Source organism: Streptacidiphilus sp. MAP12-33, assembly GCF_041261265.1.
Lineage (GTDB): Bacteria > Actinomycetota > Actinomycetes > Streptomycetales > Streptomycetaceae > Streptacidiphilus.
Genome location: NZ_JBGCCA010000005.1, coordinates 113,672 through 167,720, shown reverse-complemented (window position 1 = coordinate 167,720; position 54,049 = coordinate 113,672). Strand labels below are relative to the sequence as shown.

57 protein-coding genes and 1 pseudogene (2 of these 58 cut by a window edge) are annotated in these 54,049 nt (G+C 72.7%); 29 read left to right on the top strand and 29 right to left on the bottom strand.

The genetic code is table 11. The features are described from left to right. Positions 1–311: the beginning of a serine hydrolase domain-containing protein gene (locus ABH931_RS07825; protein WP_370111244.1), read on the bottom strand. It extends 838 nt beyond the left edge of the window; only the first 311 of its 1,149 coding nucleotides appear in the window; it begins with the start codon at positions 309–311; the stop codon falls past the left edge of the window. 156 nt (positions 312–467) lie between these two features. On the opposite strand from ABH931_RS07825, the gene ABH931_RS07820 reads away from it, so the two are divergent. After that, complete coding sequence (locus tag ABH931_RS07820; RefSeq protein ID WP_370111243.1) at positions 468–1,127, top strand: TetR/AcrR family transcriptional regulator; 660 nt, start codon at positions 468–470, stop codon at positions 1,125–1,127. Here ABH931_RS07820 and ABH931_RS07815 read toward each other — a convergent pair. Continuing rightward, a complete protein-coding gene (locus ABH931_RS07815) occupies positions 1,100–1,732 on the bottom strand; it encodes a hypothetical protein (RefSeq protein WP_370111241.1) in 633 nt (210 codons plus the stop codon). The two genes, ABH931_RS07820 and ABH931_RS07815, sit on opposite strands and share 28 nt — an antisense overlap. A 212-nt stretch (positions 1,733–1,944) precedes the next feature. Between ABH931_RS07815 and ABH931_RS07810 the strand changes: the two genes are divergently transcribed. Then, the gene (locus ABH931_RS07810; protein WP_370111240.1) at positions 1,945–2,253 is read left to right on the top strand and encodes a hypothetical protein; all 309 of its coding nucleotides are present in this window, start codon (positions 1,945–1,947) and stop codon (positions 2,251–2,253) included. Positions 2,254–2,269: 16 nt separating this feature from the next. Here ABH931_RS07810 and ABH931_RS07805 read toward each other — a convergent pair whose 3' ends face one another. Then, positions 2,270–3,334: a HEAT repeat domain-containing protein gene (locus ABH931_RS07805; protein ID WP_370111238.1), complete on the bottom strand. Its 1,065-nt coding sequence runs from the start codon at positions 3,332–3,334 to the stop codon at positions 2,270–2,272. Between the two features lie 474 nt (positions 3,335–3,808). Here ABH931_RS07805 and ABH931_RS07800 point away from each other — a divergent pair, with 474 nt between their 5' ends. The 4 genes from ABH931_RS07800 (at position 3,809) to ABH931_RS07785 (ending at position 5,715) form a co-directional block, all read left to right on the top strand. Next, positions 3,809–4,108: a hypothetical protein gene (locus ABH931_RS07800; protein WP_370111236.1), complete on the top strand. Its 300-nt coding sequence runs from the start codon at positions 3,809–3,811 to the stop codon at positions 4,106–4,108. Between the two features lie 151 nt (positions 4,109–4,259). Beyond that, the gene (locus ABH931_RS07795; protein WP_370111235.1) at positions 4,260–4,550 is read left to right on the top strand and encodes a hypothetical protein; all 291 of its coding nucleotides are present in this window, start codon (positions 4,260–4,262) and stop codon (positions 4,548–4,550) included. A 151-nt stretch (positions 4,551–4,701) separates the two neighbouring features. Continuing rightward, positions 4,702–5,199, top strand: a complete 498-nt coding sequence (locus tag ABH931_RS07790) for a SigE family RNA polymerase sigma factor (protein ID WP_370111234.1) — start codon at positions 4,702–4,704, stop codon at positions 5,197–5,199. A 9-nt stretch (positions 5,200–5,208) separates the two neighbouring features. After that, entirely contained in the window at positions 5,209–5,715 is a 507-nt protein-coding gene (locus tag ABH931_RS07785; protein WP_370111232.1) for a hypothetical protein, read from the top strand. An 89-nt stretch (positions 5,716–5,804) separates the two neighbouring features. Here ABH931_RS07785 and ABH931_RS07780 read toward each other — a convergent pair whose 3' ends face one another. Further along, the gene (locus ABH931_RS07780) at positions 5,805–6,884 is read right to left on the bottom strand and encodes an NADH:flavin oxidoreductase/NADH oxidase (protein WP_370111230.1); all 1,080 of its coding nucleotides are present in this window, start codon (positions 6,882–6,884) and stop codon (positions 5,805–5,807) included. Between the two features lie 34 nt (positions 6,885–6,918). Beyond that, positions 6,919–7,971: an NAD(P)-dependent alcohol dehydrogenase gene (locus tag ABH931_RS07775; protein WP_370111228.1), complete on the bottom strand. Its 1,053-nt coding sequence runs from the start codon at positions 7,969–7,971 to the stop codon at positions 6,919–6,921. Positions 7,972–8,072: 101 nt separating this feature from the next. Here ABH931_RS07775 and ABH931_RS07770 point away from each other — a divergent pair, with 101 nt between their 5' ends. Together ABH931_RS07770 and ABH931_RS07765 are read left to right on the top strand one after the other, a co-directional pair. Continuing rightward, positions 8,073–8,990, top strand: coding sequence for a helix-turn-helix transcriptional regulator (locus ABH931_RS07770; RefSeq protein ID WP_370111227.1), 918 nt, complete (start codon positions 8,073–8,075; stop codon positions 8,988–8,990). Between the two features lie 64 nt (positions 8,991–9,054). After that, complete coding sequence (locus ABH931_RS07765) at positions 9,055–9,282, top strand: hypothetical protein (protein WP_370111225.1); 228 nt, start codon at positions 9,055–9,057, stop codon at positions 9,280–9,282. Positions 9,283–9,353: 71 nt separating this feature from the next. Here the strand turns inward: ABH931_RS07765 and ABH931_RS07760 are convergent, their stop codons facing one another. From ABH931_RS07760 to ABH931_RS07750, 3 genes are all read right to left on the bottom strand, one after another. After that, a complete protein-coding gene (locus ABH931_RS07760; RefSeq protein ID WP_370111223.1) occupies positions 9,354–10,424 on the bottom strand; it encodes an NAD-dependent epimerase in 1,071 nt (356 codons plus the stop codon). Positions 10,425–10,519: 95 nt separating this feature from the next. After that, positions 10,520–11,302: a dioxygenase gene (locus ABH931_RS07755; RefSeq protein ID WP_370111221.1), complete on the bottom strand. Its 783-nt coding sequence runs from the start codon at positions 11,300–11,302 to the stop codon at positions 10,520–10,522. An 85-nt stretch (positions 11,303–11,387) separates the two neighbouring features. After that, positions 11,388–11,789, bottom strand: coding sequence for a DUF3291 domain-containing protein (locus tag ABH931_RS07750; protein WP_370111220.1), 402 nt, complete (start codon positions 11,787–11,789; stop codon positions 11,388–11,390). A gap of 98 nt (positions 11,790–11,887) precedes the next feature. On the opposite strand from ABH931_RS07750, the gene ABH931_RS07745 reads away from it, so the two are divergent. From ABH931_RS07745 to ABH931_RS07735, 3 genes are all read left to right on the top strand, one after another. Beyond that, complete coding sequence (locus tag ABH931_RS07745) at positions 11,888–12,535, top strand: MerR family transcriptional regulator (protein ID WP_370111218.1); 648 nt, start codon at positions 11,888–11,890, stop codon at positions 12,533–12,535. A 156-nt stretch (positions 12,536–12,691) separates the two neighbouring features. After that, on the top strand, positions 12,692–13,123 hold the full coding sequence (locus ABH931_RS07740; protein ID WP_370111217.1) for a nuclear transport factor 2 family protein: 432 nt from the start codon (positions 12,692–12,694) through the stop codon (positions 13,121–13,123). Continuing rightward, positions 13,120–13,914 carry an SGNH/GDSL hydrolase family protein gene (locus ABH931_RS07735; RefSeq protein ID WP_370111215.1) on the top strand — a complete coding sequence of 265 codons (795 nt, stop codon included), beginning with the start codon at positions 13,120–13,122 and terminating at the stop codon, positions 13,912–13,914. Before ABH931_RS07740 ends, ABH931_RS07735 begins: the two co-directional genes overlap by 4 nt. Positions 13,915–14,213: 299 nt before the next feature. Here ABH931_RS07735 and ABH931_RS07730 read toward each other — a convergent pair whose 3' ends face one another. After that, positions 14,214–14,807 carry a PadR family transcriptional regulator gene (locus tag ABH931_RS07730; RefSeq protein ID WP_370111213.1) on the bottom strand — a complete coding sequence of 198 codons (594 nt, stop codon included), beginning with the start codon at positions 14,805–14,807 and terminating at the stop codon, positions 14,214–14,216. Positions 14,808–14,924: 117 nt separating this feature from the next. Here ABH931_RS07730 and ABH931_RS07725 point away from each other — a divergent pair, with 117 nt between their 5' ends. From ABH931_RS07725 to ABH931_RS07715, 3 genes are read left to right on the top strand one after another with little or no spacing between them, the layout of a single operon-like run. Next, the gene (locus ABH931_RS07725; RefSeq protein ID WP_370111211.1) at positions 14,925–15,449 is read left to right on the top strand and encodes a PadR family transcriptional regulator; all 525 of its coding nucleotides are present in this window, start codon (positions 14,925–14,927) and stop codon (positions 15,447–15,449) included. A gap of 14 nt (positions 15,450–15,463) precedes the next feature. Continuing rightward, the gene (locus ABH931_RS07720) at positions 15,464–16,153 is read left to right on the top strand and encodes an ABC transporter ATP-binding protein (protein WP_370111360.1); all 690 of its coding nucleotides are present in this window, start codon (positions 15,464–15,466) and stop codon (positions 16,151–16,153) included. Next, entirely contained in the window at positions 16,150–18,531 is a 2,382-nt protein-coding gene (locus tag ABH931_RS07715) for an FtsX-like permease family protein (protein WP_370111210.1), read from the top strand. Before ABH931_RS07720 ends, ABH931_RS07715 begins: the two co-directional genes overlap by 4 nt. 9 nt (positions 18,532–18,540) lie before the next feature. On the opposite strand, the gene rho is transcribed toward ABH931_RS07715, so the two are convergent. The 7 genes from rho to ABH931_RS07680 form a co-directional block, all read right to left on the bottom strand. Then, positions 18,541–19,905, bottom strand: a complete 1,365-nt coding sequence (rho, locus tag ABH931_RS07710) for a transcription termination factor Rho (protein ID WP_370111208.1) — start codon at positions 19,903–19,905, stop codon at positions 18,541–18,543. A gap of 710 nt (positions 19,906–20,615) precedes the next feature. Beyond that, positions 20,616–21,848, bottom strand: a complete 1,233-nt coding sequence (locus ABH931_RS07705) for a styrene monooxygenase/indole monooxygenase family protein (protein WP_370111206.1) — start codon at positions 21,846–21,848, stop codon at positions 20,616–20,618. 61 nt (positions 21,849–21,909) lie between these two features. After that, positions 21,910–22,473 (bottom strand): ATP/GTP-binding protein, encoded by a 564-nt coding sequence (locus tag ABH931_RS07700; RefSeq protein ID WP_370111358.1) that lies wholly within the window; start codon positions 22,471–22,473, stop codon positions 21,910–21,912. Between the two features lie 49 nt (positions 22,474–22,522). Next, positions 22,523–22,930, bottom strand: coding sequence for a DUF742 domain-containing protein (locus ABH931_RS07695; RefSeq protein ID WP_370111204.1), 408 nt, complete (start codon positions 22,928–22,930; stop codon positions 22,523–22,525). Then, positions 22,927–23,349: a roadblock/LC7 domain-containing protein gene (locus ABH931_RS07690; protein WP_370111202.1), complete on the bottom strand. Its 423-nt coding sequence runs from the start codon at positions 23,347–23,349 to the stop codon at positions 22,927–22,929. Before ABH931_RS07690 ends, ABH931_RS07695 begins: the two co-directional genes overlap by 4 nt. Continuing rightward, a complete protein-coding gene (locus ABH931_RS07685) occupies positions 23,346–24,626 on the bottom strand; it encodes an ATP-binding protein (protein WP_370111200.1) in 1,281 nt (426 codons plus the stop codon). The genes ABH931_RS07690 and ABH931_RS07685 overlap by 4 nt, the downstream gene beginning before the upstream one ends. Positions 24,627–24,852: 226 nt before the next feature. After that, a complete protein-coding gene (locus tag ABH931_RS07680) occupies positions 24,853–26,988 on the bottom strand; it encodes a ricin-type beta-trefoil lectin domain protein (protein ID WP_370111198.1) in 2,136 nt (711 codons plus the stop codon). Between the two features lie 349 nt (positions 26,989–27,337). Between ABH931_RS07680 and ABH931_RS07675 the strand changes: the two genes are divergently transcribed. Next, positions 27,338–28,753, top strand: coding sequence for a ricin-type beta-trefoil lectin domain protein (locus ABH931_RS07675; RefSeq protein WP_370111196.1), 1,416 nt, complete (start codon positions 27,338–27,340; stop codon positions 28,751–28,753). Positions 28,754–28,982: 229 nt separating this feature from the next. Here ABH931_RS07675 and ABH931_RS07670 read toward each other — a convergent pair whose 3' ends face one another. Continuing rightward, on the bottom strand, positions 28,983–30,419 hold the full coding sequence (locus ABH931_RS07670) for an NAD(P)/FAD-dependent oxidoreductase (RefSeq protein WP_370111195.1): 1,437 nt from the start codon (positions 30,417–30,419) through the stop codon (positions 28,983–28,985). A 226-nt stretch (positions 30,420–30,645) separates the two neighbouring features. Here ABH931_RS07670 and ABH931_RS07665 point away from each other — a divergent pair. Beyond that, a pseudogene (locus ABH931_RS07665) lies at positions 30,646–30,890 on the top strand (pirin-like C-terminal cupin domain-containing protein); the annotation flags it as partial. Positions 30,891–30,936: 46 nt separating this feature from the next. Here the strand turns inward: ABH931_RS07665 and ABH931_RS07660 are convergent. Together ABH931_RS07660 and ABH931_RS07655 are read right to left on the bottom strand one after the other, a co-directional pair. After that, the gene (locus tag ABH931_RS07660; protein WP_370111193.1) at positions 30,937–32,628 is read right to left on the bottom strand and encodes a discoidin domain-containing protein; all 1,692 of its coding nucleotides are present in this window, start codon (positions 32,626–32,628) and stop codon (positions 30,937–30,939) included. 180 nt (positions 32,629–32,808) lie between these two features. After that, positions 32,809–33,102: a DUF1330 domain-containing protein gene (locus ABH931_RS07655; RefSeq protein ID WP_370111191.1), complete on the bottom strand. Its 294-nt coding sequence runs from the start codon at positions 33,100–33,102 to the stop codon at positions 32,809–32,811. 111 nt (positions 33,103–33,213) lie between these two features. Between ABH931_RS07655 and ABH931_RS07650 the strand changes: the two genes are divergently transcribed. After that, complete coding sequence (locus tag ABH931_RS07650) at positions 33,214–34,194, top strand: LysR family transcriptional regulator (protein ID WP_370111189.1); 981 nt, start codon at positions 33,214–33,216, stop codon at positions 34,192–34,194. On the opposite strand, the gene ABH931_RS07645 is transcribed toward ABH931_RS07650, so the two are convergent. Both ABH931_RS07645 and ABH931_RS07640 read right to left on the bottom strand, forming a co-directional pair. After that, complete coding sequence (locus ABH931_RS07645; RefSeq protein ID WP_370111187.1) at positions 34,170–34,628, bottom strand: GNAT family N-acetyltransferase; 459 nt, start codon at positions 34,626–34,628, stop codon at positions 34,170–34,172. The two genes, ABH931_RS07650 and ABH931_RS07645, sit on opposite strands and share 25 nt — an antisense overlap. A gap of 52 nt (positions 34,629–34,680) precedes the next feature. Further along, positions 34,681–35,589, bottom strand: coding sequence for a hypothetical protein (locus tag ABH931_RS07640; RefSeq protein ID WP_370111186.1), 909 nt, complete (start codon positions 35,587–35,589; stop codon positions 34,681–34,683). A 357-nt stretch (positions 35,590–35,946) separates the two neighbouring features. Between ABH931_RS07640 and ABH931_RS07635 the strand changes: the two genes are divergently transcribed. Further along, on the top strand, positions 35,947–37,125 hold the full coding sequence (locus tag ABH931_RS07635; protein ID WP_370111184.1) for a hypothetical protein: 1,179 nt from the start codon (positions 35,947–35,949) through the stop codon (positions 37,123–37,125). 87 nt (positions 37,126–37,212) lie between these two features. Here the strand turns inward: ABH931_RS07635 and infA are convergent, their stop codons facing one another. The 3 genes from infA to ABH931_RS07620 form a co-directional block, all read right to left on the bottom strand. Next, complete coding sequence (gene infA / locus ABH931_RS07630) at positions 37,213–37,452, bottom strand: translation initiation factor IF-1 (RefSeq protein WP_370111182.1); 240 nt, start codon at positions 37,450–37,452, stop codon at positions 37,213–37,215. Between the two features lie 40 nt (positions 37,453–37,492). Next, positions 37,493–38,320 carry a GNAT family N-acetyltransferase gene (locus ABH931_RS07625; RefSeq protein ID WP_370111181.1) on the bottom strand — a complete coding sequence of 276 codons (828 nt, stop codon included), beginning with the start codon at positions 38,318–38,320 and terminating at the stop codon, positions 37,493–37,495. A gap of 191 nt (positions 38,321–38,511) precedes the next feature. Further along, complete coding sequence (locus ABH931_RS07620) at positions 38,512–39,165, bottom strand: TetR/AcrR family transcriptional regulator (RefSeq protein ID WP_370111180.1); 654 nt, start codon at positions 39,163–39,165, stop codon at positions 38,512–38,514. 76 nt (positions 39,166–39,241) lie between these two features. On the opposite strand from ABH931_RS07620, the gene ABH931_RS07615 reads away from it, so the two are divergent. From ABH931_RS07615 to ABH931_RS07585, 7 genes are all read left to right on the top strand, one after another. Then, positions 39,242–40,303 carry an oxygenase MpaB family protein gene (locus tag ABH931_RS07615; protein WP_370111178.1) on the top strand — a complete coding sequence of 354 codons (1,062 nt, stop codon included), beginning with the start codon at positions 39,242–39,244 and terminating at the stop codon, positions 40,301–40,303. Positions 40,304–40,534: 231 nt separating this feature from the next. After that, positions 40,535–41,887: an alpha/beta hydrolase family protein gene (locus ABH931_RS07610; RefSeq protein WP_370111177.1), complete on the top strand. Its 1,353-nt coding sequence runs from the start codon at positions 40,535–40,537 to the stop codon at positions 41,885–41,887. Between the two features lie 346 nt (positions 41,888–42,233). After that, positions 42,234–43,472: an arylsulfotransferase family protein gene (locus ABH931_RS07605; protein ID WP_370111175.1), complete on the top strand. Its 1,239-nt coding sequence runs from the start codon at positions 42,234–42,236 to the stop codon at positions 43,470–43,472. 229 nt (positions 43,473–43,701) lie between these two features. Beyond that, entirely contained in the window at positions 43,702–45,108 is a 1,407-nt protein-coding gene (locus tag ABH931_RS07600; protein WP_370111173.1) for a diaminopimelate decarboxylase, read from the top strand. Between the two features lie 77 nt (positions 45,109–45,185). Then, positions 45,186–45,557, top strand: coding sequence for a hypothetical protein (locus ABH931_RS07595; RefSeq protein ID WP_370111171.1), 372 nt, complete (start codon positions 45,186–45,188; stop codon positions 45,555–45,557). A 41-nt stretch (positions 45,558–45,598) separates the two neighbouring features. Next, positions 45,599–46,261 carry a class I SAM-dependent methyltransferase gene (locus tag ABH931_RS07590; RefSeq protein WP_370111169.1) on the top strand — a complete coding sequence of 221 codons (663 nt, stop codon included), beginning with the start codon at positions 45,599–45,601 and terminating at the stop codon, positions 46,259–46,261. 157 nt (positions 46,262–46,418) lie between these two features. Further along, positions 46,419–47,969, top strand: a complete 1,551-nt coding sequence (locus ABH931_RS07585; protein WP_370111167.1) for an alpha-L-arabinofuranosidase B — start codon at positions 46,419–46,421, stop codon at positions 47,967–47,969. A 57-nt stretch (positions 47,970–48,026) separates the two neighbouring features. Here ABH931_RS07585 and ABH931_RS07580 read toward each other — a convergent pair whose 3' ends face one another. Beyond that, positions 48,027–49,862: an alkyl/aryl-sulfatase gene (locus ABH931_RS07580; protein WP_370111165.1), complete on the bottom strand. Its 1,836-nt coding sequence runs from the start codon at positions 49,860–49,862 to the stop codon at positions 48,027–48,029. A gap of 207 nt (positions 49,863–50,069) precedes the next feature. Between ABH931_RS07580 and ABH931_RS07575 the strand changes: the two genes are divergently transcribed. Next, positions 50,070–50,231, top strand: a complete 162-nt coding sequence (locus tag ABH931_RS07575; RefSeq protein WP_370111163.1) for a hypothetical protein — start codon at positions 50,070–50,072, stop codon at positions 50,229–50,231. Between the two features lie 14 nt (positions 50,232–50,245). Here the strand turns inward: ABH931_RS07575 and ABH931_RS07570 are convergent, their stop codons facing one another. Together ABH931_RS07570 and ABH931_RS07565 are read right to left on the bottom strand one after the other, a co-directional pair. Continuing rightward, positions 50,246–51,439 carry an epoxide hydrolase family protein gene (locus tag ABH931_RS07570; RefSeq protein WP_370111162.1) on the bottom strand — a complete coding sequence of 398 codons (1,194 nt, stop codon included), beginning with the start codon at positions 51,437–51,439 and terminating at the stop codon, positions 50,246–50,248. Positions 51,440–51,530: 91 nt separating this feature from the next. Then, positions 51,531–51,992: a pyridoxamine 5'-phosphate oxidase family protein gene (locus tag ABH931_RS07565; RefSeq protein WP_370111160.1), complete on the bottom strand. Its 462-nt coding sequence runs from the start codon at positions 51,990–51,992 to the stop codon at positions 51,531–51,533. Positions 51,993–52,041: 49 nt separating this feature from the next. Here ABH931_RS07565 and ABH931_RS07560 point away from each other — a divergent pair, with 49 nt between their 5' ends. Next, on the top strand, positions 52,042–52,605 hold the full coding sequence (locus ABH931_RS07560; RefSeq protein WP_370111158.1) for a YbaK/EbsC family protein: 564 nt from the start codon (positions 52,042–52,044) through the stop codon (positions 52,603–52,605). On the opposite strand, the gene ABH931_RS07555 is transcribed toward ABH931_RS07560, so the two are convergent. After that, positions 52,583–53,053 (bottom strand): CBS domain-containing protein, encoded by a 471-nt coding sequence (locus tag ABH931_RS07555; protein ID WP_370111156.1) that lies wholly within the window; start codon positions 53,051–53,053, stop codon positions 52,583–52,585. The genes ABH931_RS07560 and ABH931_RS07555 overlap by 23 nt on opposite strands. A gap of 175 nt (positions 53,054–53,228) precedes the next feature. Here ABH931_RS07555 and ABH931_RS07550 point away from each other — a divergent pair, with 175 nt between their 5' ends. Both ABH931_RS07550 and ABH931_RS07545 read left to right on the top strand, forming a co-directional pair. Continuing rightward, positions 53,229–53,744 carry a VOC family protein gene (locus ABH931_RS07550; RefSeq protein WP_370111154.1) on the top strand — a complete coding sequence of 172 codons (516 nt, stop codon included), beginning with the start codon at positions 53,229–53,231 and terminating at the stop codon, positions 53,742–53,744. Between the two features lie 39 nt (positions 53,745–53,783). Next, positions 53,784–53,945, top strand: coding sequence for a hypothetical protein (locus tag ABH931_RS07545; protein ID WP_370111152.1), 162 nt, complete (start codon positions 53,784–53,786; stop codon positions 53,943–53,945). A 15-nt stretch (positions 53,946–53,960) separates the two neighbouring features. On the opposite strand, the gene ABH931_RS07540 is transcribed toward ABH931_RS07545, so the two are convergent. Beyond that, positions 53,961–54,049, bottom strand: the final stretch of a protein-coding gene (locus ABH931_RS07540) for a lytic transglycosylase (RefSeq protein WP_370111151.1). It continues 760 nt past the right edge of the window; only the last 89 of its 849 coding nucleotides appear in the window; the start codon falls outside the window, past its right edge — the gene reads right to left on this strand; its stop codon occupies positions 53,961–53,963.

The window sequence follows — 54,049 nt, the reverse complement described above, 5'->3', positions numbered from 1 at the left end:
ACCAGCGCCGGCAGGTAGCGGGCGACGGGCGCGTCGAGGTCGACCGCGCCGCACTCGACCTGCCGCAGCACCGCGGCGGCGGTGAAGGACTTGGTGACGCTGCCGACCCGGTGCCGAAGGTCGGCGGCGACCGGGCGGCCGGTGTCGACGTCGGCGAGGCCGGCGGCGCCCTGCCAGCACAGGTCCTCGCCCTCGCGCACCTCGGCGAACACGCCGGGCAGGCCGGCGCGGTGGACGTTCTCGAGGGCGGTGTCGAGCTGTGCGTTGAGCGGTGCGGGGTTGAGCTGTGCGGGGTTCATCGGCTTGCTCATGGCATGCGTCCCTTCGCGTTCCCCGAGGTGCGGATCCGCCTGCGGCGGGGCCTCGGCGCTCCCTTGTTCTCATTATGCACGCGGTGCGTGCAACGCCAAGTGCACAGGCGGGCGCATCGGCTAGACTGACCTTCGCTCCGGCGAGAGGACGTGAAGATGACAGGGCGCAGGCGCTGGTCCACCGAGGAGATCCTGGACGAGGCGGCGAACCTGCTGCGCACGAACGAGGACGCCGACTCGTTCAGCGTGCGCAAGCTCGCCGCCGTGCTCGGGACCGACTCCTCCAGCCTGTACCGGCACTTCCGCAGCAAGACGGAGCTGCTGCGGGCGGTCGCGGACCGGATCCTGGCCTCGGCCATGGAGGGGTACGAGCCCGAGGGCGACTGGAAGCAGCGCATCACCGCGGTGGCGTCGCGGGTCCGGGAGGCCTTCGGCCGCCAGCCCCAGCTGGCCGCGGTCTGGGGCCGCTACGCCTCCGGCGGCACCGGCTCCCGACTGGTGATGGAGGAGACTCTGCAGGCCCTCCGGGCGTCGGGGCTGCCCGACGCGGAGATCCCCCGGACCTACCACCGGCTCGCGGTCCTGCTGTCCGCGCTGATCGCGTCGGAGGCGGGCATCACCACCGTGGGCTCCGAGGAGCACGAGCAGGGCCTGGAGCTGTTCCGGGTGGCCACCCTGGGCGCCGACCCCGAACTCTTCCCAGCCCTGGCCCACTTCGCCCGCGACGTCCGCCCGCTGGGCGCCGACCGCGACGCCGCCTTCGCCGAACTCCTCGCCGCCCAGCTCCGTCAGATCGAGGCGTCGCTCCCCTCCTGAGCAACAAACGGGGGCTCGGTCGCCTTGCGGCGCGCCCCGGACTCCGGACCCTGACCGACGGTCTGGCTCGCCTGCGCGGACGCCCGCCCCGCACCAGGAATCGACCCGGCCCGCGCCCGGCGACGGGCCGAGCCCGGCCACCACCTCGTCGAGCCTGCTCGGCGGGCCCGGCCGGGTCGCGGCGTCAGCGGCCGGTCGGCCCACGCCAGGAGGGCGAGTGCCACCACAGCCGCGGTGGCGCAGCACAGCAGCCGCGTGGCGACCCCGCTGTGCGACGCACCCTCCTGCGGTTCCGCCATCCGCGCGCCCACGACGGCGGCAGCGAGCAGCTGAGCCGCGCCGAAGCCGGTGGCCGCAAGGCGCGCCGGCCCCCGCGCCGTCAGCGCGACGACCGGACACGCCACCGCCGACGCCAGCGCGTCCAGCCCCGCCAGAACGGCCGGGCCGACCAGCGCGCGGGTCGCGAAGAGCGCCACCAAACCGGCCGCCGAAGCGCTCGAAGCCGCCAGGAACAGCGCCGCCGCGATCCGGCACAGCGCAGCGAGCGCCCGCTCCGGCCCTGCCCCCGCCCGGCGGCTGCGCGCGTGGGTTCGCGGTTCGGGCATGTCGTCCCCTTCCGGTCGAAGACGGCGCGCTTCAGGTCGGCGACGTCACGGCGCCTCCCCCCATGCACCCATGACCGCCGGAGCCGAACCACGCGCAGCGTTCCCGCACCGCCACTCGGCGCCGATGAGATGCTCCCTGCCCGGCTGACCAGCAGCAAGCCTCTGCTACGGTCCTCCGGTCGCCGCACGGCGGCCCAGCCACAGGAGGCCCCATGGCCCTACGCCGACCGGCGGCCGTCGAGTTCGTCCTCACCGACGAGGTCGGCGTGAGGTATCGCGTAGGTGTCGTGAGGTCCGGCATGGTCCGCTGGAACTACGAGCGGATCGGCCTGGGCTTCGCACTCGGTCCCTGGCTTGCCAACCTGATCGTGCACTGGGCCGTGTTCCGGGGCGGCTGGACGGTGCTGGTGCTCTCGGCCGACGGGCACGCGGTCGTGCGGAAGACACGCTGCCGGGACCGCGCTTCCGCGCAGCGCGCCGCGGCGGAACTGCGCGAGCGGGGCGTCGCCGCCGTCCGCTGATCCGCCCGGGCCGGGTCTACGACGGCGGGTGAGGGGTCGTGAGGTCCGCCGCGACGAGCTGAGCCGCCCGGGCCGGGTCGCCGTCCGCGCGGGTGAGGAGCGAGGCCACGTCGTAGCCCGCGTCCGTCGACGCTCCTGCGGTCAGCCGCATGGTGCGCACCGACGCGTAGCGCGGCGAGCTGAGGGCCGCGCCGAGGTCCGGGCGCAGCCGGTGGAGTTCCCTCACGACGGCCCAGGCGTCGGCCTCCAGCCGGGCACGGCGGACCGGGTCGCAGGCGGCGACGGCGTCGTCGGCGCCGGGCGAGTCGGCCTCGTAGGTGAGCAGAGCCGGGAGGAGGGCGGGGACGCCCAGGATCTCCGCCGCCTCGAAGGTGTGGAAGTAGGCCCCGTCCTCGCACTCCAGCAGCTCCGCGATCAGCGGGACCGCCCGGAGGTCGTGCCGTCGGGCCAGCCCCCGCGCCCCCTCCTCGCGAACCTCTCCGTACGGGTCGGACGTGCAGTGCCACAGTGCGTCCCTGATCGCGGTCGTGTCCTGTTCCAGCTGGAACCCCAGCGCGAAGGCCGCCCAGTTCCGGACCTCGGGGTCCTCCTCGTCCCGGGTGAGCCTGATCAGCGCCTGGACGTCCGGCCCGTCGGGCAGGCCGGTGTCGGTGAAGGCGAGATTCACGGCGACCTGGCGCCGCACCTCGGCGTCCGGGTGCCCGGAGAACCGGACCAGTGCCGGGACCGCGTGCGGGTGCTGCGTCCGGCCCAGCGCGCGGACGAGAGACACCAGCACGCAGGCCTCGGTCTCCCCCTCGACCAACGCCACCAGGGCGGCGGCCGCAGCGTCGCGCAGCCCCGCGTGCTCGTCGGCCGCGTGGCCGACCAGATCGCAGCCCACCTCCCGCTCCAGGGCGTCGGCCGACTCCAGCAGGGCGACCCCGCACCGCAGGGCGGCCTCCCCGCCGTCTCCCCTGGCGGCCTGCCGGGAGAGCAGCGCGTAGGCGTCCCAGTCCTGTTCCGCCTCCGAGGCGGCCGCCGCCCGCGCCGCCGCCATCACGCGTCCCACCAGCCCCGCTCGCACCATCGCGTCGTCCATGACCGCATTCTCGCCCGGGCGTCCACACCGGCGTCCGGGATTTTCCAGCGGCGCCGTCCCCGGCGCTCAGGCGGACGACGCCACCGCCCGCACCCCGGCGACGCGGTCGAGCGCGGCCCGCAGGGACGGGGGTGTCACGGCGGATGCCGGGACCTTGACGCCGCGCCAGCCCGGACCGGCCAGCAGGAGCAGCGGCCGGTGGCGGGCGCCCGCGACCCCGAAGGGGGGCGAGTGGCTGCACGGGCGGGTGCACGATGGGACCGGACATGGCTACCTCCAGGTTCACGATCCGGCAGGTTCACGATCCGGCCCTCAGCTTCGCCGCCCTCGCGAGACGCCTCACCGCGCACAGCTCACGCATCGTTTCGGACGCCGACACTGAGGCGATGCGAAACCGCTGCGGCTCGTCAGGCCCGGCTCCGCGCGGGACGGTCAGGGTCCGACACGGAACCGATGCAGACGAGGTGGAAGCCGATGCCACGCAACGTGCGCGTGGACGCCGTCGTCGTCGGGGCGGGGCCGGCGGGACTGGCGTGCGCGGCGGACCTGAGCGCCGCCGGGCGGCTGGCGATGAGCGGCTACCTGCACCTGACCCGCGCCTGCTACCGGCTGGGCGAACGGTGGGTCCCGGCCGGGGACGTGCGGCTGCGCCTGGACTCCGTCTCGACCTGGTGGCTGCGCGGCGACCGCGACGCCTCCTGGCTGCGCCCGGCACCCGCGTCCTCCGCCGGGCACCCGGCAGACCACGCGGCGCGCCCGCAGGTGCCCCGGTGAACGCCGCCGTCTTCGACGACCTCGGCGTCGAGTCCGTCTGGGACTACCCGCGTCCGCCGGCGGCCCCGGAGGGTCGTCAGCTGACCTGACGTGACGTCACCATCCTTGCCACCACTGTTTGGAATCCTCGATCGGGGCAAGACGCGCCAGCATGAGAAGTCGCTACGCAACGGCAGGAGCAGCACGCTGGGTCCTGATCGTCACGGACGTCGTCGCGGGCATCCTCGGGCTGTGGATCGCCCTGTACGTGCTGGACGCCAATCCCTCCAACGACCTGGTGCGGTGGGTCCACGGCGCGGCCGACTGGCTGTCCGCATGGGCGCACGACATGTTCACCCCTCGCGAGGGCTGGCTGCGCACGCTGATCAACTACGGCATTCCGGCGGTGGCCTACCTGCTCCTCGGCCACGCCCTCGCCGTCCGCCTCCGCCGCGCGGACTGATTACGCGCTCGCCCTCCCGTCCGTCTGGACGTCACGAGGCAGCCCTGCCGGCGGACGTGGCGCAGGTCACAGAGGCTGGGTGCATCGTGGCCTGCGACTCACCGTCTTATCCCTCATGCAAGACAGAAAGAAACGGGGAAAGGCGGTGCCGATGCAGGCTCACAGGAACGGGTTCGACGCGTTCGTGGGGGCCCGCTGGTCCGCCCTACTCCATCTGGCCCGACTACTCACCGCGGGCGACGCCCACCGAGCCGAGGACCTGCTCCAGGAGGCCCTGGTGAAGCTGTGGTTCGCGTGGCCGAAGGTCGCCGACGAGTACCCGGAGGCCTACGTCCGACGCATTCTGGTCCGCGCGGCCGCCAGGTCGGCGCGCCGCAGGTGGTGGGGCGAGCGCCCCACCGAGGTCCTGCCGGACCACGCGACCGGGCACGACACGGCCGAGCTGGTCAGCGAGCGCGCCCGCCTGGAGGCCGCGCTCGCCACGCTCCCGCCGAGGCAGCGGGCGGCCGTGGTGCTGCGCTACTACCAGGATCTGCCCGAGGCGCAGGTCGCGGAGACGATGGGCTGTCCGGTCGGCACGGTCCGCTCGCTGACCTCTCGCGGGGTCGCCAGGCTGCGGACCGTTCTGACCTGTTCGCCGGTGAGTTGAGGGAGACCCATGGACGACTTCGAGAAGGAGCTGGCGCGAATCATGCGCGACACCCACGACAACTCCCCCCTCACCGACGAGCAGCGCGACCGGCTCCACACGGGGGTCCACCGGCGCCGCCGGGTGCGGGCCGCCTGGACGGCCGGCACCTGCGTGGCGGCCGCCGCCGCGCTCGCGGCGGTGCTGCCGTCCGCTTTCGCCGCCTCGCCCGCCGGACGGACGAGCCCGGCCGGTGTCGTGAGCACCCCCGCCGCCACGCCCACGCCCGTCGCCACACCCACCACCATGCCCACCCCGGCCGCCACACCCACCAGCGGCGGTGGCCCGGTCACGACCCCCACGGCCACCCCGAGCAGTGGCGGAGGCGCCATGCCGACCCCCGCTGCCTCCACCACCCCGAGCTCCGGCCCCGTCGCCACCCCGACGGCCACGTCGGCCAAGGGCGGCGGCGCGATGCCGACCCCGGTCGCCTCCGCCACTCCGGGCTCCGTACCGCAGGCCACGCCGTCCCGCTGACGCCGCGAAACACGAAGCTCAGAGGCACCGAACGAGCCCGCTCCGACCACCGGAGCGGGCTCGTTCCCCTGCGCCCGGCAGCGGCGGCGTCAGGCGCGCGCGTACTGGTCGAGCTTGGGGAGGTCGTGGCCGAGGGTGGTCGCGGCGCGGCGGGCCCAGTAGGGGTCGCGGAGGAGTTCGCGGCCCAGCAGGACCGCGTCGGCCTCGCCGGAGGCGAGGATCTGCGCGGCCTGGTGGGGGTCGGTGATCAGGCCGACGGCGGCGGTGGCGAGCCCGGCCTCGTTGCGGACGCGGGCGGCGAAGGGGACCTGGTAGTTCGGCTCGACCGGGATGCGCACGTCCGGGACGTTGCCGCCGGTGGAGACGTCGAGCAGGTCCACCCCGCGTGCCTGGAGCTCCTTGGCCAGCAGGACCGTCTCGTCGGCGGTCCAACCGCCCTCGTCCAGCCAGTCGGTGGCCGAGACGCGGAAGAACACCGGCACTTCGTCCGGCCACACCGCGCGGACGGCCTCGGTGACCTCCAGGGCGAAGCGCATCCGGTTCTGCAGCGAGCCGCCGTAGGCGTCGGTGCGGTGGTTGGAGTACGGCGACAGGAACTCGTGGACGAGGTAGCCGTGCGCACCGTGAACCTCCACGACCTGGAAGCCCGCCGCCAGCGCCCGCTCGGCCGCCTGCGCGAACTGCCGCACCACGACGCCGATCTGCTCGACCGTCAGGCCGTCGGGCGCCGTCATCGTGCCGAAGGCGCTCTCACTCGGCGCGAGCGTGCGCCAGGCGAGGGGGTGGTCGGCCGACAGCGAACCGCTCGACGCGTCCCACGGGCGGTGGGCGGACGCCTTGCGGCCCGCGTGCGCGAGCTGGATGCCGGGGACCGTGCCCAGCTCGCGCAGGAAGGAGGTGATCCGGCGGAACGCAGCCGTCTGCCGGTCGTTCCACAGGCCCAGGTCCCAGGGGCTGATCCGGCCCTCGGGCGAGACGGCCGTGGCCTCGGTGAGGATCAGGCCCGTGCCGCCCGCCGCCCGGGACGCCAGGTGCTGGAAGTGCCACTCCCCCGGCGCTCCTGTGTCGAGCCCCTCGGCCGGTGCCGAGTACTGGCACATGGGCGCCATCCAGACCCGGTTGGGCACGGTGACGTCACGCAGGGCGAGGGGCTCGAACAGCAGGCTCATCGGGGAGGTGCTCCTTGGAGGACTCGGAAAGAGGTCAGATCGTCGCGGTGTCGATCACGAAGCGGTAGCGCACGTCGCTGTTGAGGACGCGCTCGTAGGCCTCGTTGACCTGGTCCGCCCGGATCACCTCGACCTCCGCTCCGATGCCGTGCTCCGCGCAGAAGTCCAACATCTCCTGCGTCTCCGGGATTCCGCCGATCATGGAACCCGCCAGGGTCTTGTTCCCGCCGATCAGCGAGAAGACCGCGACCGGCACCGGCACCGGCGGCGCGCCGACCTGGACCATGGCGCCCGTCGGCTTGAGCAGCGCGAGGTAGGCGTTGAGGTCGATCTCCGCCGAGACCGTGTTGATGATCAGGTCGAAGGTGCCGGCCAGCTTCTCGAAGGTGCTCGGGTCGCCGGTCGCGTAGTAGTGGTCCGCGCCCAGCTTGAGGCCCTCCTCCTGCTTGCGCAGGCTCTGCGAGAGGACGGTCACCTCGGCGCCCTTGGCGTGGGCGATCTTGACGCCCATGTGGCCGAGGCCGCCGAGGCCGACGACGGCGACCTTCTTGCCGGGGCCGGCGCCCCAGCGGGCGAGCGGCGAGTAGGTGGTGATGCCCGCGCACAGCAGCGGCGCGGCGGCGTCCAGCGGGATGCCCTCGGGGATCTTGAGCGCGAAGCGCTCGGTGACCACGACCTGCTTGGCGTACCCGCCGTAGGTGGGCTGCCCGTCGCGGCCGGTGTCGTTGTAGGTGCCGGTGGCACCGTCGGGGCCGGAGCAGAACTGCTCGAAGCCGGCGGTGCACTGCTCGCACTCGCCGCAGGAGTCGACCAGACAGCCGACGCCGACGCGGTCGCCGACCTGGTGGCGGGTGACGGCCGAGCCGACCTCGGCGACGGTGCCGGCGATCTCGTGGCCGGGGACCATCGGGAAGATCGCCGGGCCCCACTCCTCGTTGACCTGGTGGATGTCGGAGTGGCAGATACCGGCGTAGGCGATGTCGATGAGGATGTCGTGCGGGCCGAGCTCGCGGCGCGGCACGGTGGTGCGCTCCAGCGGGGCCTTCGCGGCCGGGGCGGCGTACGCGGGGATCGTACTCGTAGTCATGGTGACCAGACTGCCGGGCGCGGGCGGGTGAAGCCAGCACCCAGGTGAACGTACACCCACCGTGCCTACCACTGGGAGGAACACCCTCATACTTGGACGACATGAGTCCCGAACCCCCACCCGTCGACCCGATCGACCCGATCGATCCGCGCAACGAGCTGAGCGAGTTCCTGCGGACGCGCCGGGCCCGGCTACAGCCGGAGGACGTGGGCTTGCCCTACTTCGGCTCCCGCCGCCGCGTGCCGGGCCTGCGGCGGGAGGAGCTGGCGCAGCTGGCCGGGGTGAGCGCGGCCTACTACACGCGCCTGGAGCAGGGCAACGCCCGCAACGTGTCGGCGGCGGTCCTGGAGGCGATCGCGGACGCGCTGCGGCTGAACCGCGCCGAACGCGAGCACCTGGACCACCTGGCCAAGCCCGCGCGTCGCCGCGGCCGCCCGGTCCCCTCGCGCCCGCAGCGGGTGCGCCCGCAACTGCAGCATCTGCTGGACGCGATGGACTGCGTGCCCGCCTACGTCCTGGGCCGGCGCTGCGACATCCTGGCGTGGAACCGCATGGCTTGCGCACTGCTCGGCGACTTCGCGGCGCTGCCGCCGGAGCAGCGGAACATGGCGTGGCTGGTCTTCATGGACCCCGCCTCCCACGAGCTGTACGACGACTGGGAGGGCAAGGCCCGCGACGTGGTCGCGGGCCTGCGGATGGACGCCGGCCGCACCCCGGACGATCCGCGGCTGGCCGCGCTGATCGGTGAGCTCTCGGTCAAGAGCCCGGAGTTCCGGCAGTGGTGGGCCGCCCACGACGTGCGGGGCACGGGCCCCTGCGCGAAGGAGTTGCACCACCCCGTGGTGGGCCGGCTGAGCCTCGCCTTCGAGTCGCTCGTACTGCCCGCCGACCCCGACCAGATGCTGGTCACCTACGCGGCCGAGCCCGGTTCCCCCTCGGCGGAGGCCCTTCGGCTCCTGGCAAGCTGGACGGAGGTCCCACCCCCTCTGCCGAAGGTCCCGGAACACGGTGTTAACTAGGGCGGAAGCGTGGGCAAGTCCTCCATGTCCCGCTCGAGAGCTCGACGGTTAGGACGGTCCCGGTATGCATCAGCCCCTGACCCCGCTCCACGCGGTCGCGCTGTACACGCTGCTCACCGTCGCGGGCCTGTGGACGCTGATGGGCGTGCGTGCCGTCTGGCTGGCCACGTTCCGGCCGTGGGCCGTGGGCGGCAGCGGGGTCGGCCTCCACCCGGTCGAGCAGGTCGCGCTCTCGCGCGCGGAGCGTCGGGCGTTCGTCGCGATAGCGAACGAACTGAACGCCCTCCGCTGAGGCTGAGGCACGCAGCGCCCTCAGGAACGCAGCGCCTTCAAGGGCGCAGCACCTTCAGGCACGCAGCGCCTTCAGGGGCGCGGGTCGGGCGAGGAACCGCCCTGTGCAACGCTCGCGTCGTGTGCGGCCAGGACCGCCGCCTCCTGCTCCGCGGTCATGAACGGCGTCCAGGTCCCGAAATGCCGGTAGTCCTCGAAGGCCTCCTCCTGCCCGCCGGGACCGAAGAGCCACTCGGCCGTGGCGCGGACGCTGTCCGCGACGGGCCGGGAGCGCAGGCCCGCCGCCAGCGCCTTGGCACTGGACGCGTCCCAGACGGCCGCGAACTCCTCGCGGCCCGCGGGCACCCAGAACGGGAGCGCCGTCCAGGGTTCGACCGCCTGGTCGACGAAGTGGGCGTCGTCGACGTAGGTGAGCTCCGCCGTCGAGCCGGTCGCCTCGACGCACGCGTCGAGGAAGTCGCCCCAGCTGCCGTTGTCCGGAGCGCCGACGACGAGATAGTCCTCGACCTCGTCGCGCGGCTCGCCCGCGAGCAGGTCGAGCCCGAAGACGGCGAGGTCGCGCGCGTCGACGACGCGCAGGGCGCGGTCCCGTGGGCCGGGGACGGCCATCCGGCCGCCCTGAGCGGCGCGGCGCAGCCAGGCGGTGGCGCGGCGGGCGCGGTCGTGCGGACCGGTGATCTGTCCCGGCTGCAGGACCACGACCCGTCCGGGGAAGGCCGCGCGGACAGCGAGCTCGCAACCGTCCTTGAGCCAGCCGTACTCGCCCTCCCCCTCCCCCGCGTCGGCGCGGCCGCCGTGACGGCGCGAGGACTCGTCGGTGGGCAGCGCCGGGTAGTCGGGGTAGACGTTGATCGTCGACACGAACAGGTAGGCGCCGGCGCTGCCCGCCAGCGCGGCCGCCGACCGGCCCACCTCTGTGGGAACGTAGCCGCACACGTCGACGACCGCGTCGTAGGGCCCGGCGGCGGCGAGCGCGGCGAGGTCCTCGTCCCGTGTCCGGTCACCGCGCAGGGAGCGCACCCCCTGCGGATCGTCCTGGCTGTGGCCGCGGTTGAAGACGGTCACCGCCCAGCCGCGCCGCACCCCCTCCTCGGCGAAGGCCCGCCCGACGAACACCGATCCACCGATCACGAGAAGTCTCATGAGCTGGAGTCTGTGCGTCGGACGGGCCTGCCGTAACCCGGCTGCGCGCTGGGCGAACGCTTTGCGCGGAGAGCGAAAGTGAGGTGCTTTCAGGGTCAGCCGAACTGGAGGGAGCGCTTGGACAGACCCATCCAGAAGCCGTCGATCACACTGCGACCGCTGCCCAGCTCGTCCTCGGACGCACCGAGGGTGACGAAGAGCGGGGCGAAGTGCTCGGTGCGCGGGTGGGCGAGGCGGCCGGCCGGCGCCTTGTGCTCGAAGTCGAGCAGGGCGTCGAGGTCATGGGCCTCCAGCGCGCGGCGGCCCCAGTCGTCGAACTCGGTCATGATCGAGTGGACGCTGCCGTCCTGGGTCAGGGCGCGCAGGTTGTGGGTGAAGAACCCGCTGCCGACGATGAGCACGCCCTCGTCACGCAGTGGCGCGAGCTTGCGGCCGATCTTCATCAGCCCGGCCGGGTCCAGGGTCGGCAGGGAGATCTGCAGCACCGGCACGTCCGCGTCGGGGTACATCTCGACGAGCGGGACGTAGGCGCCGTGGTCGAGGCCGCGGTCCGGGATGTCCTGGACGGGGGTGCCGGCGCCACGCAGCAGCTTGCGGACGGAGTCGGCGAGCTCTGGGGCGCCGGGGGCGGCGTAGGTGACCTCGTAGTAGTGCTGCGGGAAGCCCCAGAAGTCGTAGACCAGCGGAACGGTCGTGGTGGCGCCGAGCGCGAGCGGCGCCTCCTCCCAGTGGGCGGAGACCATCAGGACGGCCTTGGGCTTGGGCAGCTCGGACGACCAGTCGGCGAGCTGGCGCGTCCACAGCGCGTCGTCGGCGAGCGGCGGGGCGCCGTGGCCCAGGTAGAGGGCGGGCATCCGCTCGGACGTGGGGGTCGTCATGGCTTCCTCGTTCCAGGGCTGGTTCAAATCTGAACTACTTCGAAGAGTACTCCCGAGTTCAGATTTGAACAACATGCTCCGCGGCCTACCGGGACTGGGCCTGGGCGAGCGCCCGCCGCCTGGCGTCGTCCCAGGAGATCGGCAGCTCGCCGACCGGCACCTCCCAGAACACGAACACGGAGTCGCGCATCGTGGCGCGCAACTCCCGCATGATCGTCCGGTGCGGTTCGGCGGCGGCGTAGGCGTTGAGCTGCTCGCGCCCCTCCCATGCCGACAGGGTCCAGAAGGTGCGGCGCAGCGGCTCGGCGACCAGGGAGGCGCCGAGCGCTCCGGGCGCGCGGCGGACCTGCCTCCAGGCCGCCAGCGAACGGAGGAAGAAGCGCGGCACGTCGCGCAGCGTGCGGACCTCGAATCGCGAGGCCATCACGAGGGCGGTGGTCGTACCGGGGGCGGGCTGGTTCGGTGTCGTCCAAGGGATGGTGGGCATGGCCGTGGCCTTCCTGGATCCGGGTCAGCACTGCGGATAGTTCCACTATCCATGATAGACAGTAGAACTATCCATTGGCGAGAAGGGAGGCGAACGGGATGCGGATCTCGGAACTCAGCCGCCGCAGCGGGGTCTCCGTGCCCACGATCAAGTACTACATCCGGGAGGAACTGCTCCCCGGCGGCCGGCTGACCTCGCCGAACCAGGCGGACTACGACGAACAGCACCTGCGTCGGCTGCGGCTGATCCGGGCACTCATCGGCGTGCGCGGCCTCTCGGTCGACGCGACGCGCCAGGTGCTGAGCGCGCTCGCGGAGCAGCAGTCGAGCCAGCACATCGTGCTCGGCCTGGCCCTGGGCGTGATCCCGGCCGCCGGCCCCGACCGCGCGGCGGCGGAGCGCGAGCCCACCGAGCATGAGCCCACGAAGCAGGACGGCGCGGTCGACGCGCTGATGCGGGAGCTCGGCTGGCGGGTCTACGACGGTTCCCCCGCGCGCGCCGTGCTCGCGGACACCCTGGCGAGCCTCCAGGAGTTCGGCGTCGCACTGGACTGGACCGGCCTGCTCCCCTACGCACGGCTCGCCGAGCAGACGGCCCGGCTCGACCTGGACGCGCTGGAGGGCGCGCCGGACCCGCTGGAGATGGCCGAGCGCGCCGTCGTCCTGACCGCCCTGCTGGAACCCGCCCTGCTGGCACTGCGCAGACTCGCCCAGGAGGACGAGTCCGCACGGCGCCACGGCGGCTGACCCGCCCCCACAGCGGCAGATCCACGCCGGCTCGTCCGCCGGTTCGTCCGGCGGCTCGTCCACAGCGGCGCCTCGGCCGCCTCACTCGACAGTGCGCGGCAGGCGCGGCTAGGCTCGCCGCAGAAGCTACTCAACTTGTTGACTAGGGAGCGAGCCGTGCACCCCTTCCGCGCAGCCGTCGAGGCCGGCGACCACGACGCCCTGGAGGCGCTGCTGGCCGAGGGCGTCGTCTTCACCAGCCCCGTCGTCTTCAAGCCCTATCCCGGCAAGGCCATCACCGCGGCGATCCTGCGCGGGGCCGGCCGGGTCTTCCAGGACTTCCGCTACGTCCGGGAGATCTCCGACGCGGGCGGCCGCGACCACGCCTTCGTCTTCCAGGCGACCGTCGACGGCCGCGAGGTGCACGGCTGCGACTTCCTGCACCTCGACGAGGACGGCCTGATCGACGAGTTCACGGTGATGGTCCGCCCGCTCTCCGGCGCGCAGGCGCTGGCCGCGGCGATGGGCGCACAGTTCGAGCGGATCGCCGCCGAGGCGCTGGAGGCCGAGGCCCAGCAGGCCGCATCGGCGCAGCAGGCCGGGGCGTGAGCGCGACGCCGCCCTACCGCCGTTTCGTCGCCATCGGCGACAGCCAGACCGAGGGCCTGGGCGACGGCGACGAGACGGCGGGCTGGCGCGGCTGGGCGGACCGCCTGGCCGAGACGCTCGCCGAGCGGGAGCCGGGCCTGCGCTACGCGAACCTCGCCGTCCGCGGCCGCCTCGCCGGCCAGGTCCGGGCCGAACAGCTCGCCCCCGCCCTCGCGCTGCGACCCGATCTGGTGAGCGTGGTCGCCGGGATGAACGACCTGATGCGCCCCCGCGTGGACACGGCGGCGGTGACCGCGGAACTGGAGGCGATGTTCGCCGCCTGCACCGCCACGGGCGCGCGGGTGCTCACCTTCACCTTCCCCGACATCGGTGCGATCGCGCCGCCGGCCCGCGGACTGCGGCCCCGGCTGCTGGACCTCAACGCCCGGATCCGTGCCGCGGCCGAGCGGCACAGCGTGGTGGTCGTCGACTTCTTCCCGCAGGCGGCGACGACCGACCCGCGCATGTGGAGCGCGGACCGGCTGCACGCCAGCCCCCTCGGCCACGCCCGGATCGCCGCGGCTGCCGCCCACGCCCTCGCTCTGCCCGGCAGCGACGACCGCTGGGTCGAGCCGCTGCCCCCGCTCCCGCCCGTCGCGCTCGCGCGGCGGGCCGCCCAGGAGGCGGCCTGGATCGGCGGCTTCCTCGGCCCCTGGCTGCTACGCCGCCTGCGCGGCCGCTCCTCGGGCGACGGACGCGTCGCCAAGCGCCCGGAGCTGCGGGAGGTCGCCACCCCGCACCGGGTGCACTGACCTGCACCGACCGGCGTCAGGCAGGCCCGCGCGAGCAGGGCGGACGACCCGCTGCGGCGCCGGCCGGGCCCCGGCCACGGGACGAGCGGCGAGGATGCCTGGTTCGGGACGAGTAGCGAGCACGCCTGGTTCGCAGCGGTCACGCAGGCCGGCGGTCACGCAGGCCGGCCATCACGCAGGCCGGCCGTCACGCAGGCCGGCCGTCACGCAGGCCGGCGGTCACGCAGGCCGGCCGTCAGGCGGGCGCAGCGCGGCAACCCGGCGGCCTGACCTGCGCGGATGCCCCGTCGCCGAGGACGTCAGGCAGGCCCCGGCGCGGCGGCCGGCGTCGCGGGCGTCGCCGCGGCGCGGCGCTCCAGGACCGCGAGGGCCCGCTCGCACCAGCGCTCGTTCTCGCGCTCGAAGGACAGACCGCGCATCAGCGTCAGGTAGGGTCCGACGCGGTCGGCCGTGGTGAGGTACTCCTCCTCGAAGCGGCCGTCCAGCAGGCGGGCGCGCAGCCGTTCGTAGCGGGCGATCTTGGCCTGGGCTCCGGTCAGGCGCTCGCGCAGCGCCGCCCGCACGGCGGTCGCGTCACCCGACTCGACGGCCTGCACCTGCACGAGCAGTTCGTCGCGGATCGCGGACGGGCGCGGTGGCACCGCCGTGAACGCGCGCAGCGCGGCGCGGCCGGCCTCCGTCAGCGAGAAGAGCCGCTTGTTGGGCCGCCGCTCCTGCTCCACGACGCGCGCCCGGATCAGGCCGTCGGCCTCCATCCGGTCCAGCTCCCGGTAGAGCTGCTGCGGGGTGGCCGCCCAGAAGTTGGCCACCGACGCGTCGAAGGACTTGGCCAGGTCGTACCCGGAGGCCTCGCCCTCCAGCAGGGTCGACATGATCGCGTTGCGCAGTGCCATGCGGCCAGCCTAGTGGCGGAGCGGATGCAGGCGCGAATAATCAACTCGTTGTCTATCTGAGCCGTCACGCCGACGGGGTACACACGCCGTGTATACCTGGTGTGTATAGTCCTGGTCATGAGCATCGGACACACCCTGCTGGGCCTGCTCGAAGCGGGCCCCAGCCATGGCTACGACCTGAAGCGCGCCTTCGACTCCCGCTTCGGCCAGGACCGCCCGCTCCACTACGGGCAGGTCTACTCGACCATGGCCCGCCTGCTGAAGAACGGGCTCGTCGAGGTCGAGGGCGTCGAGCCCGGCGAGGGCCCCGAGCGCAAGCGGTACGCCATCACCGACGCCGGGCTCACCGACGTGGCCACCTGGCTCGCCAGCCCGGAGAAGCCCGAGCCCTACCTCCAGAACACCCTCTACACCAAGGTCGTCATCGCCCTGCTGACCGACCGCAGCGCCGAGGCCGTCCTGGACGCGCAGCGCGCCGAGCACCTGCGCCTGATGCGCGAGCTGACCCGCCGCAAGACCTCGGGCGACCTCGTCGACCAGCTGATCTGCGACCACGCCCTGTTCCACCTCGAAGCGGACCTGCGCTGGCTGGAACTCACCGCCGCCCGCCTCGACGCCCTGCGCACGGCGGTGAGCGCATGACGCGGCACAGTGACGTGACGCCCGGGCCACTGCTCCTGGCGAGCGACCTGCACAAGAGCTACGGGACCACGCCCGCGCTGGACGGCGCCGACTTCGCCATCCGCGCCGGGGAGATCGTCGCGGTCATGGGCCCGTCGGGCTCGGGCAAGTCGACGCTGCTGCACTGCCTGGCCGGGATCGTGCAGCCCGACGCGGGGGCGGTGCGCTACCGCGACCGCGAGCTGTCCACGGAGAGCGACGCCGAGCGCAGCAGGCTGCGCCGGGAGGAGTTCGGCTTCGTCTTCCAGTTCGGCCAGCTGGTCCCGGAACTGACCTGCCTGGAGAACGTGGCCCTGCCGCTGCGGCTCGGCGGCGTGAAGCGCAGGGCGGCCGAGGAGCGGGCCACCCAGTGGCTGGAGCGGCTGGAGGTCTCCCACGCCGCCGACCGCCGGCCCGGGGAGATCTCCGGCGGCCAGGGCCAACGCGTCGCCGTCGCCCGGGCGTTGGTCGGCGAGCCGCGCGTGGTCTTCGCGGACGAGCCGACCGGCGCGCTGGACTCGCTCAACGGCGAGCGGGTGATGACGCTGCTCGCGGCCGCCGCCCGGGAGACGAACGCCGCGGTGGTGCTGGTCACCCACGAGGCCAGGGTCGCCGCCTACTCCGACCGCGAGGTCGTCGTCCGCGACGGCCGCACCGCGACCGGCCTGACGGCGGGTGCGCTGTGAGCCGCACGGCGAGCGCCGCCCCACGCGCGTGGCTGCGGGATCTGCTGCTCGGCGCCCGCTTCGCGGTCTCCGGCCGGGAGAGCTGGTTCCGCACCACGCTGACCGCCTTCGGCGCGGGCTGCGCCGTCGCGCTGATGATGCTGGCCACCGCCCTGCCCGCGATGATGGACACCCGCAACACCCGGGGCAGCGCACGCGACCTCAGCTACTACGGGCCGCCGCTGGCGGCCTCGGCGACGACGCTGCTGGTCCGCGACGCGAACACCGAGTACCACGGCGCGCCCGTGCACGGCGAGTTGGTCAAGCCCGAGGGGCCGGGGGTGAAGACCCCGCCCGGGTTGGGCGCCTGGCCCGCCGACGGCACGATGGCCGTCTCCCCCGCACTGCGGTCGCTGCTCGCCTCCCCCGAGGGCGCACTGCTGCGCCAGCGCCTGCCCTACCGCGACGTCGGCACGGTCGGTGACTCCGGCCTGGTCGGGCCCGGCGAACTCGTCTACTACGCGGGCGACGCCTCCCTCGCACTGGATCCCGCACACACGGGCACCGACACGGTCTACCGGACCGACAGCATCGGCGGACACGCCGTCACCGACGGCCTGTCCCCGCTGCTGATGCTGCTCACGGTCGTCACCTTCGTCGTCCTCCTGGTGCCGGTCGGGGTCTTCGTCGCCACGGCCGTCCGCATCGGCGGCGAGCGGCGGGACCGGCGGCTGGCCGCGCTGCGGCTGGTCGGCGTCGACATCCGTGGCACGCACCGGGTCGCGGCCGGGGAGGCGCTGGTCGGCGCACTGCTCGGACTGCCCGTCGGGCTGGCGGTGTTCTGGCTGGCACGGCAACTCGTCGCCGGGGTCCAGCTGCTGGGCCTGAGCGTCTTCCCGTCCGACATCTCGCCCTCGCTCGGCCTGACGGTGCTGATCGCGCTGGCCGTGCCGGTCTGCGCCGTCGTGGTGACCGCGCTGTCGCTGCGCGGCGTCACGATCGAGCCGCTGGGCGTGGTCCGCACCTCTCGGCCGCCGCGGCGGCGGCTCTGGTGGCGTCTGCTGGCGCCCGTGGCCGGAACCGCCCTGCTGCTGACGACCCCGCTGGGCCAGTCCTTCGGCGGCTCGACGCAGAACCGGGTGATCGCCGGGATCGTGCTGCTGCTGGGCGGTGTGACACTGCTGCTGCCGTGGCTGACCGAACGGGTGCTGCGCGGTCTGCGCGGCGGGCCGGTGCCGGTCCAACTGGGCACCAGGCGGCTCCAGCTGTCGGTGGCGCCCGCCGCCAGGGCCGTCAGCGGCGTGGTGGTGGCAGTGGCCGGGGCCATCGCCGTTCAGACCCTCTTCGGCGGGGTCAGCGGCGAGTTCGTCTCGGCGACCGGCCGCGACCTCACCCGGGCGCAGGCCGGCGTGGACGCCAGGCTCGACCCCGCCCAGGCCGGAGCGGTCGTCGCCGGGCTGCGTGCGACGCCCGGCGTGCTGAGCGCGACGGACCTGCGCACCTCGATCGTGCTCGTGCCCGGCTCGGACTACTCGCTCGAGGTCAACGTCGGCGACTGCGCCACACTCGCCACCTACAGCGGCGTCACCGGCTGCGCCCCCGGCGGGGTGTACCTCGTCGCGCAGCAGCCCGACGGAACCGTCGACGCGGGACCGGCCCCCACCGTGCGGCCGGGCGAGCGGCTCGACCTGCGCAGCGCGGCCGGGACCCCGGCGTCCGTACCGCCCGGGTCCTCCACGTCGCACGGGACCAGGGACCTGTGGACGGTCCCCACCGGCCTGCGGGTGGTGACCGCGCAGCCCGGCCCTGACGGTTCGGTCCGCACCGGGCTGTTCGTCACACCGCAGGCGCTCGCGCCCACGCGGCTGGCCGACCCGAGCCTGACCAGTGCGATCCGGCTGGCCCCGAACGACCCCGACGCCGTCGAGCGGGCGCGCAACGCCGTCTCCGCCGCCGTCCCGGGGCTCTCGGTGGACACTTACGTAGCGAGCACCACGGACCGGAAGTTCGCCAACATCCAGCGCGGGCTGCTGGTCGGCGCGGTGGTGACACTGCTGCTGATCGCGATCGGGATGGCCGTCTCCACGACGGAGCAACTGCGGGAGCGCAGCCGGCTGCTGGCGGTCCTGGTGGCCTTCGGCACGCGACGGTCGACGCTGGCCTGGTCGGTGCTGTGGCAGAGCGCGGTGCCGATCCTGCTCGGCCTGCCGGTGGCCTTGGCCGGTGGTCTCGGACTCGGCGCGCTGCTGATGCGGATGACGGGGACCGCCGTCCGGTTCGACTGGGGCACCGTCGGGGTGCTGCTCGCGGCGGGCGCGGCGACGGTCGCGGCGGCCACGCTGCTCAGCCTGCCGGTGCTGTGGCGGCTGATGCGCGCGGACGGGCTCCGCACGGAGTGAGGCGGGCGGTCAGCCGCCCGCGGTCGGGCTGGTGGCGGTGACGGTGCGCAGGAACTCCGCATTGCTGCTGGACTGCTTGAGGCGGTCCAGCAGCAGCTCGGTGGCCTGCTGGGTGTCCAGCCCGCTGAGCACGCGGCGCAGCGTCCGCACCCCGGGGGTGCGGACGGCGCCGAGCAGCAGCTCCTCGCGCCGGGTGCCCGAGGCCTTGGCGTCGACCGCCGGGAAGACCCGCTTCTCGGCGAGTCGGCGGTCCAGGCGCAGCTCCATGTTGCCGGTGCTCTTGAACTCCTCGAAGATCAGGTCGTCCATCTTGGAGCCGGTGTCGACCAGCGCGGTGGCGATGATGGTCAGCGAGCCGCCGTTCTCGACGTTGCGGGCGGCACCGAAGAACCTCTTCGGCTTGTGCAGCGCGGCGGCGTCGACGCCGCCGGTGAGGACACGCCCGGACCCGGGCGCGGCGGTGTTGTAGGCGCGGGCGAGGCGGGTGATCGAGTCGAGCAGGATCACGACGTCCTGCCCGAGCTCGACCAGCCGCTTGGCCCGCTCGATCGCGAGCTCGGCGAGCGCGATGTGCTCCCGCGCGGGCTTGTCGAACGTGGAGGCGAGAACCTCGCCCCGCACGGAGCGCCGCATGTCGGTGACCTCCTCGGGGCGCTCGTCGATGAGCAGCACCATGAGGTGGGCGTCGGGGTGGTTGCGGTTCACCGCGGCGGCGATCTGCTGGAGGACGACGGTCTTGCCGGTCTTGGGCGGCGCGACGACCAGTCCGCGCTGGCCCTTGCCGATGGGCGCGACCAGGTCGATCACGCGGGTGCCGAGCCGGCCCGGCTCGGTCTCCAGGTGCAGTTGCTCGCTGGGGTGCAGCGGGGTCAGATCGGCGAACTCGGCCCGCACACGGGCCCGTTCGGGCCGCTGACCGTTGACGGCGACGATCCGGCCGAGCCCGCGACGGCGGTCGCCCTTCCCACCGCCGCTCCGCGGCTCCGCCGGATCCCCGGCGACGAGGTCCCCCTGCCGCAGGCCGAAGTTGCGGACCTGTGCCTGCGACACGTACAGGTCCCCCGGTCCGGGCTGGTAGCCGGACGTGCGGAGGAAGGCGGCACCGTCCCGGATCTCGAGGACACCGGAGACGAGGTGGGGATCGGGTTCGGGCACGGGCTCGGGCTCCGTCGCGGGTTCGGGCACGGGCTCGGGCTCCGTCGCGGGTTCGGGCTCTGTCGCGGGTTCCGGCTTGGCGGCCCGCTTCGCGGTGATGGCGTCGACCAGCTCGCCCTTGCGCAGTCGCGCGGCGCCGGTGATGCCGAGGGAGGTCGCGAGCTCGCTGAGCTCGGCCTTGAGCAGGTGGTCGATTGTGGGTTCGATGAGGGTGGTCATGGTGGGATTCCACTTCTGTGTGTGACGGTGGCGTCCACGCCGATGCGGTCGTGGACGTGCGGCATCGCGGGATCGTCACGCGATGGCCCGGGTGCGGCGACATGCCGCGGACCGGTTGGTGCGATGAACGTGGTGGTGCCTGATGTGATGCGGATTCCGGCGACATCAGACGTCGAGCCGGAGCGTTGAACTGCTTGCTCTACCGCGATCGAGTCGCGGGAGTCGGCGGAAGCGAACGTGCTCCGCTGTTCACATAGTAGCAGGGAACCGATCCCTACTTGTCAAGCGCGCTGGTCAAACGGCGCGGATGGCTTGCCCGAGCGCGGTGACGTGCGCCCAGGCGGGTGAGCAGGATCGCGCGCTCGGAGTAGGTGCCTAGCGCCCCCGGGACCTGGTGGTTCTTCTCTCCCGAACGTCGGTGCCCAGCTCCGCAGCGACGCGCGAGGGCAACTGCTCGATCACGTCGCACGTCGCACGCCGGACCTGAACGGGGTCGAGGCGGGGTCGAGGCGGGAGCCGTCGGCAATCCAGAGTCTCCAGGCCGGTCAGCCCGAGGACCTCCATGGCTGTGGCCGGAGGCGACCACAGCACACCGGCTGCCTCCAGCCGTTCGAGCAGACGCCCGGCCGCGTGCCACTCCCCCACGTCCAACATTCCCCACCGCCAAGGAGTTTGTCGAGGCGGAGTAGCAGCGGCCGGAAAGGGATCCGCTAGCCCAGTGAGGCGAGGTACGCCGAGGCGGCGTCCGGGGTGAAGAACCAGTTCGGGAAGTCCGAGGGGTTGTCGAAGCCGTTGGCGAAGCGGTCGGCGACGGGCGGGAGCTGGCCGGCGGCGCCGATGAGGTTGAGGACGTGCTCCGGGGGCGGAGCGAGCATCGCGTTGGTCCAGGCGGTGACGTCCGCGGCCGTGTCCGTCCAGAAGGTCTCGAAGGCGCGCTCCATGAAGGCGCGGTCGAAGGGGGCGTCGCCGTGCGCGCGGATGGAGTCCAGGTAGGAGGTGGCGCACTTGGACGCCGTGTTGGAGCCCTGACCGGTGATCGGGTCGTTGGCCACGACCACGTCGGCCACGCCCAGGACCACGCCGCCGCCCGGGAGCTCGCCGACGGGGCGGCGGACGGTGGGGGCGTAGCGGCCCGCCAGGGTGGCGCGGGCGTCGGTGAGCTCGACGCCGCCGAGGGTGCGCTCGTACTCCCAGGGGGTGTAGGTGCGCATCAGTTCCAGCGTGCGGTCCAGGTGCTCCTGCGGGTCCAGCGCGGGCTCGAAGACGTCGAGCGGCCCGCCGGGTATGCCCTCCCAGAACAGGATGTCGCACGGCCCGGAGAGGGTGAGCGCCGGGATGACGAAGAGTTCGCCGACGCCCGGCACCAGGTTGCAGCGCACGCCCGGGTAGTCGTGCTCGGGGCGCGGGGCGAGGCCGTGCACGTAGGAGACGGCGAGGGCGCGCTGGGGCGCGGTGTACGGGGAGCGTTCGGCGTCGCGGGCGAACATGGCGACCAGCTCGCCCTTGCCGGCAGCGACGACGGTGAGGTCGTAGCCGCGCACCAGGTAGTCCAGGTCGGAGACGGTGACGCCGTTGACGACGACCTTGCCGCCGCGCTGGGCGAACAGCTCCAGCCAGCCGGGCATCTTGACGCGCTGGTCGACGGACTGGGCGTAGCCGTCCAGGCGGCCGATCCAGTCGATGACGCGTGCGGCCTCGGGGCCGCTGACGGAGACGCCGAGGCCCTGGGCCTTGGGCGCCTCGGCCTCCCAGAGGCTCAGGCCGAGGTCGCGCTCGTGCTGGAGCGAGGTGGCGAACATGCACTGCGTCGACATCACCCGGCCGCCGCGCACCTCGTCGGGGGTGCGGTCGGTCATCACGGTGACGTCGTGACCGTCGTTCTGCAGGCCGAGCGCGAGCTGGAGGCCGGACTGGCCGGCGCCGACGACGAGGATTCTCGCCACGTTGGTGCTCCTGGTGGTGATGGGGGTCGGTACGAGGAGGCCGGGGCCTCCGAGGGCAGCCTCAGAGATCGGAGACGGCCAGGGTGTGCTGGACGAGCGCGGCCAGCGTCAGCGCCGAGGAGGCGCGCGAGCGGGCGTCGCAGCGCAGCAGCGGGACGTCCGGGTCGAGGCTGAGCGCGTCGCGGATGTCGGCGTCGGCATAGAGGGGCGCGCCGTCGAACCCGTTGACGGCGACCACGAAGGGCAGCCCGCTGCTCTCGAAGTAGTCCACGGCCGGGAAGGCGTCCGCCAGCTGTCGGGTGTCGACCAGGACCACCGCGCCGACGGCGCCGCGGGCGAGGTCGTCCCACATGAACCAGAAGCGACGCTGGCCGGGCGCGCCGAACAGGTAGAGGACCAGGTCGGCGGCGATGTGCAGGCGGCCGAAGTCCATGGCCACGGTCGTGGTGGTCTTGCCGCTGCCGGGGGTGAGCTCGTCGGTGTCGCTGCCGGCGTCGGTCATGATCGCCTCGGTGCGCAGCGGGGTGATCTCCGAGACCGAGCCGACCATGGTGGTCTTGCCGACGCCGAAGCCGCCCGCGATCACGATCTTGGCGGAGGTGACCGGCAGTTCGGTGAGCGGGATGCCCGGGGTGGTCACCTCGTCGACGAGGACGCCGCCGGGCGTGTTGACGTCACGCCAGGTCACGAAGGCCTCCGAGGATCCTTTCGAGCACCACGCGGTTGGGACGCGCGGGGACGCCGATGGGCGAGCCGCCCGCGCCGACGCTGACGGTGGCTCCGTGCACGCGGATGCGTCCGGCGTCGACCAGGTCGCTGACCCACACGCGGACGACGCCGAGCGGCAGTCGCAGCAGCGCGGAGACCTCGGCGACGGACCGCATCTGACCCTGGCACAGGGCGCAGATGCGCTCCAGTTCGGGCAGCGCGGGCGCGGTCTGCTGCCCCGGCCAGGCGGCGTGGACGGGCCGCTGCTCGACGGCCGAGATCAGCGTCTCGACCAGCAGCACCTGGCCGAACCGGGTGCGGCCGCCGGTGAGGGCGTAGGGGCGCACGCGCAGCGAGCGCGCGGGAACGGTCATCGGGTCGCCTCCTGGGCCTCGGCCGCCGCCTCGGCGCGGACGTGCGCGGTCAGGACGTGTCCGGCCTGCTCGACGAGCCGGGCCATCTGGAAGGCCGCGATGCTGAGGTCGCAGTCCTGGGCCGTGTAGGCGGCCAGGCAGGCGGTGCGGTCCACGGCCATGAGGATCAGCGTGCCCTCCTCCAGGGTGACCACGGTCCGCTTGAGCGTGCCGAGGTCGAGCAGCGCGGTCAGGCCGGCGGCCAGGCCGTTGATGCCGGCCACGAAGGTGGCGAGCTGCTCGGCCGGGCAGTCCTCGTCGACCGCCACCAGGGGCAGGCCGTCGGTCGAGACCAGCGCCAGGGCGCGCAGGCCGGGTGTGGCCGTGAGCACGTCGCCGAGCAGCCAGCGCAAGCGGGTCTGCGAATTCGCCTGGGTCATGCCTTGTCGTCCTCCTCGCGCGGGGCTGCGGCCGCGCGCAGTCCGTTCTGGAAACCGCCGAGGCGGCGGCGGAGCTCGTCGGCGGTGGCGCCGGCGTCCTTGGGACGCCGGTCGCTCGCACGGTCGGGGCCGGGGTCGGTGAGGTGGGCCAGCTGGCCGCTCTCGCCCTTGACCCGCTTGGGCAGCCCTGCCGACGCCGAGAGCCCGCCCCCGACCGGTCCGCGCCGGGCGCCGGGGACGGCGGCCAGCGCCGGCCCACCGGGGCGGTGCGGGCCCGACGGGCGCTGCGCGCCGGCGCCTGCCGGGACGGGGATGCCCGCGGGAGGCGTGTCCAGCGGCGTGGGCGCCGGGGGTGCGACCAGGAGCCCTGCCGGCAGGGCGACCAGGGCGGTGGTGCCGTCGCCGCCCGCGCTGACGCGCAGTTGGACGCGCAGGCCGAGGCGGTGGGCGAGCAGGGTGACGACCCGCAGGCCGAGGGAGCGGCCGCTGCCGTGACCGACGTCGTGACCGTCGCCGGACTCGGCGAGCGCGACGTTGGCCTGACGCAGCATGGTCTCGGTCATGCCGATGCCCCGGTCGGCGACGGAGATCATGACCTCGCCGCTGTCGAGGTGCCAGGCGGTGACGGTGACGGCCTCGGTGGGCGGGGAGAAGGCGGTGCCGTTGTCCAGCAGTTCGGCGAAGACGTGGCTGAGGTCGTCGGCGGTCTCGGGGCGCAGGAAGACGGCCGGGATCGCGGTCAGATGGACCCGCTCGTAGCGCTCGATCTCGGACAGGGCCGCACGCAGCACGTCCAGCAGGGAGGCGGGGGCGCCGGGGCGGGTGGGCCGCTGCTGGTCACCGCCGGCCAGCAGCAGCATGTTCTCGCTGTTGCGGCGCATCCGGGTGGCCAGGTGGTCGAGCTGGTAGAGCTGCTCCAGGCGCAGGGAGTCGGACTCCATCTCCTCCAGGCCCTCCAGGCGTCCGAGCTGACGCTCGACCAGGGCGAGGGAGCGCAGGGCCAGGTTGGCGAGCACCTCGCCGCCCTCGCTGCGGCTGCGGCGCAGCTCCTCGGCGGCGTCGTCGAGCTCCTGGGTCAGCCGCACGTTGTACTGCTGCGCCTGGCCGTGCGCGCGTTCGAGGTCGTCGTAGGCCCGGCGCAGCCCGTCCATCGCCGCGTCCCGCGCGGTCCGCTCCCGGCGCTCGGCCCTGCGGGCCCGCAGCTGCCACAGCAGCAGCGCCAGCAGGACGACCGCGAGAAGGGCCGCGAAAGCCGCGGAGGCGTTCGGTGTGGACACGTGACCCCACAGTTCGGCGCAGCAGCCGGCGCATCGGAAGCATTTGGAACTTATGTCACACCCATCACATCATACGAACGATTCCGTATTCCACTCGGCCCGGGCGACTTCTCGTCAACTTCCAGGCAGATTAGGTGAATTGGACTGAGAGATCGTGACGTGGAAACGGCGGGAAGGTGACGCGTACGCGCCACCTTCCCGCCGGACGGGTTCGACTCCGGGGAGGTCAGGGGTAGCTGACGAGGTCCGCGACGGTCGATCCGCTGTGGACCGTCGCGCCCGTGCCGTTGACGATGTGGGTGATCGTGCCCGTGCCGCCGAGGGAGACGTCCATGGCGTCGTGCAGGGCGACCCCCGAGGTGCTCGGCACCTCGACGGCATGGTCGGCGACCACGCTCGAGTTCACGTTGAAGTAGCAGTACACGCCCAGGCCGTACGCCTGGTGGCTGGTGACGCCCGGGGCCACCTCGTAGGAGGCCCAGCCGTCACTGTTCCCGTTCATCCACGCCGCCTGGTTCGGCGGGTCGTAGGGCATCTCGGACTGGTAGAAGTAGGTGCGGCCGCCGTTGCCGTTCCACTGCACCTGGTACTGCTGGTAGTGCTCGACAGCCAGCCCGTACATGGTCACGTTCGCGCCGTTGACGGTCAGGCCGTTGGCGCCGGTGTTGCTGGTCCAGCCGACGCCGTTGCCGTGGTCGGCCCGCCACAGCCACAGGTCGTCGCCGATGGTGTTGTTCGCGTTGACCACCAGCGTCCGGCTCGCCTTGCCGACAGCCGCGCCGCCGACGCGGAAGAAGACGTCGGAGAGCACGTTCGGGTCGGCCGAGTGGTCCGCCGAGGCCCCGGACGGGCCGATCTGCATCAGCGAGGCCGAGTTGGTGCCACCCGCGTCGACGATGAGCCCGGCGACGCGGACCCCGCCCACGTCGTCGGTCGAGATCGCGGTGACGCCGTTGTTCGCGACGAGGGTCGCCAGCCCCAGGCCCAGCACGACCGTGTCGGCGCGGGTGATGTGCAGGGTGTCGCTCAGCTGGTAGACGCCGGGGGTGAAGATGAGGTTCTTGCCGGCGGCCAGGGCGGCGTTGAGCGTCGCGGAGGTGTCCGACGGCGTCGCGACGTAGAAGGCGCTGAGCGGCAGTGAGGTCCCGGCCGGGGTCTGTCCGCCCGTCCAGTCGGCGCCCGTGGAGTTCGTGCGCTGCGCGGGCACGAACACGTTGTAGTTGCCGGAGCCGTCGACGTAGAGGCTGGGCTTCTCCACGCTCACCGGCGTCTGGCCGACGGTGGTGTAGGGCGGGTTCGGGAAGCTCTGCGCGGGCGCGCCGGTGTCGCCGACGAAGACCATGTTCCAGTTGGAGCCGGTCCAGCTGCCGAACTCGTCGTTGCGGGAGAGCCACTGCTGCTGGCTGCCGGAGTTGAGCTGCCCCTCCACCTTGGCGTCGCCGAGGAAGCCACCGCTGGACCAGCCGCCGTTGTCGTCCAGGACGACGTTGCCGTCGATGTGGACCCGGCGCATCGGCGACGCCTGGGAGACGGCCCACTTGGTGCTGCCCGAGGAGGGGTCGATGGTGAGGTTCTCGACCCCGCGCCAGAAGTTCTCCGTCGCGTTGCCGCCGTTCCACTGGGCGTCGGCGTTGACGCCGCCGCCCGTGATCACGGTGCTGTCCGGCGACTGCCCGAGGCCCAGCACCTGGGTGTAGAAGCCGACGTTGACGTTGACGTTGTAGCTGCCCGGCTTGAACAGCAGCGCGTAGCGGCTGCTGCCGAACTGGTTCGACTGCTGCTGGCTGTAGACGGAGTCGAGCTGGCTCTGGATCGCGGCCGACGACATGGAGGGGTCGAAGACCAGCACGTTGGGGCCGAAGGGGTTGGCCGAGGTCGAGACGGTGGGGAGCGTCCACTGCTGGTTGGCGCTCCCCGCACAGGTCCAGATCTGGGACTGGGTGCCGGGGGTGGTGGACCAGTTGGTGTCGTCCAGGCACTTGCCCGACTGCGGGTTCAGCAACGAGCCGTTCGACTGCGGCTGCCACACCTGCGCACCCGTGCCGTTGCAGTCGTACAGGTCGACCGCGGTCCCGTCCGCCGTCCCGCCACCGTTCACGTCCAGGCACTTGCCCAGCACCCGCAACGTCCCGTCACCACCTACGGTCCACTGCTGCGCGGCCGACCCGTTGCACGTGTACACCTGCACCGGGTTGAAGTTCGCCGTCGACGCCGAACGATCATCCAGACACAGACCCCCGTAGCCGACCACCTGACCTGTCGCGCCGACCGAGGAGGCGGCCGCGGCCGGGTGCAGGGCAACGGCAGCGAGGGGGATCTGGAGCAGCACGGCGGCGACGGCCAGCCGGCGCGAAGCATGCATGGCGGGACCTCTCGGTCAGGAAGGGTGGGGGCGCGCTGATTGAACTCTTGAAGCCATGGCAGCGTCAAGGGTTCTGACGACATGAGGTCTAAACCACTTGGCTGAGCGGGGAACTCCATGGGCAGCCAGAAGAGAAGCCACATGCTCCGCTTGTGCAGATCGCTGAGAACGCTCTCATGAGATCAAGACTCGAACACAGAGGTCAGACATGCCGGACCTCTCCCTCCGGAAGGCTGCGGCACTGCCGCGCCTGGTAAGGGCCCTTGACGCCCTGTCATGGCCTCCGGTTGACTCCGGTCTCACTCGGCCGCGCCCCCACATTCCGCGGCCACACCCCCACGGAGTCCCCATGCGTCTTCGGCATGCCTGCGCACCGTCCGCCGCCCTGCTGACCGCCGCCTCGGCCCTGCTGCTCGCCGCCCCCGCGGCCCACGCCGCCGCCAACCCCGGGCCCGGCTTCCCGGCCCAGTACGCCGCACCGTACGTGGAGACCTGGAACTCCCCCGGCGCCATCGCCACCGCCGAGCAGGCGACCGGCCTGAAGTACTACACGCTGGCCTTCGTCATCGACGGCGGCGGCTGCAACGCCACCTTCAACGGCTCCACGGCGATCGACGACGCCGGCTGGACCGGCGCCGTCAACACCCTGCGCGCCTCGGGCGGCGACGCGATCGTCTCCTTCGGCGGCGCCTCCGGCACCGAGCTGGCCGAGGCCTGCACCTCGGTCTCCGCCCTCCAGGCCCAGTACCAACGGGTCATCGACACGCTCAACCTCACCCGGATCGACCTCGACGTCGAGGGCTCGACGCTGGACGACACCGCCGCCAACGACCGCCGCAACCAGGCGCTGGCCAACCTCCAGTCCTACTACGCCGGCCAGGGACGCACTCTGAGCGTCGACTACACCCTGCCGGTCGCCACCACGGGACTGCTCTCCGACTCGCTCAGCCTGCTGAACAACGCCGCGAGCCACAGCCTGAACGTCAACCTGGTCAACATCATGACCATGGACTACGGCCCGAACGAGGAGATGGGCCAGGCCGCGGTCGGAGCGGCCCAGGCCCTGCACACCCAGCTCGGCCAGATCTGGCCCGGCAAGAGCTCGGCGCAGCTGTGGGCCATGGAGGGCAACACGCCGATGCTCGGCGTCAACGACTCCACCAACGAGGTCTTCACCACCGGCGACGCCTCCACGCTGGAGAGCTTCGCCAAGTCCAACGGCATCCAGGAGCTGGCCTACTGGGCGCTCGGCCGGGACGTCGCCTGCGCGAGCGTCGGGACCTACTCCGACACGTGCAGCGGCACCTCGCAGAGCAAGTACCAGTTCGCTTCCACCTTCAACGCCGTCACCGGCGGCTCGTCCGGCGGCGGTGGCGGCAGCCGCACGGGTCAGGTGGTGGGGTACCAGGGTCTGTGTCTGGATGACCGTTCGGCGTCGACGGCGAACTTCAACCCGGTGCAGGTGTACACGTGCAACGGGACGGCCGCGCAGTCGTGGACGGTCGGCTCGGACGGGACGCTGCGGGTGCTGGGCAAGTGCCTGGACGTGAACGGCGGTGGGACGGCGGACGGGACCGCGGTCGACCTGTACGACTGCAACGGCACGGGTGCGCAGGTGTGGCAGCCTCAGTCGAACGGCTCGTTGCTGAACCCGCAGTCGGGCAAGTGCCTGGACGACACCAACTGGTCCACCACCCCCGGCACCCAGTCCCAGATCTGGACCTGTGCGGGGAGCGCCAACCAGCAGTGGACCCTGCCGAGCTGAGCTCAGACCAGAGCTTCCCCACCCTCGCCCTCGCGCGGTAGCGGGTGGGCGACGGCGAGACACCAGGGAACCGAGAACAACACGACCAACCCGAGCCCGAGCAGCAGCGGGGCCGGACGGGCCGCCGCCGGCACCAGGCAGGCGGCGGCCACGGCGGCACAGGTGGTACGTCGGCGCGGAGTCCTCGCGACGAGCGCACGCTCGTGGACCGCGGGACGGGACGCGGGCGTCAGCCCCGGTAGGACTCCAGGAGGCGCAGCCAGACCTCGCTGATCGTCGGGTAGGCCGGGACCGCGTGCCACAGGCGGCTGATCGGGACCTCGCCGACGACGGCGATCGTCGCCGAGTGCAGGAGTTCCGCCACGCCCGGGCCGACGAAGGTGACGCCGACGAGCACCTCGCGGTCGAGGTCGACCACGGCGCGGGCGCGGCCGCGGTAGCCGTCGGTGTGGAGGGAGGCGCCCGCGACGTTGCCGAGGTCGTAGTCCACGGCGCGCACGCGCAGTCCGCGCTGCTGGGCCTCGGCGAGGGTCGGGCCGACCGAGGCGGCCTCGGGGTCGGAGAAGACGACCTGCGGGACCGCCAGCCGGTCGGCGGTCGCGGTGTCGGCGCCCCACGGTGCCAGGTCCAGCGCTCGGTCGGCAGCGCGGGCGGCGATGACGGCGCCGAAGACACGGCCCTGGTACTTGCCCTGATGGGTCAGCAGGGCGCGGTGGTTGGCGTCCCCGGCGGCGTAGAGCCACCCGCCGGGGACGTCCACGGCCAGGCCGGTGTCGTCGACCCGGATCCAGTCGCCGGGCTTCAGGCCGACGCTCTCCAGCCCGAGGTCGTCGGTGGCGGGTCGGCGGCCGGTGGCGAAGAGCACCTGGTCCGCCGTCAGGGTCCCGCCCTCGCCGAGGTCGAGCACGACCTCTCCCTCGGCCGACGCGCGGCTGAGCCCGGCGACGGAGGCGCCGAAGCGCACCTCGACGCCCGCCTCCCGCAGCCCCTCCGCCACCAGTTCCCCCGCGAACGGCTCCATCTGCGCCAGCAGCATGGTGCCGCGCACCAGCAGCGTCACCCGGCTGCCCAGCGCCGCCCAGGCGAACGCCATCTCCACGGCGACGACCCCGCCGCCGACGACGGCGAGGCGGCCGGGCACCTCCTCGGCACTGGTCGCCTCGCGGCTGGTCCAGACGCCCGCCTGCTCGATGCCCGGCAGGGGCGGGAGCGCGGCCCGGGTGCCGGTGCATACGGCGACGGCGTGCCGGGCCACCAACGTGCGCTCGGAGCCGTCCGGGCCGTCGACCAGCACGCGTCGCTCGCCGTCGAGCCGTCCGTGGCCGCGCACGAGTGTGATGCCCGCGGAGTCCAGCCAGGCCACCTGGCCGTCGTCGCGCCAGTGCGAGGCGAACTCGTCCCGCCGCTTCAGCACCGCGTCCGCCTCCAGCGTCCCGGTCACGGCCTCGCGGGCGCCCGCGACGCGCCGGGCGTCGTTCAGCGCGGCGGCGGGGCGCAGCAGCGCCTTGCTGGGCATGCAGGCCCAATAGCTGCACTCGCCGCCGACCAGCTCGTGCTCCACGATCGCGACGCTCAGCCCGCCGGCCCTGGCCCGGTCCGCGAGGTTCTCGCCCGTGGGCCCGGCGCCCAGCACCACCACGTCGTAGGTCTCCACCGTGCTGCTCACTTACGGCTCTCCTCGCGTCACTTGACCGTCACCCGGAATATAGTTGATGCTTCAACCATACTGGGCGCAAGCACAACCCGGCGCGGCACCACGCACCCCCTGGGGGCCACGATGGATCAGACCGCGTCGAGCGCCCTTCGAGAGTACGGCGGACTCGGGCACGTGACGGGCACCCCGGTGCGGGAGCTGCTGGGCGCAGGCGAGTTCACCCTCTGGACTCCTGGGTGGCACGGGCCGCCGGGAGCTGCCGCTGCGCGGCGTCGACGGCGCCTCGAAGCTCCTGCTGCTGGGCGGCGAGCCGTTCGAGAAGAGGATCGTCATGTGGTGGAACTTCGTCGGCCGCTCCCACGAGGAGGCCGCCCGGGCCGTGCGGACTGGGCGACGGGCGGCCGGTCCGGCACCGTCCTCGGCTACGAGGGCGCCGTCACCCCGGCTCCCGCCCTTCCCGCCGCCCCGCTCACAGCGCGCGGCGCGCGGCCGCGAGCGCTGACGCCCGGGCCGCGCACCCCGTGCGGGCTCAGGTCGCGTAGACCGAGAAGCCCGAGGCCTGACCGGCGGGCCAGCCGGTGTTGGCCGTGAAGAGGAGGCGCAGATAGCGGGCGGTCACGCCGGACGGGTAGCCGATGGTGGACGTGTTGCCGGTGTTGGGGTCGAAGAGGTAGCCGGCCGAGGCGACCACGGTGCTGAAGTCGGTGCCGTCGGTGCTGCCCAGGACCTGGATGGTCTGGGTGCGCGCGCCCCACGCGGTGGAGGGCGGCAGGGTCAGCACGATCCTGCGGGTCGTCACCGCCTGGCCGAGGTCCACCTGGAGCCACTGCGGGAAGGCGTTGTCGACGCTCTCCCAGTAGGTGTTGGGGTCGCCGTCGACGGCGTTGGCCGCGACGTAGACCTGGGTGTGGCCGCTGTCGGAGACGGGCTGGTGCAGGGCCAGGTCGGGGTTGCCGCCACCTCCGCCTCCTCCTCCGGAGCCGACGACCGGCTGGGTCGGGCGGGTGGCCGTCAGGGCGAGCTGACCCTTGAGCATCTTGCCGCCGTCGGCCGTCAGCCGCAGGTAGTAGTCCGAGGAACAGGCGGTGCCGTCCTCGTCGAGCGCGAGCAGACCGGAGCCGTTCGGCACCTGGCTCTGGTTCTCGGCGGTCTTGGCGATCTGGTTGCCCTCGCCGAACTCGTCGAACATGGAGATGTAGACGGACTGCACGCCGGCCCGCGTCATGTCGTAGAACTGCCGCCACATGAAGTCGCCGTGGGCCCGCTGCCGGGCGGAGAGGTCACCCGGCAGGACGCACGGCTGGTAGTCGATGCCGTTGGCGTTGCAGTCGGCGAGGTCGGGCACGGTGGCGTTGGTGTAGAAGTTGTCCACGTCGGCGACGGTGCCGATCCGGCCGACCATCCACGGCGAGAGCATGTCGAACGCGTGGTAGACGCCGAGGTAGCCGGCCCGCGAGTCGTTGGTGCCGAGCCGCCACCAGGTCGGGACGCCGCCCATCACGTAGCAGCCCTGGGACTTGAACCAGCTGACGACGTCCGCGCAGGCGGCCGGATCCCAGGGGTGGTTGGCGTCGTTGAAGCCGAAGCCCCAGATCCCGACGACCGGCTTGCCGTTCTGGCGGGCGTAGGCGGAGGACGCGGTGTGCTGGGACATCAGGTCGGTCCAGTCCGCCTTGATCTCGGACTGCATGTTCGTCCAGCCGCTGACGTCGTACATCACGTAGAACTTGACGCCGTGCGACTCGGCGGAGGAGCGGACCCGCGTGGTGATCGCGTTGCGCGTGGGTCCCTCGCTGCCGTTCGGGTCGAAGCGCTGGAGCGCGGCGGTGTCGCAGCCGTTCTGCTGCATCCACGTGAAATGGGTGTCGATGGTCTGCTGGTCGTAGGAGGAGAAGAGGGTGGCCGGGGAGCCGTTGCCGAGGCCGGCGTAGCCGGTCTGGTAGGTGCGGCCGAAGTCGCGCGAGTCCGGCCAGGCCTTGATGACGTTGTTGCTCGGCGAGGGCGCCTGCGACCAGTTCTGGCTCCAGTGCCACCAGGCGTCGATCGGCGCGCCGTCGCCGGGACAGGCGAACCAGCCCTGGTAGCCGACGGTGACCTTGCCGACGACGTCGCCCGCCGGGCTCGCGGCCCGCGCGGTGTCGGGGAGGGCGAGCCCGCCCAGGGCGACGCCTGCGGCGCCGGCGGAGAGCGTGGACAGGAAGGTGCGACGGGAGACTGTCATGGACCATCCCGGGGACGGGGCGGCGGCCGAGTCGGACAGGGGTGGGCCTCGGCCGCGCTCTGGGCGGGAGCGTATTGACCGCACGACATCAAGGCAAGACTCGGAGCAAATTGCGCAAGAACTGTCGTGAAGAACGAAAATTCTGCCCCGTCTTGGAAGGGGCCGACAGCGGACTGTTGGTCAGTCGACGCCTTCGATGACGCGGAAGTCGCGCTCGAAGCCGTCGGGGAGGGCCACCAGCGCCTTCCGGTAGGCCTCGCTCTCGTAGGCCGCGGCGGCCTCTTCGAAGCTGTCGAACTCGATCAGAACGACGCGTTGCGTGATTCCGGCCTCGTGGGCGACGACCCGGCCGCCACGGGACAGGACGCGCCCGCCCCCGGCCCGCACAGCCGGACCCGCCAGCTTCTCGTAAGCGGTCAGCTCCCCAAGATCGGTAGTGGCGGGGTAGACGCTGACCCAGTAGCCCTTGGCCATGGAAACCTCCTGTGTTCGGCATCCGCAGGCTAGGGGTTGAGAGGCGGCCGAGGGAAAGACCGGCCCGGGATAGGCTCAGAAGGGATCGTTGTCAATCGGCAGGGAGGGCACGTGGCCCCGGACACCGTGAGCCTGCGGTACTTCCTGGTGCTGGCACAGGAGTTGAACTTCACCCGCGCGGCCGCACGGATCGGCGTCGCACAGCCCGCACTCAGTGCCCGGATGCGCCGGTTGGAGGCGGAACTCGGTACGGCCCTGCTGGTCCGCACCACGCGCAGCGTCGTACTGACCACGGCCGGTGCGGCTTTGGCGGAGTCCGCGCCGTCCGCACTGGCGGCGCTGGACCGGGCCTGGGACACCGCCCGGAGCGCGGCGGCCGGTGAACTGGGCACGCTGCGCATCGGATACAGCCTCAGCACCGGGGCCGAGACGGCACCGGCTCTGGTGGACCGGCTGATGCGCGACCACCACGGACTCGAGGTCGGCGCGGTCCCGATGGCGACGCCGGAGATCTCCCCCGCGGTCGCCGACGGCCGCATCGACGCCGGGATCACCCGGGGTGAACAACCGGGCCGCGACGTGCACCGGTTCCTGCTGCGGCGTCAGCGCGTCGGGGTCCAGCTGGCGCAGCACCATCCGCTGGCCGAACACCAGGAGATCGAGATCGCCGACGCGGCCGCGTATCCGCTGCGGCTCCCGGATCGCGCGGCCAACCCCGTGATCCACGACCAGCTGTCCGCGATCTTCCTGGACATCCGACCCCGCCCCCGATTCCACACGCCCGCCGTCTGCTTCGACATGTCCCAGCGCGACCTGCGCGACGGGGTCACCCTCGCCCCGGCCGGAGAAGCCGCGGCCACGGCCCAACCGGCCGGTCTCACCTGGCGACCGCTGCGGGGCGCGCCCAGCCTGACGATCCACCTGGTCCTCCCGCGCGAGCCGTCGCCGCTGCACCGCCGTGTCCGTGCCGTCGCCACAACCCTGGCGCGCGAGCTGCACTGGCTGCCGACCCGGCAAGTCCCGCCGCTGCGGTCGGAGGCGGCACACCGTCCGTCCGGGTCGGCACGTCAGGCGAGTTCTCGCACGAAGTAGAAGTGCTCGCCGATGCCCGGGACGGTGAACCGGTCGCCGATCGCGGTGAAGCCGTGGTGCCGGTAGAACCCCGCGGCGGCGAGGCGGCCACTGCACCACACCAGGCGGGCGCCGCGCACCGCGCTCTCCCGCATGCCCGCCCGCAGGGCCTCGCCGCCGAAGCCCTGGCCGCGAAGGTGCGGGGCGCTGGCCATCTTGCGCAGCCGGCGGACCTGGCCGTCCGGAAACCCGCTCGCCGGGAGATCGCCGGGCAGCGGTTCGCTGCTGAAGGTGGCGCAGGCGCCGAGCTCGCCGCTGTCGGTGTAGACCGCGACGTGGAAGGTGTCCGGAAGCAGGTCGACGTCGGTGAGTGCCGTCTCGCGGGGCCGGCCGGGCCGCAGGACCTGCCGGCGGAGGTCCAGCACTGCTTCGACGGGGACGAGCTGGACGGGCATCGGGCTACCTCAACGGGGGTCGAGCGGGGTGCGGGGCCGGCTGAGCAGCACCCTAGTCCCACTCCCAGCGGATACCGAAGCGTCCCGGGCCCGCGCCGAGGGCGACGGCGTGGACGGAGCCGGTGCGGTCCAGGGCGAGCGGGCGCTCGCGCGGGGCGGCGTCCAGGGAGGAGCTGCGGTAGGCACAGCAACGGCGCGGCCGGGCTGCGGGGTCGAAGCGCACCTCCATCAGCCGCTCGCGGGTCGCCCGGTGGAGCCGGGCGCCGAAGCGGGTGGCCGGTCGCAGGCCCGGCGTGAAGTGCAGGGTGTACTCGACCAGCGCCGTCTCGCCGCGCGCGAGGCGGTGGCCGAAGTGCAACTCCGCTACCAGCAGGCCCTCCTGGGCCAGGTGGACGACGCGACCCACGCGGCAGCCGGGGCCGGCCTCCAGGGTGGGCGCCGACACGGAGGACCGGGTACGGTCCACGACGATCCAGCGGTCGGCGCCCTCCGCCTCGGCGCGGACCAGCCGCCGGCTCCACAGCGAGCGTTCGCGACGCCCCCCGTCGACCGTGAGCCGGGAGTGCGAGCTGAGCCGGGTGAGCGTCGCGTCCCAGCGGGCGTCCACGTCGTCCCAGGGCGAGGGGTCGGCCGCCGCGGTCCAGGTCTCCGCCAGTCCCGGCGCCGTCGCCACCCGGTCCGCCAGATGCCGGCCGCGCGGGCGCGGCGGGCCGAGCAGGGCCGAGAGGCCGCCCGCCGGCACCGCCAGCACCTCCTCCAGGACGGCGAGGGCGTGCAGCGAGGCGGTCCGCTCGGGGCGGCAGCGTCCGGTCTGCCACAGGCTCAACGTCGAGACGGAGAGGGTGACGCCGCGCGCCCGCAGGCGGTCGACGATCCGGTCGAGGGTGAGACCGCTGCCGCAGATCGCGGCGCGGAGGGTCGCCGGGAAGGGCGCGGGGGCGTCAGCGGCTCGCACCGGCACGGGGCTGCTCCTTCGTCCGTCGTCCTACGTCTGTGGTCCCACGGGGACCGGCCGACCCGGTCGCCGAACCGCCGCCGCCCGGATCACCACCGCACGCTACCCCCTCCGAGGGCAGGCGGAACCTGTGAATCCGGCGGGCCCGCCCACGTGACCGCACGGTGAATTCCCTCAAAACTCAACGGGGCCCGAGATCTTGCCGGGAACATGCCGAGCCCAGCAGTCTTTCCCCCGCCGCCGGTGATCACCGGGCCCGACCGGCGGCACGCACACACCCCCACCGCCGGTCCGCCTTCCGGCGCCGTCCCCCACAGCGGCGCCGGAAGGCTCCGGTCGGCACCACGAGAGGACCGTCACCCCATGGGTCACCCCCAGCGCGGATCGAGCCACAAGCTGCTGACCGCACTCGCTTCCCTCGCCCTGGTCACCGGCGCCGTCGCCGCCGCCCAGACGCAGGCCGTCGCGGCGAGCACCGCCCACCCGGCGACGCAGGCGAACCCCTACGCCCCGGCCACCCAGCACGCCTACCGCCACGGCGCGATCCCCACCCTCGACGGCAACACCAAGATGAAGGGCTGGGCGAAGACCCACGCCGGGACGGCCGCCACCGGCTCCGAGACGCTCTCGTACGGCGGCGGCATCGACGGGATCGGTGTCAACAGCGGTCACGCCAAGGTCTACCTGGTCTTCTACGGCACCCAGTGGGGCACCAAGAGCACCGACGCGAACGGCAACGCGGCCTTCACCGGCGACCCGGACAAGGCGGCCTCCGCCGCCCAGCAGATGTTCAAGGGCATCGGCACCAACAGCGAGACCTGGTCCGCGGACCTGACCCAGTGGTGCGACGGCCCCAACGTCACCGCGGGCGCCACCAGCTGCCCGAGCAACGCCAACTTCATCCCGTACCAGAGCGGCGGCGTGCTGGCCGGTGTCTGGTACGACAATGCGGCGAAGTCCCCGTCCCAGGCCACCGGGCACCAGCTGGGTGTGGAGGCGGTGAACGCGGCGGCGCACTTCGGCAACACCACGGCGGCGTCCAACCGCAACGCCTACTACGTGATCCTCTCGCCCCACGGCACCAACCCGGACGACTACCAGAACCTCAACACCGGCTTCTGCGCCTGGCACGACTGGAACGGCGACACCACGCTCACGGGCGGCGCGGTCACCTCGAACTACGGTGACATCGCCTTCTCGAACCAGCCGTACAACATGGACTTCAAGTACCTCGGCCAGAGCGAGTGCGGCATCGACTTCGTCAACTCCGGCACGGCGGGGACACTCGACGGCTACACCATGACGCTGGGCCACGAGTGGCACGAGATGATGTCGGACATGAACCCGGCGGGCGGCTGGACCAACAACACCGGCAGCTCCTACCAGGGCCAGGAGAACTCCGACGAGTGCGCCTGGCTCGCCCCGGGCACCGCGGGCGGCGCCGCGAACGTCTCCTTCGGCAGCTTCGGCACCTACGCCGAGCAGGCCAGCTGGTCGAACGACACCAACAGCTGCGCGATCTCGCACGCGATCCTGCACTGAACTGCTGAACCGCTGAACCGCTGACACGCTGAAAAGCCCGGAGGCCGGGTGGGCGACGCCCACCCGGCCTCCGGCCGTCATGCCTGCTCAGTTCCGGTAGCGGTAGAGGATCCGCCCGCGGGTCAGGTCGTAGGGGCTGAGCTCCACGAGGACCCGGTCGAAGGGAAGGATCTTGATGTAGTTCTTGCGGATCTTCCCGCTGATGTGGGCGAGCACCTTGTGCCCGTTCTGGAGTTCCACCTGGAAGGTGGCGTTGCGCATGCATTCGAGGACGGTGCCCTCGATCTCCAGGCCCTTCGGCGTGCGTGCCAAGTTCTCTCGATTCATGGATGTTGGGAGGGGAAAAAGCGGGGGGTGCGGACGCGGATCAGCGGCGCACCAGTTCCAGGTTGCCGCCGACCCGCCGGGCGCCTGCGCGCTCGACGAGGGCCAGGGCCGCCGTGTTGGGCTCCTGGACCTCGGCCCAGGCCGAATCGGTTCCGGCGCGGTGGAGCGTGTCGAGCGCGTGGGCGAGCAGGGCGCGGCCGATGCCCTGGCCCCGGTGCTCGGCGCGGACCGCCAGTAGCCCGATCCGCGGCCGCCTGGTGACCAGCGCCACGCGGACCAGACCGACGTAGGCGCCGTCGCGGACCGCGACCGCGTACCTGGCCGGATCGGCCACCGTCACACCGGGCGGGAGCGGCAGCACCTCGGCGGGCATCGCCTGCCAGCCGACGGTCGCGCCGATCTCGTCGCGGAGCTCGCGGTCCAGCGCGCGCAACGGGCCTTCCTCGGCCTGGCCGGCGGGCACGAGGGTGACCCCGGCCGGCAGCCGCGCCGGGTCGAGGCCGGTGACCTGGGGATCGGTGGGAAGGACGAACTCCCACTCGCGGCGGCCGACCGCGAAGCCGGCGCGCTGCCAGCACGCTCGGAGCTCGGCGTCCGTCTCGTCGACGACGGTGTGGAGGGGTTCGCCGACGTCCGCCAGCATGGCTGCGGCCAGTTGGTCGAAGACGTCCGTCTGCCATGCGTCGACGCTGAGGAAGAGACGTCCGTCGGGCCGGCGCGAGGTGTCGCCGCTGCCGACCACGCGGTCGCCCGCGACCGCCTCCCACCGGCTCTCGCCGATGCGGGAGATCTGCGGGGTGTCGTCGTGAGACGAGGAGTTCGTGGAAGCCGTGGAGCCGGAGGAATGCGGGGGAAGCGAAGAGTTCATAGGGTCGCCCTCTCAGGAGTGCCTGGAATCGAGGCGCTCCTGGCGACACCTGCTTCAGTCGCCCGCCGTGAGGAAGATGGGGAGCACCCACGTGCGTACTGCCTTCATGGGTCCCACCTCCTCGCGGTCGATCACGGTGTCCCTACGGTACCAAGGGGATCCGCCGCGTCCAAACGGGTTTCGGTATGCCGTCACCGCGGCGGCCACACGGCCCGCAGCAGCACCTCCACCTGGGCGGCCAGCTGCCGGGGGTCGAACCGGCCCGGGTCGGTGAGCGCGATGCGGCCGAAGTGCTCGGCGCAGGCCACCAGGGCATGGGCGAGGATGCGCGCGTCGAGCACGACGTCGCCCCGGTCGTCGAGGACGGCGGCGATCCAGTCGGCGACCTGGCGCCTGAAGCGCTCCCGGTCCGCCTCGACGCGGTCGCGCACCACGGCGGGCATGTCGCCGGGGGTCAGCAGGATCAGCCGCCAGGTGTCCGGGTCGGCGCGCAGCATCGCCGACATGCGGCGCACCGCCTGGGCGGCGAAGGACGCCGGGTCGCGCGGGTCCGTCGTCTCGGGCAGGGTCGCCAGCAGCCGGTGGAAGGCGCGCCCCTGTTCCCGGTCGAGCAGGGCGCCGAGCAGGTCGCCGAGGTTCTCGAAGACGCCGTATACCACCGAGCGCGCCACGTCGGCGCGTTTGGCGATCGCCTCGATGGAGACCCGCCCGTAGCCCTCACTGACGATCACGGCCAGCGCCGCGTCCAGCAGTTGCTCGCGGCGCTCCGCGAGGGGGACGCGCGGGGCGTAGGGGCGTCGCTTGCGCGGCGCGGGCGTCGCTTCGGGCGAGGTGGTCGCAGACACCTTGGCAGTTTACGACAGTCGTGCCTTAATTTACGACAGTGGTGTCTTAATGACGGGCGAGACAGGGAGCCAACTCATGGCGTGGATGAAGCGCGACGCGGTCGAACCGCACGAGGACTACGGATTCTTCGGGCCCGGTTCGGTGGTCTGGAAGGTCTGGAGCTACCCGACCTCGCTGACGGTCGGCTTCCAGCGGGCGGTGGTGGTCGAGGAGCTCGACCCCCCACTGGTGGCCGCCGTGCACGGCACCCAGGGCATCTACACGCGCCCGCGCACGCGCTACGACCGAACGCTGCGCTACTTCGCGATGGTCGCGTTCGCCGGCTCGCACGAGGTGTGCAAGGCCGCCGACGTGCTCGTCAAGGTGCACTCCAAGGCGGTCGGGCGGCTGCCCTACAGCGAGGGCACCTACGACGCCAACGACCCGGCCTCGCAACTGTGGATCCAGCTCACCGGCTGGCACTCCATCCTCTACGCCTACGAGCGCTACGGACCGGGCAAGCTGACGGCCGAGGAGGAGCGCGAGTACTGGGAGGCCTGCGCGCTCGCCGCCGAACTGCAGACCTGCTCCCCCGACGACGTCCCGCGCGACCGCGCGGGCATCCGCGCCTACTTCGAGCGGATGCGTCCGCAGTTGTCCGCCAGCCCGATCGCCCAGCAGGCCATGAAGCACCTGCTGCGCACCGAGCTGGTGCTGCCGCCCACGCCGTGGTGGGCACGGCCCGCCGGCCTCGTCGTCGCGAGGGCGCAACGCGTGGCCACGATCGCCACGATGCCGCGCTGGATGCGCGCGATGGCCGGGATCCGGCAGTCCCGCCTGCTCGACGCGCTGATCGTGCCCGTCATGAAGGTCTCGTTCGCGCTCGTCCATCTCAATCCCGCGCTCGAACTGCTGCTGCTGGGACGGCTCTCGCCCTCCACGGTGCCGGTGGTCGCCCCGATGAAGCTCGGCGTCCCGCCGCGGCGCGAGGAGGTGCTGACGCCGGCCGAGGCCCGTGCCCGGTACGGTTTCGCCCGGCCGGCCGAGGCGCACCTCGACCTGCGCGCCCGCCAGGCCGAGCGGGTCCTGGGCGACGGCCGCGCGCCGAGCGAGCAGGGTCTGATCGAGTCCGAGACGATCCTCGGCCCGCTCGCGTAGGCACCACGCCGAAGGCACCGCCCAGGCGTGCGTCCGGACCCACGCCGAAACCCGCGTCGTCGCGCGCCGCGGAGGCCGCATCGAGGGGGCACGCCATGGTTCGCGTACCCCCTTGGTGCGGTGGAGGTTTGACGGCGCCCCTGGTGTTCGCGCACACAGCCGGAACCTGTACCTTGGGCGCACCCAGGTCGCGGTCCGCCGCCGCGACCCGCGCGCACAAGGGGGCTTCCCATGTCTACGTCACGAATACACCGCAACCGTATGCTCGCCCGCACGGTCGGCACCATCGGTGTCGTCGCCGTCGCCCTCGGTGCCGCGGTGGCCCCCGCCGGGGCCACCGCCCCGCACACGGGCAAGGGTCACGGCCCGGCCGCCCCGGACGGGCTCGTCGACGACGCGGCCACCGCCAAGGCGCAGGCCGCCGCCAACCGCCTCGAGCAGAACCCGGCCGGCACCCTGCAGTCCCACGCGGCACCGCGCTTCGGCCGCGACTGGGGTGTCACTCCGCAGATCCCGGCCCCGACCGGCCCCTACCAGGTCGGCACGGTCAACCTGCACCTGGTCGACAAGACCCGCTACGACCCCTGGGTGCCGACCTACCCGCGCCGCGAGCTGATGGTCCAGCTCTGGTACCCGGCCACGCAGACGTCCGGCACCCAGCTGGCGCCGTGGCTCCAGTCCGAGGCGGCCGACAGCTTCCTGCAGTCCTGGAACGTGTGGCCCGGCTCGATGAACCTGCCGACCACCGCCGGTCACCTCGGCGCCCCGGTGAACACCAAGGCCGGCAAGCTGCCGGTGCTGCTGTACTCGACCGGCTTCCACTCCGACCGCTCGCAGGGCACCGCCCTCGCCGAGGACATGGCCAGCCGCGGCTACCTGGTGGTCCTGATCGACCACACCCACGACGCAAACGAGGTGCAGTTCCCCGGCCCGCGCCTGGAGACGGCGACCGACGCCAGCTCCAAGTACACCCTGACGGTGCGCTCGGCCGACGCCAAGTTCGTCGTCGACCAGTTGGGCCTGATCGCCAAGGGCACCGACCCGGACGTCGACGGCGCCGCGCTCCCCACGGGGCTGGCGGGCAACGTCGACATGACCCGGGTCGGCATGTTCGGCTGGTCGCTGGGCGGTTCCGCGGTGCTGACCTCCATGCAGCTCGACCCGCGCATCGCGGCCGGGGCCGACCTGGACGGCCAGCTCTACGGCTCGGCGGTCACCACCGACCTGAACCGCCCGTTCCTGCTGTTCGGCGCGTCGTACCACGACCGCAAGGAGGACGGCAGCTGGGCCCGGGTCTGGCCGCACCTGAAGGGCGGGCGCACCGAGCTGAAGCTGGCCGGTACGCAGCACCTGTCCTTCGCCGACTTCGAGGTGCTCTTCTCCCAGGCGGGCCAGGAGATGGGCCTGAACCAGAGCCAGGTGCAGCAGGACATCGGCACCCTGGACCCGGACCGGGCCATCCAGATCATGCGCACCTACCTGGCCGCGTACTTCGACAAGGCCCTGCACCGCACGGGCGCCACCGACACCGCGCTGATGAACGGCCCCTCCAAGAGCTACCCGGAGATCTCCTTCGTCAACTGACGCCACGTCACCGTGCCACCCCCGTCCGGCTCTCCGGGCGGGGGTGGCGTCGTCTTCGATCACGATGCGGACGTGCGTTGACGGCGCCGCGCGCGGCTGGCTACTCTCCCCGCATGCAGCGGCACACGATCATTCTCACGAAGCGCGGTCACATCGACCTGCTGCGCGTGTGTTCCGCCGCCTGTCGTCCCTGCTGAGGACGCCCTTTCCCGCACTGATTCCGCGCCGTCACGGCCGCGCCGGTCTGGTGTGCCCTTTCTGACGTTGCGTCATTCTCCTTTTCCGCGCCTTCCCTTGGTGCCTTCGTCGTGCCGGGGGAGCGTTCGTGCACCCCAGGAGCTTTGTCATGCCCACGTTCTCCCTGTCCCTGCGCAGCGCCCTGCCCGTCGCCGCGGCGGCCGCCCTCCTCGGCGCGCTGCCCACCGGCGCCACCGCCGCCCCGGCCGCTTCGGCCGCTTCGGCCGTCAAGCCGCTGCCGTTGCCCGGCCTCACCGTGCTGACGGACCGCCCCGGCGCCGCCCACGGCGACCTGTTCGTCTCCCCCAACTCGACCGACCCGCACTACGCGAGCGGTGTCGAGATCCTCAGCCCCGACGGCCGCAAGGTCGTCTGGTCCCAGGCCGTGCCCGCCGGGCAGGAGGCCGCCGACTTCCGCAAGCAGTACTACCGGGGCCGCCCGGTGCTGACCTGGTGGCAGGGCACCGGCCTCGGCGGGCTCGCCACCGGCGTGGACGTGATCGACGACGCGCACGGCCACCGGATCGCCACCGTCCACGCCGGGCACGGCTACTCCGCCGACGGTCACGAGTTCCTGATCACCCCCCAGGGAACCGCACTCGTCCTGGCCTACACCGAGCGCACCGCCGACCTGCGCGCCCTCGGCGGCTCGGCGCACCAGAAGGTGATCGACGGGATCGTCCAGGAGATCGACATCCGCACCGGAAAGGTGCTGTTCGAGTGGAACAGCGCCGACCACGTCCCCTACGCCCAGAGCGAGCAGCCGCTGCCCGCCTCCCCCGACACCCCGTGGGACTGGTTCCACATCAACGCCGTCAAGCTCGACGGCAACGGCCGCCTGCTCGTCGACGCCCGCAACACCTGGACGGCGTACGAGGTCTCGCGTCGCTCCGGCGCCGTCCTGTGGCAGCTGGGCGGCAAGGCGAGCACCTTCAAGGAGGTCGCCGCTCCGGGACAGAGGCTGAACACCGCCGACCGCATCTTCGCCTGGCAGCACGACCCTGAGCCGCTCGGAGGCGGCCGCTACAGCTTCTTCGACAACGAGTCGGCCGGTCAGGCCAACACCGGTAGCGGTGCCGTCGCCGAGCTCCCCTACAGCCGGACCGTCACCGTCAGGATCGACCCGCGCACCCGCACCGCGACCCTGGAGCGTGCCGACAACCAGCCGCTGGGCCTGAGCGCCAGCTCGCAGGGCGACGCGCAGCCGCTGCCGGGCGGCGACCTGCTGGTCGGCTGGGGGTCGCTGCCGTACCTCTCCGAGTTCGGGCGTGGCGGGAAGCTGCTGTTCGACGCCGCGTTCCCGGCGGGGGTGAACACCTACCGCGCCTACCGCTTCTCCTGGAGCTGACGGCACGTCGTACCCGCCGAACCGCCTGCCCGGAGTGGGCGGAGGACCATCCGGGGGAACGTCCGGCGTGGGACAGCACGCCGGCGGCGGTCGCCGTCTTCCCTTGGATGGTGTCCACCCTCGACCCGACCGCCGGGGCTCCCGGCCGGGCCTCGCCGCCTGGACCCCCGCCCGGGCCGACGACATCGCGGTGATCGCCCTGACGCCGGGGCAGGCGTAGGTTGGCGGCGTGAGCGCCGAAGAACGGTACCGGGTGGTCGACGCGGAACGGCTGGACGGCGTGGTGCGGGCCGCCGTCGCCGCGGGACTGGTGGGCGGCGAGCAGGTGGCGGCGGGCTTCGTGGACGTGGACGGCCTGCTGCGCTCGGTCGCGGACCTGCGCGCGGGGTTCCGCGCCGCCGGCGCGGGTGGCGGTGGCGCGGGTGGCGGCGCGGGTGGTGGCCGTGCGGGCGAGGTGCTGCACACCTTCGCGGCCAAGGCGTGCGCGCTGGTGCCGGTGCTGCGGTTGCTGGCCGAGGCGGGTCTGGGCTGTGAGGTGGCGAGCGCCGGCGAGCTGGCACTCGCGCGGGCGGCGGGCTTCCCCGCCGAGCGGATCGTGCTCGACTCCCCCGCCAAGACCACGGCCGAGCTGGCACAGGCGCTCGCCCTCGGCGTCGCGGTCAACGCGGACAACCTGGGCGAGGTGGAGCGGATCGCCGCGCTGCTCCCCACCGCCCCGCCCGTCTCCGTCCTCGGCCTGCGGATCAACCCGCAGGTCGGGGCGGGCTCGATCGACGCGATGAGCACCGCGTCGCGGCACTCCAAGTTCGGTGAGCCGCTGGGCGATCCCAGCGCACGCGAGCGGATCGCGGACGCTTTCGCCCGGTACCCGTGGCTGACCCGCCTGCACGTGCACGTGGGTTCGCAGGGCTGTCCCCTGGAGCTGATCGCGGCGGGGGTGCGGGCGGTGTACGAGCTCGCGGAGGACGTCAACGAGCGGGCCGGGCGGCGCCAGGTCACCAGCCTCGACCTGGGTGGCGGACTGACCGTCAACTTCGACTCGGACGAGATCCGCCCCACGCACCACGCCTACGCGGAACACCTGCGCGCGGCCGTGCCCGGCCTCTTCGACGGCCGCTACGCGCTGGTGACGGAGTTCGGGCGCTCGCTGGTCGCCAAGAACGGCTTCACCGTCGCCGTCGCGGAGTACACCAAACAGGTCGGCGGCCGGTCCGTCGCGCTCACCCACGCGGGCGCGCACCTGGCGACGCGCACCGTCTTCATGCCGCAGGCCTGGCCGCTGCGGATCAGCGTGCACCGCCCCGACGGCACCCGCCGCGAGGAGCCCCCGGTCGTCCAGGACGTCGCCGGGCCGCTCTGCTTCGCGGGCGACGTGGTCGCGCACGAGCGGCCGCTGCCGCCGATCCGGCCGGGCGATCTGGTCGTGCTGCACGACACCGGCGGCTACTACGCCTCGGCGCCGTGGGGCTACAACAGCGTGGCCCGACCCGCCGTGCACGGCTTCAGCACGCGCGACGGCGCGGTGCGCTTCGCCACGGTGCGCGACCGCCAGACCGCCCTGGAGATCGTGGCCGAGAGCGGCGGCGCCCACGCGGGGTCGCTGCTCGGTCTCGGCACTGAGGCGACCGAACGCTGACGCGGCGCCGGACGGGCGGTAGGGTTCGCTACCGACCGGTAACCACGGTCGCCCCCTTCGAGTCCGCGAGGCACCCGATGACCGACCCCCGACCCGCTCCCTCCGCCGCGCCCCTGGCCGCGCTCCTCGCTGTCGCGGGCGCCGCGCACTTCCTCGCCCCCGGGCCCTTCGACGCGATCGTCCCCCACGCCCTGCCGGGCCGGGCCCGCACCTGGACCTACCTCAGCGGCGCGGCGGAACTCGCGGTCGCCGCGACCCTGGCCGCCCCGCGCACCCGCCGCACCGGCGGTCTGCTGGCCGCCGGCCTGTTCGCGGCGGTCCTCCCCGCCAACATCCAGATGGCCCTCGACTGGCACGACAAGGCCCCGGCTCTGCGCGCCGCGGCCTGGAGCCGGGTCCCGCTCCAGGTCCCGCTGATCACGCGCTCCCTGCGGATCGCGCGCGGCTGAACGCCGACGCAACTCCCGCTGCGTGGCGTAGGGTTCGCCGCATGGACTGGAGTGCCTGGCACGCGCAGTACGACGTCTTCGACTCCGCGCTGTCCCGACGCCTGCGGGCGGTCCAGGAGCAGGTCCGCACCGCGCTGTCCACCGCTCCCGCCGGGGAGCTGCGGGTGGTCAGCCTCTGCGCGGGCGAGGGGCGCGATCTCCTGGACGTCCTGGACGGGCACCCCCGTCGCGGCGACGTGCGGGCCCGACTCGTGGAGCTGGACCCGCGCAACGCGGCGGCGGCCCGGGCGACGGCCGCCCACCACGGACTGGACCGGGTCGAGGTGGTGACCGGCGACGCCGCTCTGACCGACCACTACGCCGAGCTGGCTCCCGCCCATCTCGTACTCGCCTGCGGCATCTTCGGCAACATCGACGACGCGGACATCGAGCGCACCGTCGCGGCCTGCGAGCAGCTGTGCCGTAGCGGCGGCACGGTGATCTGGACCCGGCACCGCGAGGCGCCCGACCTGGTCCCGCAGATCTGCGCCTGGTTCGAGCAGCGCGGTTTCGAACGGCACTGGGTGTCCCCCGCCGACGCCGGCTTCGGCGTCGGCGTGCACCGGTTCACCGGCACCCCACGCCGACTGGAGAAGGGCGTCAGCCTGTTCACCTTCCGCGGCTACGACGAGCTGCGGCGCGGGACGGCGCGTCAGAATCCTTGACGCGCCCCGGCCAGGTGGCCATAGTGAGGGCGATCGCACCGCCGCCCCCTCCCACCCTCGAGGGCGATGTCTGCGCTCAAAATTGTTAGCGCTAACAAATCCCGTGCATCACCATTTGCCCTCGTTCAGGACGAGACAAGAGCAAGGGAGTCCGTGCATGAACACCCCCACGTGGCTGCGCCGCGCCCGGCAGGCACTGCTGACGGGTGCGGCCGCGGTCGCACTCGCCGCAGGCGTCCTGCCCGGCACCACCGCCACCTCGCAGGCCGCCGTCCAGGGCCCCTGCGACATCTACGCCTCCGGCGGCACACCCTGCGTCGCCGCCCACAGCACCACCCGCGCGCTGTACGGCGCCTACGACGGGCCGCTGTACCAGGTCCGCCGCGCCTCCGACAGCGCCACCACCGACATCGGCGTGCTCAGCACCGGCGGCTACGCCAACGCCGCCGCGCAGGACTCGTTCTGCGCGAACACCAGCTGCGTCATCACCGTGATCTACGACCAGTCGGGACGCGGCAACAACCTCACCCAGGCCCCGGCGGGCGGCGCGGCCGGCGGGCCGGACAGCCTCGCCAACGCCTACGCCGCGCCCGTGGTCGCGGGCGGGCACGAGGCCTACGGCGTGTACGTCGCCCCCGGCACCGGCTACCGCGACGACAACACCTCCGGCATCGCCACCGGCGACGCGCCCGAGGGCATGTACGCCGTCCTGGACGGCGGGCACTACGACGCCGGCTGCTGCTTCGACTACGGCAACGCCGAGACCAGCAACACCGACACGGGCAACGGCCACATGGAGGCCGTCTACTTCGGCAACATCAAGGTGTGGGGCTACGGCACCGGCAACGGCCCCTGGGTGATGGCCGACCAGGAGAACGGCCTGTTCTCCGGCGTCAACGCGGGCTACAACGCGGGTGATCCCAGCGTCAGCGACCGCTTCCTCACCGCCCTCGTCAAGGGCGAGCCCGGCCAGTGGGCGATCCGCGCGGGCAACGCGCAGTCCGGCGGCCTGTCGACCTACTACAGCGGCGCCCGCCCGAACGTCTCCGGCTACAACCCGATGCACAAGGAGGGAGCGATCATCCTCGGCATCGGCGGCGACAACAGCAAGGGCTCCTCGGGCACCTTCTACGAGGGCGTGATGACCTCCGGGTACCCGTCCGACGCCACCGAGAACGCCGTCCAGGCGAACATCACCGCGGTCGGCTACACCACCTCCTCCGGCACGGGTTCGCTCACGCCCGGCTCGCGCGTCTCGCTCCAGGCGACCACCGCCTGCTGCACCTCGGACTACGTCAGCCACGACAGCGGCGACGACAAGGTCGTCATCTCCCCCGTCACCTCCTCCAGTTCGGCCACCACCAAGGCGGACGCGAGCTGGATCGTGCACCGGGGCCTGGCGAACAGCTCCTGCCTGTCCTTCGAGTCCGCCAACGCCTCCGGCCAGTACCTGCGGCACTACAACTTCGAGCTCTACCTCCAGCCCCTGGACGACACGGCCACCAACGCCCAGGACGCCACGTTCTGCCCGACGACCGGTCACAACGGGCAGGGCTACTCCTTCCAGTCCGACAACTACCCCACCAAGTACCTGCGCCACTACGACTACACCGTCTACGTCGCCAGTGACGGCGGCTCCAACGCGTGGGACTCCGCCACCTCCTGGGCCGACGACACCAGCTGGCTCGTCGACCAGCCCTGGGGCTGAGCGTCGGGCAGCCGTGAGCCCCCGCCCGCGGCGGCGGGCGGGGGCTCACGGGGGCGCTCACGGTTCGACGATGCGGAACGCCCGGTCGGGCTTGGTGAGGTAGGAGAAGAGACGGGCCAGCAGGGCGGGGTCGCCCTCGGCCTGGATCCCGTCGAGGCCCTGGCCGGCCAGCACACCGAGGAGCTGCGGCTTGGTCAGTGTCAGCGTGAGGCCGGCCGCCTCCTTCGGGGCGTCGGCGAGCGGCGTCTGCCGTTGGATCAGTACGCCGTTGCTGAGGATCAGCCGGTAGCGCTGCTGCTCGTCGGTCAGCGCCAGGTCGATCGTCAGTGCGTCGTCCCAGGCCCGGGGTCCGTCGACGGCCACGGCCAGCGAGTCGATGAGCATGCCGACGGTGAGGGCCATGGCCATCTCGGGGTTGGTCATGTCGACGGCGTTGTCGGCCGGCGCCTGCCGCAGCTCCTGGGCGCCGGTGAGGTAGAAGTTGCGCCAGGTGGCGTTCTCGGCGCCGTGCCCGAGCCGGGTGTAGACCTCGGCCAACGCGGACCGGGCGTCCTTGTCCTGCGGGTCGGCGAAGACCACGTGGTTGAGCAGCGTGGCGGCGAACCGCAGGTCGCCCTCGGCGGCGAACGCGCGGGCCTTGGCCACCGCCTGCTCCGCGCCGCCCGCGACCTCGACGTACCGCCGGGCCAGCTCCACCGGCGGCAGCTCCCACAGGTGCGCCGGGTTCCCGTCGAACCAGCCGAGGTAGCGCTGGTAGATCGCCTTGACGTTGTGACTGAGCGAGCCGTAGTAGCCGCGTGCGGCCCAGGACTTCTCGACGGCGGGCGGGAGCTGGATCTGTTCGGCGATCTCCGAGCCGGTCAGGCCCTGGTTGAGCATGCGAAGCGTCTGGTCGTGCATGTAGGCGTAGAGGTCACGCTGGATCGTGAGGAACTCCGCGACCTTCTCCTCGCCCCAGGTGGGCCAGTGGTGGGAGGCGAAGGCCACGTCGTACCGGCCCTCGAAGTAGGTCATCGCCTCGTCGAGGTAGCGCGCCCAGATCCGGGCGTCGCGCACGAGCGCCCCGCGCAGGGTGAGCACGTTGTGCATGTTGTGGGTGGCGTTCTCGGCCAGGCACAGCGCCCGCAGCTCAGGGAAGAGGAAGTTCATCTCGGCCGGGGCCTCGGTGCCGGGGGTGAGCTGGAAGACGATGCGGACGCCGTCGACCGTCTCCTCCTGCCCGGTGCGGGTGATGTCGACCGTCGGCGGGATGAGCGAGATCGTCCCCAGCGAGGTGCTGAGTCCCAGGCCCGTGCCGACCTGGCCTTCCGGGGACGCGGGGAGGGTGGGGCCGTACATGAAGACCGCACGGCGCGTCATCGCGTTGCCCGCGTAGACGTTCTCACTGACCGCGTGCTCCAGGAAGCCCTCGGGGGCGAGGATCGGCACGCCCTGCTCGGTGCCGTGCGGCAGGACCCCGCGGACACCGCCGAAGTGGTCACCGTGGGAGTGGGTGTAGATGACGCCGGTGACGGGGCGGTCCCCCAGGTGCCTTCGGTAGAGCGCGAGCGCGGCGGCAGCCGTCTCGGTCGAGATCAGCGGGTCGATGACGACGACGCCGCGCTCGCCCTCGATCAGGGTCATGTTCGACAGGTCCAGCCCGCGCACCTGGTAGACGCGGTCGGTCACCTGGTACAGGCCCTGCTTGGCGCAGAGCTGGGCCTGACGCCACAGGCTCGGGTCCGCCGTGGGCGGGCAGTCGGCGTCGAGGAAGCCGTAGGCGTCGACGTCCCAGACGACCTCGCCGGCAGCGTCCTTGATCACGCCCGGAACCAGGCTCTCGATCAGGCCCCGGTCGGCGTTCTCGAAGTCGGTCCGGTCCTCGAAGGGCGGACAGGACTGCTGCTGGCTCATCGGCTCTCCCTGGCGCTCTGACGGCAGTGCCGCCAGTCAAGGCGAGGACGCCCGGCGGGGCGCGCGGGGTCGGCCGAACGGGTTACCCCGCGGGCGTCCCCTGCGGTGTGGCAGAAGGGTGAAGGTTTGGTGGGGTACGGAGAACACAGGTCTCGAAGGGGTAACGTCCAGGGTTGCGGGGGCACTGACACGCATGGGAGTCCCACCGTGGCGATCGTCCTCATGGCGCTGCTCGCGCCGCTCTTCCTCCTGCTGGCCGGCCTCGCCGTCGAGAGCCGGCTGACCCTGCGCCGCAGGCGCGCCGCCGCGGCGCTGCTTGCCGAGGCGGCCGCGCTCACCACGCGCGAGGAGGTCCGCGTGGGGTCCTGACCCGTCAGGTGGGCTCAGGCCGACCGCAGGCCGCGGAAGAAGGCCCGGATGTCGGCGACCAGCAGCTCCGGCTGCTCCATGGCGGCGAAGTGACCGCCCCGGTCGAACTCCGTCCAGCGGACGATGTGGTTCGAGCGTTCGGCGACGTGCCGCAGCAGCACGAAGTTCTCCTCCGGGAAGACGGCCACGGCGGTCGGTGTGGTGGAGGGCTCCGGCGGTTCGCCCCAGTAGGCGGCGTGCGCGCGCTCGTAGTAGATGCGGGCGGATGAGCCCGCGGTGCCGGTGAGCCAGTAGAGCATGACGTCGGTGAGCAGGCGGTCGCGGTCGATCGCGCCCTCGGGGTGGTCGCGGTGGTCGGACCACTCCCGGAACTTCTCGGCGATCCACGCCAGTTGGCCGACGGGTGAGTCGGTGAGCGCGTAGGCGAGGGTCTGCGGGCGGGTGGACTGGATGTCGGCGTAGCCCTGCCTCTCGCGGTTCCAGACCTGGGTCCGCTCCCAGGAGGCCCGGGTACGGGCGCGCTCGGCGGGGCTGAGCGCGGCGAGCTCCTCCTCGGTCGGCTCGGCGGTCGCGGCCGCGCCGGGGACGAGGTTCAGGTGGGCGCCGATCACCTCACGCGGACGGATCCGGCCGAGCTCACGGGAGATCGCCGACCCCCAGTCGCCGCCCTGTACCCCGTAGCGGGCGTAGCCCAGACGCCGCATCAGCTCCCCGAACGCCGCCGCGACGCGCCGGTACTCCCAGCCCGTCTCACGGGTGGGGCCGGAGAAGCCGAAGCCGGGAATGCTCGGCAGCACGAGGTGGAACGCGTCCGCCCGGTCCCCGCCGTGTGCGGCGGGATCGGTGAGCGGACCGGCGATCCGCTCGAACTCCGCGAAGGAACCCGGCCAGCCGTGGGTGATCAGCAGCGGTGTGGCGTCCGGCTCCGGCGAGCGCAGGTGAGCGAAGTGGACCGTGGTCCCGTCGACGGTCGTCAGGAACTGCGGCCACTCGTTGAGCCGCGCCTCGGCCGCGCGCCAGTCGTAGGTGTGCCGCCAGTGGTGGACGAGCTCGCGCAGGTACCCGCCGGGGACGCCGTAGTCCCAGCCGACCCCGGGCAGTTCGTCCGGCCAGCGGGTGCGGTCGAGCCGCCGGTGGAGGTCGTCCAGCTCACTGTCCGGGATCGCGATGCGGAACGGCCGGATGCTGTCGTCGGGCTGCGTCGTCATATGAGGCCCAGCCTAGGCCCGCGCACCGTTCACGATCGACCAATTTCCAGGCCCGCCCGGCGGCCCGGTGCCGCCGGTTCCGGGTCGACGCTCACGCGCGCTCGACGCGGCGCAACCCGTTCGCGGGCGTCCACCACTCGACGACGAGCACGGTGGCCTTCTCGTCGAGATGGGTGTGCACGACCTCGGCGATGTCGGCGAGGAAGCGGTCGCCGTGTGGCTGCTCGCCGCTCTCGCCCGTCCCGTCCAGTCGCACGACCCCGGAGATCTTCGCCTCACCCGGCCACGCGGCCTCCTCGCCCTCCTTCGGGTCGACGGTGGCGCTGTGCAGCGCGAAGCGCGGGTCGCGGCGCAGGTCCGCGCCCTTGCGGGAGTCGGGCATCGACCCGAAGACCAGCTCGCCGTCCTCGAACGCCGCCTCGATCCCGGAGATCCTCGGCGCGCCGTCGGCCCGCAGCGTCGCGATCGTCTTGTGCCGATGCGCGTCGAACAACCCCCGCACCCGCCCCGCGAACTCCGGCTCCGCCCGCTCCACGTCCTGCCATGTCGTCATGACCCCATCCTGGCCGATCGGCCGCCCCGGGGTGGGCTAGGGTCGGCACATGAGTGAGAGCGTGCGGGCGCCGTTCGGGGAGTTCGGGACGGTGCGGCGGGCCGTGGACGTGTTCGACCTGCTGGCGGATCCGGTGGTCGCGGCGCTGAAAGGGTGGGAGGCCGAGCAGCCGGTCGAGGCGGTGCTCCACGTGGACACCGATCCCGAGAAGGCGGACACCGCCGTCTTCTGCGACACCTACGCGGTGCCGCCCGAGGTCTCCGCCAACTGCGTGGTCGTCGCCGCCAAGCGCGGCGGCGACGTCACCCTCGTCGCCTGCCTCGCGCTCGCGCACACCCGGGTGGACGTCAACTCCACCGTACGCAGGCATCTCGGCGCGCGACGGGCCTCGTTCGCGCCGATGGAGACCGCCGTCGCCGAGACGGGCATGGAGTACGGCGGGATCACGCCCGTCGGGCTGCCCGCCACCTGGCCGCTGCTGGTCGACGCGGCCGTGGCCGAGCAACCCTACGTGCTGGTCGGCAGCGGCCGACGCCGGGGCAAGCTGATCGTGCCCGGCGCGGCGTTCGCCTCGCTGCCGGGCGCGGAGGTCATCCCTGGGCTCGCCGGCTGAGGCTCGGGCCTCCGTGGATGTAGTGCTCCAACTGCTCGATGGTGAACTGCTGGTCGGCGATCTGCTGCTTGAGCAGGTCGCCGATCGAGACGATGCCGCTGAGGCGTCCGGCGTCCAGGACCGGCAGGTGACGCATCCGGTGCTCGGTCATCAGCGCCATGCACTCGTCCGCCGTCTGGGTCGGCTCCACGTAGCGGACCCGGGCGGTCATGATCTCCTCGACTCGGGTGGTCGCCGCCGAGCGATGGCAGAGTTCCACCTTGCGGGCGTAGTCCCGTTCGGTGACGATCCCGGCGATCCGCAGGCCGGCCATCACCACCAGGGCGCCGATCCCCTTCACGGCCATCAGGTCCAGTGCCTCCAGCACGGTCCGGTCCGGGCCGATGGTGTGGACGGTGTGGCCACCGTCGGGCTTGGCAGCAAGGACCTGCGCCACGGTCACGCTCATGCCGGCTTCCTCCTTCGTTGGCTGAACCCAGGTCCCCCGTCTCCTCCGTCTCCTCATGCCCACATCCAGGCCCCACCGAACTGATCGCGTCTCATGCCGCCCGTTCCGGGGAACCTCACCGCCCGTCGCCGTCCGGATCACCGCCGCCGGGCCAGGGCGGACGCACACTGGCAGCATGAACGCCCCCGACCCGGCCACCGTGGCCGCCCGCGCCGCCGAACGCGAGCGGCTGAGCACCGTCTACCTGCGCCCGAGCGGGGAGCGTCCCGCCTCCTCCGCGCGCGGCATCCACCACACGGCGCTGATCAGCAGCGACGTGGAGCGCACCATCCGCTTCTACCAGGACCTGCTGGAGTTCCCGCTCACCGAGGTGATCGAGAACCGCGACTACCCCGGATCCACCCACTTCTTCTTCGACCTGGGCAACGGCAACCTGCTCGCCTTCTTCGACTTCCCCGGCCTGGATGTGGGGCCGTACGCCGAGGTGCTGGGCGGGCTGCACCACATCGCCATCTCCGTCGAGCCGGACCGCTGGCGAAGACTGCGGCAGCGGGTCGCGGACGCGGGCGTCGCCCACGAGGTGCACAGCGACGTCTCGCTCTACTTCCGCGACCCCGACGGCGCGCGCATCGAGCTCATCGCGGACCCGCTGGGTGAGATGTACGGGAGTCACATCCTCGAGCGAGCCTGAGTCGGGGGTTGTCCTTCGGCGGTCACGGGGGCCGTCCCCATGGGCGCCGCCGCCGGGCCTTGCCAGGCTGGGAGCGACCACCTCCACCGTGAGCCGACGAAGGGCACGGTCTTCGACCTGGGCCGGGACCTGCGGCACCAGCCGCCCGCGCCCGCGTCGGACGCGGGCGGCCCGGCCCAGCAGGCCGTCTTCTGTGACTGAGAACAGTCTCCCGGCTCAGTAACCCTGGCTGCCGTAGGCGATGTTCTCGAAGGCGCCGTAGGTGGCGTTCGCGTAGCGGACGGCGGCGACGATGTTGTCGACCG

What these genes read in the sequence shown, in the direction of transcription:
- ABH931_RS07820 (WP_370111243.1), top strand. Translation starts at nt 468, where the DNA reads ATGACAGGGCGCAGGCGCTGGTCCACCGAGGAGATCCTGGACGAGGCG.
- ABH931_RS07815 (WP_370111241.1), bottom strand. Translation starts at nt 1,732, where the DNA reads ATGCCCGAACCGCGAACCCACGCGCGCAGCCGCCGGGCGGGGGCAGGG.
- ABH931_RS07810 (WP_370111240.1), top strand. Translation starts at nt 1,945, where the DNA reads ATGGCCCTACGCCGACCGGCGGCCGTCGAGTTCGTCCTCACCGACGAG.
- ABH931_RS07805 (WP_370111238.1), bottom strand. Translation starts at nt 3,334, where the DNA reads ATGGACGACGCGATGGTGCGAGCGGGGCTGGTGGGACGCGTGATGGCG.
- ABH931_RS07800 (WP_370111236.1), top strand. Translation starts at nt 3,809, where the DNA reads ATGCCACGCAACGTGCGCGTGGACGCCGTCGTCGTCGGGGCGGGGCCG.
- ABH931_RS07795 (WP_370111235.1), top strand. Translation starts at nt 4,260, where the DNA reads ATGAGAAGTCGCTACGCAACGGCAGGAGCAGCACGCTGGGTCCTGATC.
- ABH931_RS07790 (WP_370111234.1), top strand. Translation starts at nt 4,702, where the DNA reads ATGCAGGCTCACAGGAACGGGTTCGACGCGTTCGTGGGGGCCCGCTGG.
- ABH931_RS07785 (WP_370111232.1), top strand. Translation starts at nt 5,209, where the DNA reads ATGGACGACTTCGAGAAGGAGCTGGCGCGAATCATGCGCGACACCCAC.
- ABH931_RS07780 (WP_370111230.1), bottom strand. Translation starts at nt 6,884, where the DNA reads ATGAGCCTGCTGTTCGAGCCCCTCGCCCTGCGTGACGTCACCGTGCCC.
- ABH931_RS07775 (WP_370111228.1), bottom strand. Translation starts at nt 7,971, where the DNA reads ATGACTACGAGTACGATCCCCGCGTACGCCGCCCCGGCCGCGAAGGCC.
- ABH931_RS07770 (WP_370111227.1), top strand. Translation starts at nt 8,073, where the DNA reads ATGAGTCCCGAACCCCCACCCGTCGACCCGATCGACCCGATCGATCCG.
- ABH931_RS07765 (WP_370111225.1), top strand. Translation starts at nt 9,055, where the DNA reads ATGCATCAGCCCCTGACCCCGCTCCACGCGGTCGCGCTGTACACGCTG.
- ABH931_RS07760 (WP_370111223.1), bottom strand. Translation starts at nt 10,424, where the DNA reads ATGAGACTTCTCGTGATCGGTGGATCGGTGTTCGTCGGGCGGGCCTTC.
- ABH931_RS07755 (WP_370111221.1), bottom strand. Translation starts at nt 11,302, where the DNA reads ATGACGACCCCCACGTCCGAGCGGATGCCCGCCCTCTACCTGGGCCAC.
- ABH931_RS07750 (WP_370111220.1), bottom strand. Translation starts at nt 11,789, where the DNA reads ATGCCCACCATCCCTTGGACGACACCGAACCAGCCCGCCCCCGGTACG.
- ABH931_RS07745 (WP_370111218.1), top strand. Translation starts at nt 11,888, where the DNA reads ATGCGGATCTCGGAACTCAGCCGCCGCAGCGGGGTCTCCGTGCCCACG.
- ABH931_RS07730 (WP_370111213.1), bottom strand. Translation starts at nt 14,807, where the DNA reads ATGGCACTGCGCAACGCGATCATGTCGACCCTGCTGGAGGGCGAGGCC.
- ABH931_RS07725 (WP_370111211.1), top strand. Translation starts at nt 14,925, where the DNA reads ATGAGCATCGGACACACCCTGCTGGGCCTGCTCGAAGCGGGCCCCAGC.
- rho (WP_370111208.1), bottom strand. Translation starts at nt 19,905, where the DNA reads ATGACCACCCTCATCGAACCCACAATCGACCACCTGCTCAAGGCCGAG.
- ABH931_RS07695 (WP_370111204.1), bottom strand. Translation starts at nt 22,930, where the DNA reads ATGACCGTTCCCGCGCGCTCGCTGCGCGTGCGCCCCTACGCCCTCACC.
- ABH931_RS07690 (WP_370111202.1), bottom strand. Translation starts at nt 23,349, where the DNA reads ATGACCCAGGCGAATTCGCAGACCCGCTTGCGCTGGCTGCTCGGCGAC.
- ABH931_RS07680 (WP_370111198.1), bottom strand. Translation starts at nt 26,988, where the DNA reads ATGCATGCTTCGCGCCGGCTGGCCGTCGCCGCCGTGCTGCTCCAGATC.
- ABH931_RS07675 (WP_370111196.1), top strand. Translation starts at nt 27,338, where the DNA reads ATGCGTCTTCGGCATGCCTGCGCACCGTCCGCCGCCCTGCTGACCGCC.
- ABH931_RS07660 (WP_370111193.1), bottom strand. Translation starts at nt 32,628, where the DNA reads ATGACAGTCTCCCGTCGCACCTTCCTGTCCACGCTCTCCGCCGGCGCC.
- ABH931_RS07655 (WP_370111191.1), bottom strand. Translation starts at nt 33,102, where the DNA reads ATGGCCAAGGGCTACTGGGTCAGCGTCTACCCCGCCACTACCGATCTT.
- ABH931_RS07645 (WP_370111187.1), bottom strand. Translation starts at nt 34,628, where the DNA reads ATGCCCGTCCAGCTCGTCCCCGTCGAAGCAGTGCTGGACCTCCGCCGG.
- ABH931_RS07635 (WP_370111184.1), top strand. Translation starts at nt 35,947, where the DNA reads ATGGGTCACCCCCAGCGCGGATCGAGCCACAAGCTGCTGACCGCACTC.
- infA (WP_370111182.1), bottom strand. Translation starts at nt 37,452, where the DNA reads ATGAATCGAGAGAACTTGGCACGCACGCCGAAGGGCCTGGAGATCGAG.
- ABH931_RS07625 (WP_370111181.1), bottom strand. Translation starts at nt 38,320, where the DNA reads ATGAACTCTTCGCTTCCCCCGCATTCCTCCGGCTCCACGGCTTCCACG.
- ABH931_RS07615 (WP_370111178.1), top strand. Translation starts at nt 39,242, where the DNA reads ATGGCGTGGATGAAGCGCGACGCGGTCGAACCGCACGAGGACTACGGA.
- ABH931_RS07610 (WP_370111177.1), top strand. Translation starts at nt 40,535, where the DNA reads ATGTCTACGTCACGAATACACCGCAACCGTATGCTCGCCCGCACGGTC.
- ABH931_RS07605 (WP_370111175.1), top strand. Translation starts at nt 42,234, where the DNA reads ATGCCCACGTTCTCCCTGTCCCTGCGCAGCGCCCTGCCCGTCGCCGCG.
- ABH931_RS07595 (WP_370111171.1), top strand. Translation starts at nt 45,186, where the DNA reads ATGACCGACCCCCGACCCGCTCCCTCCGCCGCGCCCCTGGCCGCGCTC.
- ABH931_RS07590 (WP_370111169.1), top strand. Translation starts at nt 45,599, where the DNA reads ATGGACTGGAGTGCCTGGCACGCGCAGTACGACGTCTTCGACTCCGCG.
- ABH931_RS07585 (WP_370111167.1), top strand. Translation starts at nt 46,419, where the DNA reads ATGAACACCCCCACGTGGCTGCGCCGCGCCCGGCAGGCACTGCTGACG.
- ABH931_RS07580 (WP_370111165.1), bottom strand. Translation starts at nt 49,862, where the DNA reads ATGAGCCAGCAGCAGTCCTGTCCGCCCTTCGAGGACCGGACCGACTTC.
- ABH931_RS07570 (WP_370111162.1), bottom strand. Translation starts at nt 51,439, where the DNA reads ATGACGACGCAGCCCGACGACAGCATCCGGCCGTTCCGCATCGCGATC.
- ABH931_RS07565 (WP_370111160.1), bottom strand. Translation starts at nt 51,992, where the DNA reads ATGACGACATGGCAGGACGTGGAGCGGGCGGAGCCGGAGTTCGCGGGG.
- ABH931_RS07560 (WP_370111158.1), top strand. Translation starts at nt 52,042, where the DNA reads ATGAGTGAGAGCGTGCGGGCGCCGTTCGGGGAGTTCGGGACGGTGCGG.
- ABH931_RS07555 (WP_370111156.1), bottom strand. Translation starts at nt 53,053, where the DNA reads ATGAGCGTGACCGTGGCGCAGGTCCTTGCTGCCAAGCCCGACGGTGGC.
- ABH931_RS07550 (WP_370111154.1), top strand. Translation starts at nt 53,229, where the DNA reads ATGAACGCCCCCGACCCGGCCACCGTGGCCGCCCGCGCCGCCGAACGC.
- ABH931_RS07545 (WP_370111152.1), top strand. Translation starts at nt 53,784, where the DNA reads ATGGGCGCCGCCGCCGGGCCTTGCCAGGCTGGGAGCGACCACCTCCAC.